At 49.3% G+C, this 57,671-nt stretch carries 56 protein-coding genes and 3 tRNA genes; 44 read left to right on the forward strand and 15 right to left on the reverse strand.

The features are described 5' to 3' along the window. The first annotated feature begins 181 nt into the window (after nucleotides 1-181). From T499_RS0100005 to T499_RS13965, 6 genes are all read left to right on the forward strand, one after another. A complete protein-coding gene (locus tag T499_RS0100005) occupies nucleotides 182-1,483 on the forward strand; it encodes a hypothetical protein (RefSeq protein WP_084162831.1) in 1,302 nt (433 codons plus the stop codon). Nucleotides 1,484-1,799: 316 nt separating this feature from the next. Beyond that, complete coding sequence (locus tag T499_RS13955; RefSeq protein WP_084162832.1) at nucleotides 1,800-2,507, forward strand: Rha family transcriptional regulator; 708 nt, start codon at nucleotides 1,800-1,802, stop codon at nucleotides 2,505-2,507. Between the two features lie 171 nt (nucleotides 2,508-2,678). Beyond that, entirely contained in the window at nucleotides 2,679-2,960 is a 282-nt protein-coding gene (locus T499_RS0100015) for a DUF3127 domain-containing protein (RefSeq protein ID WP_033149277.1), read from the forward strand. A gap of 134 nt (nucleotides 2,961-3,094) precedes the next feature. Further along, a complete protein-coding gene (locus tag T499_RS0100020) occupies nucleotides 3,095-3,466 on the forward strand; it encodes a hypothetical protein (RefSeq protein ID WP_084162834.1) in 372 nt (123 codons plus the stop codon). Then, nucleotides 3,463-5,820: a hypothetical protein gene (locus tag T499_RS13960; RefSeq protein WP_052173220.1), complete on the forward strand. Its 2,358-nt coding sequence runs from the start codon at nucleotides 3,463-3,465 to the stop codon at nucleotides 5,818-5,820. The genes T499_RS0100020 and T499_RS13960 overlap by 4 nt, the downstream gene beginning before the upstream one ends. Next, nucleotides 5,795-6,277 carry a YcbK family protein gene (locus T499_RS13965; protein WP_052173222.1) on the forward strand — a complete coding sequence of 161 codons (483 nt, stop codon included), beginning with the start codon at nucleotides 5,795-5,797 and terminating at the stop codon, nucleotides 6,275-6,277. Before T499_RS13960 ends, T499_RS13965 begins: the two co-directional genes overlap by 26 nt. Nucleotides 6,278-6,327: 50 nt before the next feature. Here T499_RS13965 and T499_RS0100035 read toward each other — a convergent pair whose 3' ends face one another. The 5 genes from T499_RS0100035 to T499_RS0100055 are packed head-to-tail and all read right to left on the reverse strand — an operon-like array spanning nucleotide 6,328 to nucleotide 10,970. Next, the gene (locus T499_RS0100035) at nucleotides 6,328-7,494 is read right to left on the reverse strand and encodes an AIR synthase-related protein (RefSeq protein ID WP_033149279.1); all 1,167 of its coding nucleotides are present in this window, start codon (nucleotides 7,492-7,494) and stop codon (nucleotides 6,328-6,330) included. An 8-nt stretch (nucleotides 7,495-7,502) separates the two neighbouring features. Then, nucleotides 7,503-8,249 (reverse strand): shikimate dehydrogenase family protein, encoded by a 747-nt coding sequence (locus tag T499_RS0100040; RefSeq protein WP_033149280.1) that lies wholly within the window; start codon nucleotides 8,247-8,249, stop codon nucleotides 7,503-7,505. Between the two features lie 11 nt (nucleotides 8,250-8,260). Next, a complete protein-coding gene (gene ubiE / locus T499_RS0100045; protein WP_013064957.1) occupies nucleotides 8,261-8,992 on the reverse strand; it encodes a bifunctional demethylmenaquinone methyltransferase/2-methoxy-6-polyprenyl-1,4-benzoquinol methylase UbiE in 732 nt (243 codons plus the stop codon). A gap of 27 nt (nucleotides 8,993-9,019) precedes the next feature. Further along, nucleotides 9,020-9,976, reverse strand: coding sequence for a phosphoribosylaminoimidazolesuccinocarboxamide synthase (locus T499_RS0100050; RefSeq protein WP_013064788.1), 957 nt, complete (start codon nucleotides 9,974-9,976; stop codon nucleotides 9,020-9,022). Nucleotides 9,977-10,007: 31 nt separating this feature from the next. Continuing rightward, nucleotides 10,008-10,970: a PhoH family protein gene (locus T499_RS0100055; protein WP_033149339.1), complete on the reverse strand. Its 963-nt coding sequence runs from the start codon at nucleotides 10,968-10,970 to the stop codon at nucleotides 10,008-10,010. Nucleotides 10,971-11,083: 113 nt separating this feature from the next. On the opposite strand from T499_RS0100055, the gene T499_RS0100060 reads away from it, so the two are divergent. Together T499_RS0100060 and T499_RS0100065 are read left to right on the forward strand one after the other, a co-directional pair. Then, nucleotides 11,084-11,803, forward strand: coding sequence for a DUF5715 family protein (locus tag T499_RS0100060; RefSeq protein ID WP_013063300.1), 720 nt, complete (start codon nucleotides 11,084-11,086; stop codon nucleotides 11,801-11,803). Nucleotides 11,804-11,875: 72 nt separating this feature from the next. Next, nucleotides 11,876-12,757: a KPN_02809 family neutral zinc metallopeptidase gene (locus T499_RS0100065; RefSeq protein WP_033149282.1), complete on the forward strand. Its 882-nt coding sequence runs from the start codon at nucleotides 11,876-11,878 to the stop codon at nucleotides 12,755-12,757. Here the strand turns inward: T499_RS0100065 and rlmH are convergent, their stop codons facing one another. Both rlmH and T499_RS0100075 read right to left on the reverse strand, forming a co-directional pair. Then, nucleotides 12,758-13,228: a 23S rRNA (pseudouridine(1915)-N(3))-methyltransferase RlmH gene (rlmH, locus tag T499_RS0100070; RefSeq protein ID WP_028908392.1), complete on the reverse strand. Its 471-nt coding sequence runs from the start codon at nucleotides 13,226-13,228 to the stop codon at nucleotides 12,758-12,760. Between the two features lie 30 nt (nucleotides 13,229-13,258). After that, on the reverse strand, nucleotides 13,259-14,575 hold the full coding sequence (locus tag T499_RS0100075; protein WP_033149283.1) for a GH25 family lysozyme: 1,317 nt from the start codon (nucleotides 14,573-14,575) through the stop codon (nucleotides 13,259-13,261). A 429-nt stretch (nucleotides 14,576-15,004) separates the two neighbouring features. On the opposite strand from T499_RS0100075, the gene T499_RS0100080 reads away from it, so the two are divergent. From T499_RS0100080 to T499_RS0100105, 6 genes are all read left to right on the forward strand, one after another. Beyond that, on the forward strand, nucleotides 15,005-16,507 hold the full coding sequence (locus tag T499_RS0100080; protein WP_013063073.1) for a 2-isopropylmalate synthase: 1,503 nt from the start codon (nucleotides 15,005-15,007) through the stop codon (nucleotides 16,505-16,507). 2 nt (nucleotides 16,508-16,509) lie between these two features. After that, complete coding sequence (gene leuC / locus T499_RS0100085) at nucleotides 16,510-17,904, forward strand: 3-isopropylmalate dehydratase large subunit (RefSeq protein WP_033149284.1); 1,395 nt, start codon at nucleotides 16,510-16,512, stop codon at nucleotides 17,902-17,904. Between the two features lie 85 nt (nucleotides 17,905-17,989). Further along, nucleotides 17,990-18,586, forward strand: a complete 597-nt coding sequence (leuD, locus tag T499_RS0100090) for a 3-isopropylmalate dehydratase small subunit (RefSeq protein WP_013064680.1) — start codon at nucleotides 17,990-17,992, stop codon at nucleotides 18,584-18,586. Further along, on the forward strand, nucleotides 18,565-20,139 hold the full coding sequence (locus T499_RS0100095; protein WP_033149285.1) for an alpha-isopropylmalate synthase regulatory domain-containing protein: 1,575 nt from the start codon (nucleotides 18,565-18,567) through the stop codon (nucleotides 20,137-20,139). The genes leuD and T499_RS0100095 overlap by 22 nt, the downstream gene beginning before the upstream one ends. A gap of 21 nt (nucleotides 20,140-20,160) precedes the next feature. Continuing rightward, nucleotides 20,161-21,222, forward strand: a complete 1,062-nt coding sequence (gene leuB, locus T499_RS0100100) for a 3-isopropylmalate dehydrogenase (RefSeq protein WP_013065727.1) — start codon at nucleotides 20,161-20,163, stop codon at nucleotides 21,220-21,222. Beyond that, nucleotides 21,215-21,883: a tetratricopeptide repeat protein gene (locus T499_RS0100105; protein WP_033149286.1), complete on the forward strand. Its 669-nt coding sequence runs from the start codon at nucleotides 21,215-21,217 to the stop codon at nucleotides 21,881-21,883. Before leuB ends, T499_RS0100105 begins: the two co-directional genes overlap by 8 nt. Nucleotides 21,884-21,938: 55 nt before the next feature. Here the strand turns inward: T499_RS0100105 and T499_RS0100110 are convergent, their stop codons facing one another. From T499_RS0100110 to T499_RS0100120, 3 genes are all read right to left on the reverse strand, one after another. Beyond that, nucleotides 21,939-23,525, reverse strand: a complete 1,587-nt coding sequence (locus T499_RS0100110; protein ID WP_033149287.1) for a mannitol dehydrogenase family protein — start codon at nucleotides 23,523-23,525, stop codon at nucleotides 21,939-21,941. A gap of 92 nt (nucleotides 23,526-23,617) precedes the next feature. Next, nucleotides 23,618-24,871: a mannonate dehydratase gene (gene uxuA / locus T499_RS0100115; RefSeq protein ID WP_013064172.1), complete on the reverse strand. Its 1,254-nt coding sequence runs from the start codon at nucleotides 24,869-24,871 to the stop codon at nucleotides 23,618-23,620. Nucleotides 24,872-24,953: 82 nt separating this feature from the next. Continuing rightward, nucleotides 24,954-26,420, reverse strand: a complete 1,467-nt coding sequence (locus T499_RS0100120) for a glycoside hydrolase family 10-like protein (RefSeq protein ID WP_033149288.1) — start codon at nucleotides 26,418-26,420, stop codon at nucleotides 24,954-24,956. A gap of 108 nt (nucleotides 26,421-26,528) precedes the next feature. Here T499_RS0100120 and T499_RS0100125 point away from each other — a divergent pair, with 108 nt between their 5' ends. From T499_RS0100125 to T499_RS0100150, 6 genes are all read left to right on the forward strand, one after another. Further along, entirely contained in the window at nucleotides 26,529-27,989 is a 1,461-nt protein-coding gene (locus tag T499_RS0100125) for a carbon starvation CstA family protein (RefSeq protein WP_013063346.1), read from the forward strand. Between the two features lie 5 nt (nucleotides 27,990-27,994). After that, complete coding sequence (locus tag T499_RS0100130) at nucleotides 27,995-28,492, forward strand: outer membrane beta-barrel protein (protein WP_033149340.1); 498 nt, start codon at nucleotides 27,995-27,997, stop codon at nucleotides 28,490-28,492. A gap of 37 nt (nucleotides 28,493-28,529) precedes the next feature. Beyond that, nucleotides 28,530-29,381, forward strand: coding sequence for a carboxylating nicotinate-nucleotide diphosphorylase (gene nadC, locus T499_RS0100135; protein ID WP_033149289.1), 852 nt, complete (start codon nucleotides 28,530-28,532; stop codon nucleotides 29,379-29,381). A 15-nt stretch (nucleotides 29,382-29,396) separates the two neighbouring features. Further along, nucleotides 29,397-31,121, forward strand: coding sequence for a C69 family dipeptidase (locus T499_RS0100140; RefSeq protein ID WP_033149341.1), 1,725 nt, complete (start codon nucleotides 29,397-29,399; stop codon nucleotides 31,119-31,121). Then, complete coding sequence (locus tag T499_RS0100145) at nucleotides 31,118-31,762, forward strand: HAD family hydrolase (protein ID WP_033149290.1); 645 nt, start codon at nucleotides 31,118-31,120, stop codon at nucleotides 31,760-31,762. Before T499_RS0100140 ends, T499_RS0100145 begins: the two co-directional genes overlap by 4 nt. Nucleotides 31,763-31,878: 116 nt before the next feature. Beyond that, nucleotides 31,879-32,388, forward strand: coding sequence for a lipocalin-like domain-containing protein (locus T499_RS0100150; RefSeq protein ID WP_013063898.1), 510 nt, complete (start codon nucleotides 31,879-31,881; stop codon nucleotides 32,386-32,388). A gap of 86 nt (nucleotides 32,389-32,474) precedes the next feature. Here the strand turns inward: T499_RS0100150 and T499_RS0100155 are convergent, their stop codons facing one another. Then, nucleotides 32,475-33,914, reverse strand: a complete 1,440-nt coding sequence (locus tag T499_RS0100155; RefSeq protein WP_084162833.1) for a DUF1254 domain-containing protein — start codon at nucleotides 33,912-33,914, stop codon at nucleotides 32,475-32,477. Between the two features lie 217 nt (nucleotides 33,915-34,131). Here T499_RS0100155 and map point away from each other — a divergent pair, with 217 nt between their 5' ends. The 18 genes from map (at nucleotide 34,132) to T499_RS0100240 (ending at nucleotide 52,695) form a co-directional block, all read left to right on the forward strand. Then, nucleotides 34,132-34,998, forward strand: coding sequence for a type I methionyl aminopeptidase (map, locus tag T499_RS0100160; RefSeq protein ID WP_033149292.1), 867 nt, complete (start codon nucleotides 34,132-34,134; stop codon nucleotides 34,996-34,998). A 1-nt stretch (nucleotide 34,999) separates the two neighbouring features. After that, nucleotides 35,000-36,025 carry a tRNA (adenosine(37)-N6)-threonylcarbamoyltransferase complex transferase subunit TsaD gene (gene tsaD / locus T499_RS0100165; RefSeq protein WP_033149293.1) on the forward strand — a complete coding sequence of 342 codons (1,026 nt, stop codon included), beginning with the start codon at nucleotides 35,000-35,002 and terminating at the stop codon, nucleotides 36,023-36,025. A gap of 102 nt (nucleotides 36,026-36,127) precedes the next feature. Then, nucleotides 36,128-36,643: a CinA family protein gene (locus tag T499_RS0100170; protein ID WP_013063611.1), complete on the forward strand. Its 516-nt coding sequence runs from the start codon at nucleotides 36,128-36,130 to the stop codon at nucleotides 36,641-36,643. Between the two features lie 119 nt (nucleotides 36,644-36,762). Further along, the gene (gene rpmB / locus T499_RS0100175; RefSeq protein ID WP_013063140.1) at nucleotides 36,763-37,026 is read left to right on the forward strand and encodes a 50S ribosomal protein L28; all 264 of its coding nucleotides are present in this window, start codon (nucleotides 36,763-36,765) and stop codon (nucleotides 37,024-37,026) included. Nucleotides 37,027-37,030: 4 nt separating this feature from the next. Beyond that, nucleotides 37,031-37,222: a 50S ribosomal protein L33 gene (gene rpmG / locus T499_RS0100180; RefSeq protein WP_013065340.1), complete on the forward strand. Its 192-nt coding sequence runs from the start codon at nucleotides 37,031-37,033 to the stop codon at nucleotides 37,220-37,222. A 12-nt stretch (nucleotides 37,223-37,234) separates the two neighbouring features. After that, entirely contained in the window at nucleotides 37,235-37,393 is a 159-nt protein-coding gene (locus T499_RS14370) for a DUF4295 domain-containing protein (RefSeq protein WP_006950479.1), read from the forward strand. A gap of 105 nt (nucleotides 37,394-37,498) precedes the next feature. Next, nucleotides 37,499-38,458, forward strand: coding sequence for a signal recognition particle-docking protein FtsY (gene ftsY, locus T499_RS0100185; RefSeq protein WP_033149294.1), 960 nt, complete (start codon nucleotides 37,499-37,501; stop codon nucleotides 38,456-38,458). 28 nt (nucleotides 38,459-38,486) lie between these two features. Further along, nucleotides 38,487-39,800, forward strand: coding sequence for a 30S ribosomal protein S12 methylthiotransferase RimO (rimO, locus tag T499_RS0100190; protein WP_033149295.1), 1,314 nt, complete (start codon nucleotides 38,487-38,489; stop codon nucleotides 39,798-39,800). Next, on the forward strand, nucleotides 39,790-40,077 hold the full coding sequence (locus T499_RS0100195; RefSeq protein ID WP_013064518.1) for an HU family DNA-binding protein: 288 nt from the start codon (nucleotides 39,790-39,792) through the stop codon (nucleotides 40,075-40,077). Before rimO ends, T499_RS0100195 begins: the two co-directional genes overlap by 11 nt. After that, nucleotides 40,077-42,404, forward strand: a complete 2,328-nt coding sequence (locus T499_RS13970) for an HU family DNA-binding protein (RefSeq protein ID WP_052173226.1) — start codon at nucleotides 40,077-40,079, stop codon at nucleotides 42,402-42,404. The genes T499_RS0100195 and T499_RS13970 overlap by 1 nt, the downstream gene beginning before the upstream one ends. A 144-nt stretch (nucleotides 42,405-42,548) precedes the next feature. Beyond that, complete coding sequence (locus T499_RS0100205; RefSeq protein WP_013065531.1) at nucleotides 42,549-43,544, forward strand: AAA family ATPase; 996 nt, start codon at nucleotides 42,549-42,551, stop codon at nucleotides 43,542-43,544. Nucleotides 43,545-43,574: 30 nt separating this feature from the next. Next, nucleotides 43,575-44,444: a DUF58 domain-containing protein gene (locus T499_RS0100210; protein ID WP_033149296.1), complete on the forward strand. Its 870-nt coding sequence runs from the start codon at nucleotides 43,575-43,577 to the stop codon at nucleotides 44,442-44,444. Then, nucleotides 44,445-45,512 carry a BatD family protein gene (locus T499_RS0100215; protein WP_052173227.1) on the forward strand — a complete coding sequence of 356 codons (1,068 nt, stop codon included), beginning with the start codon at nucleotides 44,445-44,447 and terminating at the stop codon, nucleotides 45,510-45,512. It begins immediately after the preceding gene. A 10-nt stretch (nucleotides 45,513-45,522) separates the two neighbouring features. Next, the gene (locus T499_RS0100220; protein ID WP_013063970.1) at nucleotides 45,523-46,521 is read left to right on the forward strand and encodes a vWA domain-containing protein; all 999 of its coding nucleotides are present in this window, start codon (nucleotides 45,523-45,525) and stop codon (nucleotides 46,519-46,521) included. A gap of 2 nt (nucleotides 46,522-46,523) precedes the next feature. Further along, entirely contained in the window at nucleotides 46,524-48,224 is a 1,701-nt protein-coding gene (locus T499_RS0100225) for a tetratricopeptide repeat protein (RefSeq protein WP_033149297.1), read from the forward strand. Continuing rightward, nucleotides 48,224-50,785 (forward strand): BatD family protein, encoded by a 2,562-nt coding sequence (locus tag T499_RS0100230; protein ID WP_091857928.1) that lies wholly within the window; start codon nucleotides 48,224-48,226, stop codon nucleotides 50,783-50,785. Before T499_RS0100225 ends, T499_RS0100230 begins: the two co-directional genes overlap by 1 nt. Nucleotides 50,786-50,791: 6 nt before the next feature. Beyond that, complete coding sequence (locus T499_RS0100235) at nucleotides 50,792-51,481, forward strand: phosphatase PAP2 family protein (RefSeq protein ID WP_033149299.1); 690 nt, start codon at nucleotides 50,792-50,794, stop codon at nucleotides 51,479-51,481. Then, nucleotides 51,478-52,695: an S-adenosylmethionine:tRNA ribosyltransferase-isomerase gene (locus T499_RS0100240; RefSeq protein ID WP_033149300.1), complete on the forward strand. Its 1,218-nt coding sequence runs from the start codon at nucleotides 51,478-51,480 to the stop codon at nucleotides 52,693-52,695. Before T499_RS0100235 ends, T499_RS0100240 begins: the two co-directional genes overlap by 4 nt. A 62-nt stretch (nucleotides 52,696-52,757) precedes the next feature. On the opposite strand, the gene T499_RS0100245 is transcribed toward T499_RS0100240, so the two are convergent. Then, complete coding sequence (locus T499_RS0100245; RefSeq protein WP_033149301.1) at nucleotides 52,758-53,378, reverse strand: OmpH/Skp family outer membrane protein; 621 nt, start codon at nucleotides 53,376-53,378, stop codon at nucleotides 52,758-52,760. Between the two features lie 38 nt (nucleotides 53,379-53,416). Then, complete coding sequence (locus tag T499_RS0100250) at nucleotides 53,417-53,623, reverse strand: hypothetical protein (RefSeq protein ID WP_033149302.1); 207 nt, start codon at nucleotides 53,621-53,623, stop codon at nucleotides 53,417-53,419. Nucleotides 53,624-53,690: 67 nt separating this feature from the next. On the opposite strand from T499_RS0100250, the gene T499_RS0100255 reads away from it, so the two are divergent. From T499_RS0100255 to T499_RS0100280, 6 genes are all read left to right on the forward strand, one after another. Beyond that, nucleotides 53,691-55,151, forward strand: coding sequence for an aminoacyl-histidine dipeptidase (locus T499_RS0100255; RefSeq protein ID WP_033149303.1), 1,461 nt, complete (start codon nucleotides 53,691-53,693; stop codon nucleotides 55,149-55,151). Further along, nucleotides 55,148-55,516, forward strand: coding sequence for a hypothetical protein (locus T499_RS0100260; protein ID WP_041385641.1), 369 nt, complete (start codon nucleotides 55,148-55,150; stop codon nucleotides 55,514-55,516). The genes T499_RS0100255 and T499_RS0100260 overlap by 4 nt, the downstream gene beginning before the upstream one ends. Nucleotides 55,517-55,624: 108 nt before the next feature. Further along, nucleotides 55,625-55,711: transfer RNA gene (locus T499_RS0100265), tRNA-Ser, on the forward strand. 34 nt (nucleotides 55,712-55,745) lie between these two features. After that, nucleotides 55,746-55,817, forward strand: a tRNA-Glu gene (locus T499_RS0100270). Nucleotides 55,818-55,855: 38 nt separating this feature from the next. Next, nucleotides 55,856-55,927: transfer RNA gene (locus T499_RS0100275), tRNA-Glu, on the forward strand. Between the two features lie 59 nt (nucleotides 55,928-55,986). After that, nucleotides 55,987-56,655: an AlkZ-related protein gene (locus tag T499_RS0100280; RefSeq protein ID WP_033149305.1), complete on the forward strand. Its 669-nt coding sequence runs from the start codon at nucleotides 55,987-55,989 to the stop codon at nucleotides 56,653-56,655. 72 nt (nucleotides 56,656-56,727) lie between these two features. Here T499_RS0100280 and T499_RS14535 read toward each other — a convergent pair whose 3' ends face one another. Next, nucleotides 56,728-56,829 carry a smalltalk protein gene (locus T499_RS14535; RefSeq protein ID WP_013063239.1) on the reverse strand — a complete coding sequence of 34 codons (102 nt, stop codon included), beginning with the start codon at nucleotides 56,827-56,829 and terminating at the stop codon, nucleotides 56,728-56,730. A 67-nt stretch (nucleotides 56,830-56,896) separates the two neighbouring features. Beyond that, entirely contained in the window at nucleotides 56,897-57,454 is a 558-nt protein-coding gene (locus tag T499_RS0100285) for an HU family DNA-binding protein (protein WP_013065662.1), read from the reverse strand. Nucleotides 57,455-57,671: the final 217 nt, after the last annotated feature.

The following is a 57,671-nucleotide window of genomic DNA, read 5'->3' on the forward strand; positions in this document are numbered from 1 at the left end:
TCGCAGCAGGTAACTGTTGTAATATAGTGAATCTATTGGAAAAACCAAGGAAATACGCTAAAAATTTAGTGGCGCTCGCGAATAAAAAAGATTAATATTTTTGCTTTTGATTACTGGAGAAGTATTATATTTGCAGCCGATTTTTTAACTAATAAACAACATTAAATTAATTTGAAAAACGATGGAAACAATCAACAACGAGCTTGAAAGAGCTCAACTTGGGGCAGCTTCGGCTGCTGGCTGCGGAGCGCCCCTTGACTACCTGCCAAGTTTAAAAAATTACCTCAACCTTGCCAGGGAAATAGCCAGCCAATATTGTGTGGTATCTATTGAAAACAGTAGAATTAGAGCCTTTGTTGCTCGGTTCTTTATGCGACAACTGAAGGGTGCCGTGAAGTTACTACCGGGGTATATCGAAGACCTGAAACGTGGTAAGTGCATGGAGGCGTTCAGCATCTCGTCGGGGATGCATCGCAAAGAATTGTTCTGGCTGTGGTGCGAAAGAATCTGTAGCGACATGGAAGGGGAAAGCTTTTACGAGAGTCTGAAATGCTACATCGAAGACCTGAAAACGCTATTGGCTGAGGCTGAGAAAGCGTTGATGCATTGCGATTCTGCCATGTTTGAGAGATTCTATTTTGCCAAAAAGCAGAACTACAGTGGCGATGCGATATCGAAGAGATTTGAGAAATGGCGTTACGAGAACCTGTGTGTGACCATCGACAAACTGAGAGAACTGCAGGCCAAAGTGGTAGCCGAATCGCTTACAAAAGGTATCATGAGATTTGCGCCTGTGCCGTCGCAGAAAGAGCTAAACGAGGTGCAAATGGACTATCTGAAAGGATTTCTGCCTTATGATTTTGTGATGAGTGACGATTTTTGTGTAGCATGTGCCCAGTGGCGGCAGTTTATGCATTGGAACGACACCATACTTATTATCGACTACAAGAAATATGGGAAATACATCCAAAATCATTACTACGACTTTAGCGACACGCAGCTGCAAGCCATCTTTGAACTCGACATGAAGCTGTACCTGATACACAAGGAGATGGCTCGACTGAACCCAGAACTGATAAATGTGCTACAACCTACACAAACAGGAACGTTGGAGAACACAACCCTGTTTGCACCTTATAATACCATAACCCGAATGCTGCAGCAGGATTGGTTTGATGCGGTTTCGGTTGATAAGGAGAAATATACTACCATGTGGCGTGATGAGCTGGTGAGCTGTCTGATGAAATCGGAGATAGGTAGCGTTATAGCTAACGATTGGCAGAAAACCGACAAACGACCAAAGCTGAAGGCTGCTGTGGTGGGTAGCCTGAAAAAGGCTGGCGTAATACAAGGCAGCGATCTGGGTATTGCATCGGCAATTGTGGGCGATAATAAAAAAGAAAGTAAGAATTTTGCCATCTATATGGGAATGGGGAAGAAAGGGCCCATTGCTGACTGGATTTGCAACTATGTAAAAGACTGAATTAAGCCTAAAATTCTATTGAAAAGTTCTACTGGCATTCAACTGGAATGTTGGTAGAATTTTTTTTTGATTTTTTTCTTGCCTGTAAACAAAGGCGTTTGCGGGCATTTTTGTCCGTTCAACTGAAAACTCAACTGAAATTAATTTTTGAGTTGAATAGTTGAACTCTACCTTTGCCGACGTGATCCTTGACATGCTGGTACAACATTCACCTTCCGAACGGCGGAGGGCGATAAAATGGCGTATGTATACGCACATGTGCGCACAGAGGCGCACGTACATTATTAAACAATAACAATTTAAAATTTTAAAGATTATGAATACAATTACAATTTCAAAAACAACTTCAAGTTTAACAACCCGCATGCATGCTCAGTATAACCAGCAGCACATGACGTCGCTGGAAATAGCGGAGATTTGCGGGAAACAACACAATCACGTATTGCGCGACATTAGAAGTATGGAGCCTGCGTGGGAAAAAGTTAATGGGTCCAAGTTTGGACTCATTGAGTATAAGGATTTGCGTGGACGTTTAAAGCCATGCTATTCGCTCACCAAAACCGAGTGTCTCTATGTCGCCACTAAGTATGACGATGAGATGCGAGCAAAGCTGGTGCTGCGATGGGAACAGTTGGAAATGGAACGACTGACACAACGCCAGTCGATGCGATTGCTTACCACCAAGCAAGAGGTGCTGCACGAGTCGGAAGAGATAGTAGGCGAGCAGCTGGATGAGGTGAACGAGGAGAGCGACGGCTGCTTGACGGTTTCGGAGATTGCTGCCGTTTACAACATGACAGCGCACGACCTGAACTCGTTTCTGGTTGACATGAAGATTCAACGATGGCGATGCGGACAGTACCGACTACTACCCAAGTACGAAGGGTTAGGGCTGACGGCCGATCGATTGAATGTGAGTTACTCGCTGAAAGGCAAGCTGAAATACGAAACCTATCTGGTTTGGACTGAGAAAGGTCGCGATTTTATAACTAACCTGATTGAAAACGGTCATGGCTGGGATTAAACGAAAAGAATATCTGCTGTATCTGGCTAACGTGAGAGCCGAGGAGCAGCAAGCGTATGATCGCGGATATCGGATTACTCGAAAAAGTATCGAGGAAATCAGAGAAGAGTTCCAAGCTAAATACGGAAGCATTTATTACATTAAAGATTAAAGATTAAAAAATTAAACATTATGAACACAATGATTTTAAGAGTGAAGAAGTGCGGTGTAATGACAACCGTACAGAGTGAGAAAAGTGAGAATGGTGTGCTGAACAAGCGAACCTTAGTGTTACAGGAACTTGGTGGCAAATATGCTAACAGCTATGTGGTTACAACACTTGGTAACTTGGCCACCATAGAGTTTGCTGAGAACGAACTGGTGGTTGCTGATTTGCGATTCCAAACTCGCGAGTACAATGGACAAGCGTTTATGGACGTTGTTGCAAATGAGATTTGCAAGATTAAACATTAAACATTAAACATTAAAGATTAAAACATTCCTTATTTCATATTTTACTAGTTATTTGAGTTGAGGTGAGGAGGATATTCTCGAGTAAATGGCCAAGGAATCCGAAACTTCTTCTCGCTTTAAAACTCAAAAACAAAATGAAAACAAATAACAAATTAAACAAGACAGTAACTGTTAACGGCATGATGGCCGTTACAAAGAGTGAGTTGGAAATGGATTATGTGCAGTTTTTGCCAGATAATCCGAGTATAGGACAAACAGACGCATTTTGCGGGCGAGGCTTAGGCCGGTTGCTTAGCAATGGATCGTTTGAGTTTACTCGTACCAAGCGATTACGCCATAAACCTGAATTTAAAGGGGATTACGCCAGTTTGTCGTTTGGCGCAGATGGCAACGATCGCGTAACATTTGTGGTACCTAACGAGCTGCGCGCCCAGTTACCCACCATCTTACGTAAGGGTATTTGCCCAATCATTAAACACCTACAAAAGAAAGGATTTAGTAAATGATTTACCGCATAGTTAATAAGGGTAAGAAGTTTGCTTATCTGGTAAAGAATCGTGAAGATTTCTTGGTGCTCAGAAACACCAAGGAGAATCTGGAGAACTTAGCTAAAGCGCGCAAAGGTGACGAGAAAGCTAAGGCCCAGTTGGTGCAGTTTGCGTACAATATCGGTGTGCTAAAAAGTTCGGCTTTGGCTGGTTGCAAGAGCATTGGTAGCTACTTTTTCCACGATGTGGATTGCTACGATGCCGAACAGAGTGCAGCGATGGCACAGCAGATACTGGCCAAGAAAGATGAGATAGGCTTGATGATGCTGGAGAAGAGTGCGAGTGGGGGATACCATTTGGTTTGTAAGCGCCAGCCTGGCGCTACCATCCTAGAAAACCAAGTGCGCATTGCGACCATTCTGCAGATTGAGATGGACACCAATGTGCATGATTTGCAAAGGGTGGTCTATTCGACTAGTGGTGATGAAAATGATTTACTTTTTCTCGACGACGAGCTGTTTAGTGAACCCATGACGGTTGAGGAGTGCGAGGCGGAATATGCCCAGTTGAAAGAGCGCGAACGTAAAGGTGAAGAGGAGGTGCCGGCTGGGGCTAAAAAGGCGAGGAAGCACTATAAGCCGTGGGAAGATGATTTAGCAACGGATGATGGCGCGAATAGCCGCGAGAGCCGTGACGAGGGACAGGGCCCAGTCACATCCTGCGACAGGGACCAGTCCCTGGTCACAGCAATCGATGAGCGGGTGAGGTTTGTGATGGAGGCGGTGTTGAAGGCTAAGGGACTGGAGAAGTCGGACTTTACGGATATTGGCGGTAGGCATAATGCGGTGAAGATATTCCTGAGTGGCTGTAACCAGTTATTAAGTAAGGAGGAGGCTAATGGGGCATTGGCAGAACTGATGCCTGAACACTGGGCCGATGCGAATGTACAGAAATGCCTGAGTGATTTTTATGCCAAGTATTACAATCCTGAACGAAAACTGAATAAGGATGAAGAGGCAATATTTACGAAGAGTAGGAGACTGGGGGATGATAAAGAAGCAGAAGTGAGTGATCGTTCTGCTCCTATTCCTCCTGAGATGCCGGCAAAGCTACCGAAACTGATTAAACTACTTACCAAGAACACCCCCAACCAATACAAAGCTGCGGTGGCGCATGCGGTGTTCCCATCGCTCGGAACACATTTAAAAGAGGTGGAGTTTGAGTACACCGATTACGTGAAACATGAGGCTACGCTGATGAACTGTCTGATGGCGCATACGGGCGCAGGTAAAGGCTGTATAGATGAGCCTATCCGTCATATTATGGCCGATATCAAAGCCCGCGATGCCGAGAACACCCGCCGTGAGGCTGAGTGGAAAAAGGACTGCCAAAAGAAGGGTGCCAATAAGGATAAGCAGGTACGACCCGAAGGCCTGGTGATACAGGAGATTGATCCCGATATGACCAAGCCCGCATTAGTTACCCGTATGGACGAAGCTGAGGGCCACTTTGTATATGTTAAGCTGAACGAGATTGACCTGTTTGAGCAGCTGAAAGGTCAGACTGGCAAGCAGCATTTCCAGCTGATGTGCTTAGCTTTCGACCCAGGTGCTGAGTTCGGTCAAACACGTATCGGTACCCAGAGTGTTACAGCAAGACCAAAGTGTAGATTCAACTGGAACGCCTGTACTACTATCCAGAAAGGTCGTCGTTTTTTCAGTCGTGTGCTCACCGATGGTCCTATCAGTCGTATTAACTTCTGTACCATCCCAGAGATGGAGATTGGTGCTGAGCAGCCCATCTACGGCAAGTACGACGAGGCGTTTGATGCTGAGCTGAAAACGTATATCGACAACCTTGTGTCGGCTCATGGTGTGGTGGATTGTCCGCAGGCATTCAAACTGGCTAAAAAGCTGCAGGAGGAATGCGCTGAATTTGCCAGATTGTCGCAGGATGAAACCTACTGGAACCTGTCGCATCGTGCCATTGTGATAGCCTGGTTAAAGGCCTGTGTGCTGTATGTGGCCAATGGCTGCCAATGGGAAAAGACGATTGAAGATTTTGTCCGTTGGAGCCTGCAATACGATCTGTGGTGCAAGATGCAATTCTTTGGTGAAGACATTGAAAGGGCCACCCAGGAAGGCGAGCGCATAGGAACCCGCGGACCTCGCAACCTCTTAGAGCTGTTGCCAGATGAGTTTACCATAGAAGATGCAAAACGTGTACGACAGCAACAGGGCTTAAGCAGCGCGAATGCTGCTAAAATGGTAAGAAACTGGAAAAGCAGAAAGTATGTGACTCAGATATCAGATATCGGTTTTAAAAAAGCATCAAGATTTATAGGAAATGGAAACAGTAGTACAGTTAAATAGTAATGCAAATCTCTCCCAGCACTTCACGCTGGGGGAGTTTACCAGGAGCAAGTATCCTGAGGTGTATAACATCCCTAGTCATGAGGCGATTGCGAACCTTGCCAACCTCTGTACTTGGCTGGAGGTTTTGAGGGAAAGGGCTTCGCAACCTATCATCATCAACTCGGGTTATCGATCGCCGCAGTTGAATCGGAAGGTTGGGGGAGCGGCGAATAGTAATCACTTAACGGGGTGTGCGGTGGATATCCGAACCTCTGGGTATGAGCAGGCCATCTGCTATGCGGCGATACTGATTAATTATGCCAAGGAATCGACACAGGAGTTTGATGAACTGCTGATAGAGAAGCGCTCGGCTTTGCCGCTTGGCTCGTCCAAGAACCGCTATGGTGCGGTGTGGGTACACTTTGCTGTGAGGCCGAAAGATAATCGGCACAAAATACTATTTATTAATGCATAAAAAACAGCGGGGCTTGGGGGCTCCGCTGCTTTTTGTATGTGTAAACGGGTTTACTCGTAATCGAATGTACCAAACTCGCTCTTGATGGTGAGGCTCTTCTTGCCTTCCTCGATATGTCCTACTACCTGAGCATCGATGTTGAAGCTCTTTGAGAGGGCGATGACCTGATCGGCAACCTCGGGACGAACGTAGATTTCCATGCGGTGACCCATGTTGAATACCTGGTACATCTCCTTCCAATCGGTACCTGAGCACTCGTGGATGGCACGGAACAATGGGGGTACAGGGAACATGTTGTCCTTGACGACGCGGCAGTTGTCGTTCACGAAGTGGAGCACCTTGGTCTGGGCGCCGCCTGTGCAGTGTACCATACCGTGGATTTCGGGACGGAGCTCGTCGAGCAGCTTCTTGATAACTGGTGCGTAGGTGCGGGTGGGTGAGAGCACGAGCTGACCGGCATTAACGGGCGAACCTTCGACGGCATCGGTAAGCTTGTACTTACCGCTATACACGAGCTCGTCAGGGACAGCGTGATCGAAGCTCTCGGGATAGTTCTCGGCCAGATACTTGGCAAACACATCGTGACGGGCTGAGGTAAGACCGTTTGAGCCCATACCACCGTTGTAACGCTTCTCGTAAGTGGCCTGACCGGTTGACGACAAACCAACGATGACATCGCCTGGGCGGATGTTGGCATTATCAATCACGTCGGCACGCTTCATGCGGCAGGTAACGGTGCTATCTACGATGATGGTGCGAACCAGGTCGCCTACATCGGCAGTCTCGCCACCAGTGGGGTAGATGCCGATACCCATTTCGCGGAGTTCGGCCAGCAGCTCGTCGGTACCATTGATAACGGCTGAGATAACCTCGCCAGGAATCAACATCTTGTTACGACCGATGGTGCTTGATACCAGGATGTTATCTACGGCGCCCACGCAAAGCAGGTCGTCGGTATTCATCACGATGGCATCCTGAGCGATACCTTTCCATACTGAGAGGTCGCCAGTTTCTTTCCAATACATGTAGGCGAGGGCCGACTTGGTGCCAGCGCCATCGGCATGCATGATGTTACAATACTCTGGGTCGCCCCCTAAGATGTCGGGGATAATCTTACAGAAAGCCTGTGGGAAGATTCCCTTGTCAATGTTTTTGATAGCGTTGTGCACATCCTCTTTGGCAGCACTCACGCCTCGCATCATATATCTATTATCCATAATCTAAACTATTTTTCGTGCCAAAATTCCCAGCTGGCGAAGGCTTGGAGCAGGAGCATCTCGAGGCCGTTCTTAACCTCGGCACCGTACTTGGCGCCCTTGCGCATAAACAGGGTTTGGTCGGGGTTATAAATGAGGTCGTAAAGGATGGTGTGCGAATCCATTGCCTCGTAAGGCAGATCGGGGCACTCGTCGGTTTTGGGGTACATGCCTAATGGCGTGCAGTTAACAATGACGTTGTACTCCTTGATAACCTCGGGGGTAATCTGATTGTACTGGATGGTGTCGGGGCGCTCGTAACGGCTGACGAACACGGGCTCGATGCCTAACGACTTGAGACCGAAGTTGATGGCTTTTGAGGCGCCGCCGGTGCCCAGGATAAGGGCTTTTTTGTGCCACTTGGGGTCGAGCATGCTCTCGATACTCTGGGTGAACCCGATGACATCGCTGTTATAGCCCTTGAGCAGCGTTTTATTCTTCTCATGGACCACACGGATCACATTAACAGCACCGATGGCACGTGCCTCGGGCGAAATGCTGTCGAGGAAAGGAATCACCTTCTCTTTATAAGGGATGGTGACGTTGAGACCTTTAAGGTTGGGATTGCGGTCGATGATCTCGGGGAGTTCATCAATCGTGGGAATCTCAAAGTTCTCGTACTTGGCATTGATGCCTTCGTCGGCAAACTTCTGGTTGAAGTAGCTGATGGAGAACGAATGTCCCAAGGGGTAACCGATAAGTCCGTACTTGTCCATAAATTTAGTATTTATTTAGTTGCAAAATACATGGTGCAGATGCCGAAGGTGAGCCTGCGGAACGAGGCCTCGGCAAATCCTGCCTTCATCAGAATATCTACCATGCGCTCGCCCTGGGGGAAAGCCTCGATGGTTTTTGTGAGATAGGAGTAGGCGCTGGTGTCGCGCGAGATCAGTCGGCCATAAACGGGGAGCACGGTGTGCGAGTAGATGTGGAACAGCTGCTTCATGGGGAACTTAACAGGTGTGGTAAGTTCGACGATGCTGAGATGGCCACCGGGCTTAAGCACACGATACATTTCGCGAAGACCGGCATCGAGATCGGCAAAGTTACGGATGCCGAATGCGGCGGTAACGGCGTCGAAGGTATCACTATTATAAGATAGGTGTAGGCAATCCTCTTTCTCGAAGGTTACAATGCTGTCGAGTCCGAGTGCCTTTACCTTCTGTCGGCCTATCTCCATCATGCCCTCGCTGATGTCGGCACCTACCACGCGGGTGGGCTGCAGCATCTGGGTGGCCAGGATGGCGAAGTCGCCTGTGCCTGTGGCTATATCGAGCAGCGACTGGGGCTTGAAAGGCGCCAAAGCCTTGATGGCCTTGCGGCGCCAACCCTTATCGATGTCCCACGACAAACGGTGGTTAAGCTTGTCGTAGGTAGGGGCGATGTTATCAAACATCTGCTCTACCTGCGACGCTTTTTCACCTTCGCCGTATGGCTTTATCTTCTCCTGATCGTACATTAATGATTAAACATTAAACATTAAACATTAGCGAGACTTAAAGGCTGCGAGCCATTCGCTGACGTTCTTCTCGATGCGCTGGGCGATATCCTCGTCGCTGTTCTCGCGCTCAAACTTCTCGCCTACGATGTGCTCGTAAAGCTCGATGTAACGCTCTGATACGCTCTCGGCATACTCGTCGGTAATCTCGGGCATGGTCTGTCCGGGCTCGTTCATGAAGTCGTGCTCGATGAGCCACTGACGAACGAACTCCTTAGAGAGCTGGCGCTGGGGCTCGCCCTTGGCAAGCTTCTCCTCGTAACCATCAGCATAGAAATAACGGCTTGAGTCGGGGGTGTGGATCTCGTCGATGAGGTAAACCTTACCATCGCGCTTACCAAACTCGTACTTGGTATCAACGAGGATCAATCCGCGCTTGGCGGCAATCTCCTGTCCGCGAGCGAAGATCTTGCGGGTGTAGTCCTCCATGATGGCATAGTCCTCGGCAGATACGATGCCCTGAGCGATAATCTCTTCCTTCGAGATGTTCATGTCGTGACCCTCATCGGCCTTGGTTGTTGGGGTGATGATGGGCTCGGGGAAACGCTCGTTCTCCTTCATGCCGTCGGGCAGCTTCACACCACACAGTTCGCGGCAGCCGTTCTTGTACTCGCGCCAAGCCGAACCGGTAAGGATGCTACGGATAATCATCTCAACACGGAAACCCTCGCACTTCAGACCAACGGTTACCATGGGATCGGGGGTAGCCAGCTTCCAGTTGGGGCAGATGTCGGTAGTGGCATCGAGGAACTTGGCTGCAATCTGATTGAGCACCTGACCCTTGAAGGGGATTCCCTTGGGCAGTACTACGTCGAATGCTGAGATACGATCGGTGGCTACCATCACCATCAGATCGTCGTTAATGTTGTAAACGTCACGAACCTTGCCGTGATAAACGCTCTTCTGACCTGCGAACTTAAAGTCCGTCTTAGTTAATGCTTTCATTGTGTTATTTGACTATTTGACAATTTACTATTTACTTGTTGGGTATTTCGCCCTTCATCTCTTTATCAAACTCCTCGTAGGCGTTGACGATGCGGGTTACGAGTTTGTGGCGAACGATATCATCGCGCTGCAGATTAACAATACCAATGCCCTCTACATTGTTTAATATATGCAGGGCCTCGATAAGTCCGCTCTTTTGCGAGTGGGGCAGGTCGATCTGCGTCATGTCGCCTGTAATAATCATCTTGGTGTTCCAGCCCATACGGGTGAGGAACATGCGTATCTGGGCGGGCGTGGTGTTCTGCGCCTCGTCGAGAATCACAATAGCATCGTTCAGCGTGCGACCGCGCATAAATGCCAAGGGGGCAATCTGAATGATGTTTTTCTCCATCATATCCTGCAGTTTAACCTGAGGCAGCATGTCCTCGAGGGCATCGTAAAGGGGCTGCAGATAGGGGTCGATTTTATCCTTCATGTCGCCAGGTAGGAATCCGAGTTTCTCGCCAGCTTCTACAGCTGGGCGCGAGAGGATAATCTTTTTGGCGGTTTTGTCTTTCAGGGCTTTAACGGCAAGGGCTATGGAGAGGTATGTTTTTCCGGTACCAGCTGGGCCAACGGCAAACACCATGTCGTTATGGTTGTAAGCCTCGATGAGTCGCTGCTGGTTGGGCGTTCGCGCCTTGATGGGGCGGCCCGACATGGAATAAACCACAACGCCATCGGGCACATCATCGCGCGTGCGCTTACCTTTTATGATATCGAGGATGTCCTCGTCGCCAAGCGAATTAAAACGGAGTACATGGGCGCGCAGCTTTTCAACACTTTCCTCGAAAGCTGCCATTTGTTCCTCGTCGCCCAAAACGCGAATCACATTGTCGCGGGCCATGATGCGCAGTTTGGGGTATAACGAGCGAATCATCTGTAAGTGCCCGTTGCCAACCCCATAGAATATCACGGGGTCAATGTCTTCTAATACGATATGTTTCTCTATCAAAAGCTGAAGTTTTTTATTTTTGGGCACAAAGTTACAAATAATTTTTGTATCTTTGCAACGCAAAACAGAATTTTTAAATGAAACTTACAAAAAAAAGATATTTAATAGGATTTATGGGCATTGTAGCGGTGCTTGCGGTGGTACGTGCCGAGTTTCCGCAGCTGGCTGAACCAAGAATTGCTGAGAGCCATGTAGAGGTGAATGCCGACAGTGTGGCAGCTGCGATGCCTCATACCGATTTCAGTGCTACAGCTACTGCTAAGAAGCACAAGATATACTCGGTGCCCAGCTTTAAGGCTTGCTTCCCTGATACCCAGTCGGTGCAGTTGGCTGCAGCGATGAAGTGGGGTGTGAAGCGTGTAAAGAACCGCGAGGATGCCGAGAAGCGTAAGAGCGAGCTGGTGTATGTGGGTGCCAACCCTTACGTGCATATCGACAAGCTGTACTCGAGTATTCCTTACCTGGTGCCCCGTGCGGCGGTGCTGCTGCAGGATGTAGGACAGGCATTCTTCGACAGCTTGTATGTAAAGGGCATTGCCCTGCATCGCCCCATTGTTACCAGCGTGCTGCGTACCGAGGCCGATGTGACCAAGCTGCGCCGACATAACGGCAATGCTACCGAGAACTCGTGCCATCTGTATGGTACCACCTTCGACATCTGTTACAACCGCTACGAAACGGTTCAGGATCCTGATGGACCTGCGCGCAGGGCTGTGCGTAACGACAGCTTGAAATACGTGCTGTGCGAGGTGCTGCGCGATATGCGCGAACAGGGTCGCTGCTACATCAAATACGAGGTGAAGCAGGGGTGCTTTCATATGACAGTACGTTAAACATTAAACATTAAAGATTAAACATTAAAGATTAAACATTAAAGATTAAACATTAAATAAGAACTTAGGACTATGAGATTAGACGGACGAAGAGAAAGCTCGAATGTTGAGGATCGCCGCGGTATGAGCGGTGGTGCTAAGGCTGGTATCGGAGGTATTGGCGGTATTATTCTGATTGCTCTGTTTACCTTTCTGCAAGGTGGAAACGTGGGCGATGTCGTACAGAATGTGGTGCAGCAAGGCTTACAGATGCAGGCGCCTACCGAGACCGTTGGTGAGGAGAACTTTACTGAGGAGGAACAGGAACTGGCCTCGGACTGTAAGAAGATTCTGGCTAGTACCGAGGAGGTATGGACCAAGGTGTTCGAGGAGAATGGCTGGGGCGAATACCAGTATCCCACGCTGGTGCTGTTCAGCAATCAGGTAAACTCGGCTTGCGGTTCGGCTACAGCTGCGGTGGGTCCGTTCTATTGCTCGGGCGACCAGAAACTGTACGTGGATCTCTCGTTCTTTACCCAGATGAAACGTCAGCTTGGTGTAGAGGGTAATACCTTTGCCTACGCGTATGTGATAGCCCACGAGATTGGTCACCATATTGAGTACCTGACGGGTACACTGAACAAGGCGCATTCGGCTATGAACCAGACAGATAAGGTGAGTGCCAACCAGATAAGTGTGCGCTTGGAGCTGCTGGCCGATTACTATGCCGGCGTGTGGGCGCATTACGAGGATGCGATGAACCACTCGATGGAGTACGGCGATTTAGAAAAGGGCTTGGAACTGGCTAAGGCTATCGGCGACGACTGGTTGCAGAAGAAGGCTCAGGGTCGTGCAACACCCGAATCGTTTACCCACGGCACCAGCGATCAGCGTAAGCGCTGGCTGAAGCGTGGCTTCGAGACTGGCGACATGCGCACCACAACCTTTGCTGTACAGAATTACAACGATCTATAATTACTCGTGATGATAGGGCTCGCCTTTGATGATGGTGCAGGCACGATAGATCTGCTCGGTAAATACCAAACGAATCATCTGATGCGAGAACGTCATCTTTGAGAGCGAGAGTTGCTCGTTAGCACGGGCATATACCTCGGGAGAAAATCCATACGGTCCGCCTACGACGAATACCAGTCGGCGGGCCGTATTGCGTTTCTGCTCCAGCCACTTGGCAAACTCGATACTACGAAACTCCTTACCATGCTCGTCGAGCAGCACCACGGTGTCGCTGGGCTGAATCTGTTTCAGAATAAGTTCGCCCTCGGTGGTTTTCTGCTGTGCCTCCGACAGGCTCTTGGTGTTTTTGAGTTCGGGGATGGTTACGAGCTCGAAAGGCATGTAATGACCGATGCGATCCACATAATCATTGATGCCCGCCTGGAAATGCTTGTCGGTGGTCTTGCCAACCAGTATTAAGATAGTCTTCATGATTGAAAATTGAATATTGAAGATTGAAAGTTATTTTATGCTTTTGTTGGTTACGAACTCGTCGAACTGACTCTTATAGCCGTTAAACACATTGATATCTACATCGCCACGAATACCGTTTACACGGCCATCGGGGCACAGTTGCCAGAAGGCCAGGCGCACATCGGGCTTATACTCGCCGTAGCGGGCAATCCACACGTCGTAGTCGCGCTTAATGTCGGGCACCATACCAAAATACTTATTGATAAACATCTGGTTTATATATAAAATAGGTGTTACGCCGCAACGGGCCTTTACCATCCTGCACCAGATACGTATCTGCTGGAACATCTTCTCGGCACCGCCTGCTGCACGTATCTGTGCGTCGCTGGGCTCTACGTCGAGCACTGGGGGCAGGTCGCCCTTCTGGAACTTGGTGTGCTTGATGAAATGCTTGGCCTGGGCGGCACCCGATGTCTTGAGCGAGAAGAAGTGGTAGGCACCGATGGGGATACCATGCTTGCGCGCCTTGGCGTAATCGTCGGCATAGAACTTATTGGTTACGGTAACGCCCTCGGTACTCTTGATAAAGATAAACGAGATGGGGTAGTTGGCCTTGCCGTGCACGTTCTTGTGGTTTTTCTTGCCTAAGAAGCTGATGCTGAGCTTATCCCAAAGGATGGGTGATTTGTGGCGCCCCTTGCCGTGCTGGTAGCGGGCGATATCAATGCCATAGATACGCTCGGAGGTGTACTTCATGCGTTCGCCCCAGAATCGGTTCTTCTTCCATTCGCCCACCTGCAGGCGTGGCTCGCCATCGGTAGGGGTGAGCAGTTGAATGCCGAATCCGTCGCGCTTGTCATCGGTCCAGTGACCCTCGAAATAGCTGCCATCGGCAATGTAAGCACCATGACCGTTGGCTTTGGTACCTCTGAAGTCGCCTTGGTAAGTTCCTAAGCTGTCGATACGCAGACCTGTTTTGATGGTGTCGGCCTGATAGGTGGCCACAATGGTGAAACCAGCCGAGTCTAAAGCCAGCGTGGTGCCCTCGTGGGTACGGTTGCGCCAGTTGCCCACGTTCCAAACGGTTAGTCGCTGGGCAGGTTCAATCTGCAGGCGCTTACCGTTGGCAAAGGCTGCCACCATCTCATAGCCCTCGTCCATCACGTTGTGACGGTCGAAGTAATACTCAAATTCGTCGCCAAAATCGGGCATAGAGTCGTTGGGCAGGGTGTCGGCCTCGGCGGCAAGTGTGTTCTGCATATCGGCACTCAGTTGCATGCCGGGATGCGTGGGTTGCCTCAGAAAGTAGGTTGATGCCAACAGCAGAACAAAGGGTGTTATAATAGATATTAATACCTTTTTCATTTATTTACATGATTTCGGGTGCAAAGTTACAAATTAATTTGCTATCTTTGCCATCAAAATAATGATAATTTTTATGCTTATGATAAAGAATTGATGTGCGAACAGGCCCCCAAAAAGGGCTAAAACTAATAAATTGATAGATTTTTCGATAAAAAAGTTACGAATTGTTTGTTTATTCCAACGAAAATGATTAATTTTGCAGCCGAAAATAAGAAATTAAGCAAAAATGAAGAGTCTGAATCTACTTAACAGCCTGTTTATTATTATTCGACTGCTTGGGGCAGGTCGGAAGTGACAGGGTATGTAGATAATTGACAATGTTTCATTGAAACTAAAAATTAAGATAGAGCCTTTCTCACTTCCGAGTGTGAAAGGCTCTTTCGTTTGGAATAAATTAATAGTTTAATCGTAAAATAGTAAAATTGTAAAATGGAAAGGTTGTTTATTTTCGACACAACGCTCCGCGACGGCGAACAGGTGCCCGGATGCCAGTTGAACACCGTAGAGAAGATTCAGGTGGCTAAGGCGCTTGAGCAGTTGGGCGTGGACGTGATCGAAGCAGGATTCCCTATCTCAAGTCCAGGTGACTTTAACAGTGTGATTGAAATCTCGAAAGCGGTTACATGGCCAGTGATTTGTGCGCTGACACGTGCCGTTGAACGCGATATCGACGTGGCTTTCGAAGCCCTGCAGTATGCCAAGCACAAGCGTATTCACACGGGTATCGGTACCAGCGACGAGCACATTCGGTATAAGTTCAACTCAACCCGTGAGGAGATTCTGGAGCGTGCCGTTGCCGCCACCAAGTATGCCAAGCGATTTGTAGATGATGTGGAGTTCTACTGCGAGGATGCCGGAAGAACAGACAACGCATATCTGGCCCAGGTGGTAGAGGCGGTAATCAAGGCTGGTGCTACCGTAGTAAACATCCCCGATACCACAGGCTACTGTCTGCCTGAGGAGTATCACGATAAAATCAAATACCTGATGGAGCACGTGGATAATATTGATCGTGCCATCATCTCAACCCATTGTCATAACGACTTGGGTATGGCTACAGCCAACTCATTCAGCGGTGTGATGGCAGGTGCCCGCCAGGTGGAGGTAACCATCAACGGTATTGGCGAGCGTGCCGGTAACACATCGCTCGAAGAGATTGCCATGATACTGAAGTGCCACAAGCAGTTAGGTATCGAGACCAACATCAATACCACCAAGATTTATCCTACCAGCCGTATGGTGTCGAGCTTGATGAATATGCCCGTTCAGCCTAACAAGGCTATCGTGGGTCGTAATGCCTTTGCGCACTCAAGCGGTATCCATCAGGACGGTGTGCTGAAGAACGTACAGACCTACGAGATTATGGACCCCAAGGATGTGGGTATCGACGATAACTCAATCGTACTCACCGCCCGCTCAGGTCGTGCTGCCTTGAAGCATCGTCTGCATGTGAACGGTGTGGATCTGACCGAGGAGAAGTTGGATAAGGTATATGAGAAGTTCCTGGTATTGGCCGACCAGAAGAAGGAGGTGAGCGATGCCGATGCTCTGATGCTGGCTGGTGCCGATACAGCTGATACACATGCTGTTAGATTAGACTTCCTGCAGGTTACTACAGGTAAGGGCGTGAAGAGTGTGGCCAGTATCGGACTGGACATCAGCGGACAGAAGTTCGAGGCAGCTGCTTCGGGTAACGGTCCGGTTGATGCAGCCATCAAGGCACTCAAGAAGATTATCATGAAGCAGATGACGCTGAAGGAGTTTACCATCCAGGCTATCTCGAAGGGTAGCGACGATGTGGGTAAGGTACACATGCAGGTGGAGTACGATGGCGCCCTTTACTATGGTTTTGGTGCCAACACCGATATCGTTACCGCCAGCGTCGAGGCGTATATCGATTGTATAAACAAGTTTAAAAAGGAGGAAGATTAAAAATGAATACACTCTTTGATAAGATATGGGATAAGCACGTGGTGCAGCAGGTGGAGGAAGGTCCTACGCAGCTGTATATCGACCGCTTGTACTGTCACGAGGTAACATCGCCTCAGGCATTCGACGGCATGCGTGCACGCGGACTGAAATGTTTCCGTCCCCAGCAGATATTCTGTATGCCCGATCACAATACACCTACACACGATCAGGACAAACCTATCGAGGATCCCGTTTCGCGTAAGCAGGTGGACACCCTCGCCAAGAATGCAGCCGAGTTCGGACTGACCCATTACGGCATGATGTCGAAGGATAACGGTATCATCCACGTGGTAGGTCCTGAGAAGGGATTATCGCTGCCAGGCATGACGATTGTTTGTGGCGACTCGCACACCTCTACCCATGGCGCAATGGGTGCTGTGGCCTTTGGTATCGGTACCAGCGAGGTAGAGATGGTGATGGCCTCGCAGTGTATCCTGCAGCAGAAACCCAAGTCGATGCGTATCACCATCAACGGCGTGCTGGGTAAGGGTGTAACACCTAAGGATGTGGCCCTTTACCTGATGGCACAGATTACCACCAGCGGTGCTACGGGCTACTTTATCGAGTATGCCGGATCAACGGTTAAGGCTATGAGTATGGAGGGCCGACTGACGCTGTGTAACCTCTCGATAGAGATGGGTGCGCGTGGTGGTTTTATCGCTCCCGACAGCACCACGTTTAATTACCTGAAGGGTAGGGAGTATGCACCCAAGGGCGAGGCGTGGGACAAGGCTGTGGCCTATTGGAAAACGCTGAAGAGTGGCGACGATGCTGTGTTCGATAAGGAGCTATCGTTTAATGCTGCTGATATCGAGCCCCGTGTTACCTATGGTACCAACCCTGGTATGGGTATCGGTATTACTGAGAATATTCCCGCTAATGCCGAGCAGGCTAAAGCACCCGAAGCAGGCTTTGAGAAGGCCCTGAACTATATGCAGTTTGAGGCTGGACAGAAGTTGCTGGGTACCAAGGTGGATTATGTGTTCCTGGGTGCTTGCACCAACGGACGTATCGAGGATTTCCGTGCGTTTGCCCATCTGGTTAAGGGCCGTCATAAGTCGCCCGATGTGGTGGCTTGGCTGGTACCTGGTTCGTGGGCTGTGGATAAGCAGATTCGCGAAGAAGGACTGGACAAGGTGCTCGAGGCTGCTGGTTTCGAAATCCGTCAGCCTGGCTGTTCGGCCTGCTTGGCCATGAACGACGACAAGGTGCCCGCAGGTAAGTTGGCGGTGTCAACATCCAACCGCAACTTTGAAGGTCGCCAAGGCCCCGGTGCCCGCACCATCTTAGCATCGCCCCTCACCGCTGCCGCCGCAGCGATAACCGGCGTGATTACAGATCCACGAGAGTTAATATAGCAACGGACAACAGGACTGAAAGAAAAAATCCTCGCGATAAAATAATCCTAAAGTCCTGTAGTCCGTTGCAAAAAAACAAAACAAGATGAAACAGAAATTCAATGTAATAACAAGTACGTGTATTCCGCTTCCAATGGAGAATGTGGATACCGACCAGATAATACCCGCCCGATTCCTGAAGGCCACCACACGCGAAGAGAAATTCTTTGGCGACAACCTGTTTCGCGACTGGCGATACAATGCCGACGGCACGCTGAACAACGACTTTGTGCTTAACAATCCCAAGTACTCGGGCTGCATCCTGGTGGCAGGCAAGAACTTTGGTTCGGGTAGTAGTCGCGAACACGCTGCGTGGGCCATTGCAGGCTACGGCTTCCGTGTGGTTATCAGCAGTTTCTTTGCCGATATCCATAAGAACAACGAGCTGAACAACTTTGTGCTGCCCGTGGTGGTGAGCGAGGCGTTTCTGGCTGAACTCTTTGCCAGCATCGATGCTGATGCCAAGACCGAAGTAGAGGTGGATCTGCCCAACCAGACGGTAACCAACAAGGCTACCGGGCGCAGCGAGCACTTCGACATTAACGCATACAAGAAGCATTGTCTGATGAACGGATTAGACGATATCGACTTCTTGGTGGAGAACAAACAGAAAACAGAACAATGGGAACAAGCGAACAAGTAAACAAATTCAAGCGTGTAAAGCCCTTTGTGGAGATTATGGACTCTACGCTGCGCGATGGTGAGCAAACCAGCGGCGTATCGTTTCTGCCCCACGAAAAGCTGATGATGGCCCGTATGCTGCTGAACGATCTGAATGTGGATCGTATCGAAGTGGCATCGGCCCGTGTGAGCGAGGGCGAACGCGAGGCGGTAAGCATGATTTGTCGCTATGCCTCACGTATCGATGCTCTCGAAAGGGTAGAGGTGCTGGGCTTTATCGATGGCGGCAAAAGCATCGACTGGGCTGCTGAGTGCGGTTGTAAAACCGTGAATCTGTTGGCCAAAGGCTCGCTGAAGCATTGTACCCAGCAGTTGCAGAAAACACCCGACGAGCACATAGAGGATATCCATCGCGAGGTGCGTTATGCCCACGAAAAAGGCATTACCGTTAACCTGTATCTGGAGGATTGGAGCAACGGTATGAACGAGTCGCCCACCTACGTTTACAAGCTGATGGATGCGCTGTGCGATGTGGGTATCCGACGCTTTATGCTGCCCGATACCTTGGGTATCATGAACCCGCTGCAGTGTATCGAGTACTTCCGCAAAATGCTGAAGCGTTATCCCGATACGCACTTCGATTTCCACGCCCATAACGATTACGATCTGGCGGTATCGAACTCGTTGGCTGCTGTGCTGAGTGGTGCCAAAGGTCTGCACGTAACGGTGAACGGACTGGGTGAGCGTTGTGGTAATGCACCGCTGTCGAGTGTGCAGGTAATTCTGAAGGACCAGTTTAATGCCCGCACTAATATCCGCGAGGACAAGCTGAACGACATCTCGCGTATGGTTGAGAGCTATAGTGGTATTGCCGTAGCACCTAATCAGCCTATCATCGGCGATAACGTGTTTACACAGGTGGCTGGTGTGCATGCCGATGGCGACAAGAAGGATAACCTGTATTGCAACGCTTTGGCGCCTGAGCGATTCGGTAGAAAACGCGAATATGCCCTTGGTAAGAATAGCGGTAAAGCTAACATCGCCAAGAATCTGGAAGAACTCGGTTTGGAGCTCACACCTGAGCAGACCAAACGTGTAACACAGCGTATTACCGAACTGGGCGACAAGAAAGAGATTGTAACGCAGGAGGATCTGCCATTCATCGTGAGCGACGTGCTGAAACACGATGCACCAGAGGATAAAGTTAAGCTGGTAAGTTATGTAGTATCAACGGCTTATGGATTGAAACCTGGAGCAAATATAAAGGTGGAGATTAACGGACAGGCGTACGAGGCTTCGGCTACTGGTGACGGTCAGTACGACGCTTTCGTAAAGTCGTTGCGCTATATCTATAAGAAGTATCTCGGACGTACGTTCCCCATCCTGCAGAACTACGCTGTTACCATCCCGCCTGGCGGACGAACCGATGCGTTGGTACAGACCGTGATTACTTGGAACGATAACGGCAAAATCCTCCGCACCCGCGGACTGGATGCCGACCAGACCGAAGCGGCCATCAAGGCTACCTTCAAGATGCTGAACATCATCGAAGATGAACAAGAGAAAGAAATATAGTTGAAAAAACGAAATGGAATTATGAAATTAAAGATTGCTGTATTAGAGGGCGACGGAATAGGCCCAGAGATTATGAAACAAGGTGTGGCTGTGATGGATGCAATTGCCGCTAAGTTCGGTCACGAGTTTGAATATACCCCTGCTATCTGTGGTGCTCACGCCATCGAAGAGGTGGGCGATCCTTACCCCGACAGCACCCACGAGGTATGTATGCAGGCCGACGCTGTGCTGTTTGCCGCTGTTGGCTCGCTGAAGTTCGACAACGATCCTACCGCTAAGATACGTCCTGAGACAGGTTTGCTGGCCATGCGTAAGAAGTTGGGTTTATTTGCCAACGTGCGCCCTGTGGCTACTTTCGATTGTCTGCTGCACAAGTCGCCATTGAAAGAGGAACTCCTGAAGGGTGCCGACTTTGTGGTGATTCGCGAGTTGACTGGCGGTATGTATTTCGGTGCCAAGTATCAGGATAACGATCAGGCCTACGATACCAATATCTACACCCGTCCAGAAGTGGAGCGCATCCTGAAGGTGGGCTTCGAGATGGCAATGACCCGTAAGAAGCACCTGACTGTGGTTGATAAGGCTAACGTGCTGGCATCGAGCCGTTTGTGGCGCCAGATAGCCAAGGAGATGGAGTCGCAGTATCCCGAGGTTACTACCGATTACATGTTTATCGATAATGCCTCGATGCGTGTGCTCACAGAGCCCCGTTACTTCGATGTGATTGTAACCGAGAATACCTTTGGTGATATCCTGACCGACGAGACCAGCTGTATTACTGGTTCTATGGGCTTGCAGCCTTCGTCGTCATTAGGCGAGCACACACCGCTGTTCGAGCCCGTTCATGGTTCGTGGCCACAGGCTGCCGGTCAGAATCTGGCTAACCCAATCGCTCAGATTCTCTCAGCTGCCATGCTGCTGGAGCACTTCGGACTGAACGAAGAGGGCGCCCTGATTCGTAAGGCTGTTACCGCCTCGCTCGATGCCAACGTGCGCACCCCTGAGATTCAGGTCGAGGGTGGCGAGAAATACGGCACAACCGAAGTAGGAGAGTGGATTGTAAATTACATTAAGAATGCGTAAAGTTGTAATGATAGCTGCTATGTTTGTGGCGCTGGGCGCAGCTGCCCAGACGCCCAAACAATGGCGCGATTCGGTATCGGTGCTGATAGAGCAGATTAATCTGAACCCCAATAATCTGGAACTGCGCTTGAAAAAGGCTGAGGCTAACATTAATCTGCAGCAGTACGAGTATGCCCGCGATGAATATTCGGCTGTATTGAAGAAAGACGAGAAAAACCTGGCGGCACTTTACTTCCGTGCGTTCTGTCAGACGCAGTTGCGACAGTATAGCTTTGCCCGTGCCGATTACGAGGCTTTCTTAGCTATCCATCCCGAACACCTGGAGGCGCGCTTGGGTTTGGCACACGTGCTGCAGTTGTTGGGACGAAAGACAGATGCTGCCGATGAGCTGAACCGTGCTGTACAGATGTTCCCCGACAGTACGGATGCCTATGCTGCCAGAGCAGCTTTTGAAACACAACAGGAGCAATACGATGCAGCCCTGTACGATTGGGACGAAGCTTTACGATTGGCGCCTAAGAACGCAGAGCTGACGGCATCGAAGGTTGATGTGCTGTTGCGCTTAGGACGTAAGAAAGAAGCCCGCGAGGCATTAGACCAAGCCGTAAAGCAAGGAACCCCGCGTGCTGCGTTACGTGAGTGGTACGATAAGTGCAAATAAAATAATAAAGCCCACCAAATTTGGCGGGCTTCATTATTATTAGGGCCATTTTATTTTATCTAGCAGAAACGTATTTGTGCAGTGTGGCGCGAACGGCACCATTACCAGCAAACAGTTCCTTAACCATTCCCTCGATCTGCTCGCCCAGACCAGCCTCGTACAGGTCGAGACCAAACACGTCCTTGCGGCTGTAGAGAGTCTTCAGGCAGCTCCAATCCTGATCGGCCTTACCAATCTGCAATGGAGCAACGATAGCCTGCAGTTCCTCGAGCATGGGGTCGGGTGAACAATCAAAGGCTGTACCATCATCCTTGATACCCTTCAGGTAGCGGGCGTAACCAGCCAGTGTGAGAGGGATGAGTACTAGATTGCTCTTATCCAAACCGCGAGCGATGTACTTCTTCAGAGTTTCACCAAAGCGGATAGGCAGCTTCTGACTGGTATCCATAGCGATACGCTGTGGAGCATCGGGCATGAATGGGTTTGGCAAACGGCGATTGATAACAGCGCCGATAAACTCGTAGGGGTTCAGCACACCTGGATCAACTACTACTGGCATAGCCTCGATATAACCCAGCTTCTGAACGAATGGGCGCAGGTCCTCGTCGGCCATCTCGGCAGAAATCAGTGTGTAGCCCAGCATGCAGCCATAGATACTCATGGCGGTGTGCAATGGGTTCAAGCAGGTGGTAACCTTCATGGTCTCTACCTTATCAACGGTTTCGCGAGTGGTGTAGAGTGCACCGCCCAGATCCAATGGTGGACGACCGTTGGTGTAGTTATCCTCGATAACGAGATACTGTACCTCTTCGGCATTTACGAATGGAGCGGTGAAGGTGTGCTTCTCGGTCTCGATGTAGTTGTTGTCGTCGAAACCATCAGCAGCCAGCATCTCCTTTACCTTCTCGTGTGGACGAGGGGTAATCTTATCAATCATCGACCAAGGGAAGGTAATCTTCTTCTCATCCTTCAGATAGTCGAGGAAGGCAGCGGGTACCAATCCGTCCTTCACCCAACGCTCGGCATAAGCAAATACACCAGCCTTTACCTTATCGCCGTTATGCGAGCAGTTGTCCATGCTCTGGACGGTGAGAGGCATCTGTCCGGCGTTGAAACGCTCGAGCAACAGGGCGCAAACCTTACCCATAGCGAATACAGGCTTCAGTCCGCGAGCCAGGTCGGCCTCGTTGTAGGTGTAACCTTTCTCGGTGATGGTGAACGAAATCATCTGCAATGATGGGTTCTTGAAGATCTCAACCAGGCGGTTCCAATCCTCAAACTGCGGGTCGGCCTTCAGGGCTTCGGTTACGCTGGCAATCACCTTCTTCTCGATAGAACCGTCTGAGCAGAGGTTCACACAGAGCGAAAGGTTGTTATAGGGGGCATAAGCCTTATCGATAACCTCGAAGTCGAAAGTCTCGGCTACAATCACACCGCGATCGTACTTACCTGTGTTCAGTGCGTCGTTCAGGATGGCAGCAGGGAAAGCACGGAAGATGTTTCCGCCACCGAAGTGTACCCATGTGGGCTCCTTGGCTGTCTTTTCGCGTACAGCCTTGATATCAAACTTAGGAAGCTGGTAGCCCTTAGCTTCCCACTCTGCGGCATTTAACTGTCCGCTAATAATATCATTCAGTTTCATACTCTTATTTTTTTGCAACGGACCACAGGACTTAAGGATTTTTTCCACAAGGATTTTTTTTCTTTTAGTCCTGTTGTCCGTTGCTAAATTATTTAATCAAAGAATCCGGGTTGTTTGTATTCGATGCCTAATTCGCGATCAACGGTGGCGAGGATACCCTGTACCTGACCGAGGGCGAACATACGACCCAAGAGAGTGTAACCGGCATTGTGACCGTGACTGCTCTCGTCCATAATACCACCAGGCTCATCGGTAAAGGTCATACCATGATCCACACGCATGGGCAGAGCAGGATTCTCCTTCTCGAAGATACGGCACAGCTCAATCAGATCGGCACGACCGCCCAGGTGAGAGGCCTCAGTAAAGTCGCCATTGGGGAAGATGTGGCACGAACGCAGGTGAACGAAGTGTGTGCGAGAGGCAAACTTCTTAGCCAACTCAACCACATTGTTATAAGCGCCTGCAGAGAGCGAACCAGCACAGAACGTGAGTCCGTTATGCTTGTTGGGAACAGCATCCAGGAACCACTGGATATCTTCCTCGGTACGTACGATGCGTGGCAAGCCCAGAATCTCGATAGGGGGATCGTCGGGGTGAACACACATGTTCATGTTGCACTCCTCGCAAACAGGCATGATAGCCTCGAGGAAGTACTTCATGTTGGCACGCAGCTTAGCCTTGTCGATGCCTTTATACAGATCGAGGAACTCGCGGAACTTCTGTACAGGAGCCTCGTCGTTCTCGCTGAAGTTACCGCTTACGAATCCCTGAGTCTTAATCACGATATTCTCAACCAGTTTGTGGTCCTTCTCGGGTGTCATGGTCTTAGCCAGCTCGTCGCACTCGGCGATGACGCTGCGGCCCTGGCCCCATCCCTCGGGGAACTGGAACTTCTCCCATTCCTCGCGAGCGCCTGGACGCTTCAGGATATAGATGTCGAAATAAGCAAATTCGGCATAGTTGAAATAGAGGTTAGTGGCACCGTTGGGGTTGTCGTGGAACAAGTCGGTGCGGGCCCAGTCGAGTACGGGCATGAAGTTGTAGCAGATGCAGTGGATACCTTCGGCAGCGAGGTTACGCAGACTCTCTTTGTAAACCTCGATCTGGTGATCGCGATCGGGACCGCCGTATTTGATTGTCTCAACAACGGGCAACGATTCTACTACGCTCCAGCGCATACCGTAGCTCTCGATGTACTCGCGCAGGTCGCGAATCTTCTCACGAGTCCAAACCTCGCCAAGGGGTACATCGTGCAGGGCGGTAACAATGCCCTCAACACCGATTTGTCTGAGTTGTGCAAGAGTAATCTTATCCTTCTTGCCAAACCATCTCCATGTTCTTTCCATAATTAGTTATTATTTTGATTTGCTATATTTTTTGATGCTGCAAAATTACGCATTTATTGGTAAATGAGGTTGTGTTTTTAGCTCATTTCTTTGTTGATTTGTACTTTTTTAGCTTATTTCCCATGATGAGCTCACGAAAATCATATGGTTTACCACCGTTGGGGGCTATAGTAGAGGGGATGCTGGCTGCTTCGCCCTCCATACCGTAGCGGTTCATGGCCGTAACGGCGTAATACAAGGTGCGACCCTTATGGGGTACGGTAATCGACAAATCACGCTGACGGGTAGCAATCAGGTTCTCGGGATTGTTTACATCAACGGGTAGTGTTTCTGAGGCATAGACATTATATAATAGATAGTCGGCACCCGAATAGTCGGTAGCCTTCTGCCACGATATCATATCGTTGATCATACCGCGTTTCATCTGCAAATGGCTAACAGCCGATGGGGCCTGCTTGCCTGCCCACGTCATAGGTGGAATCAAGGCTGGCACCATATTAAAGTCGCAGGTAAAATCGTAGATACCTTTGGTATTGTCGGTAAAGAACTTACTGCGGAAGAAAGTGCATCCCAAACCAAGCTGGCGCAGCACGTTCATCTCGCGGGTAATCACATCCAGATTCCAGTTCTTTTCGCGGGGATGCATCATGTAAACAGCCAGGCCTGGAGCTACCATACGTCCGTAGCTATGCTCCAACCAATCTACCGCAAAGGGGAAGAAGTTATTACCCTGAAAATACATCATCGGGTACAGGGCATCCATCAGTCCGTCGCGCAGCCAACCTTGGGCGTCCTGGCAGACGGTAGTGTTTGCATTCCAACCCGAACTTTTGTATCTGGTTAGGTCGTCGTATTTGCCTATAGGCGAGCAAGATAGCTTAATCCATGGCTTTAAACCTTTAACGGCACGATTAATCTTGCGAACGATGTCGGTGATGTACTGTCGTCCTTGTGGGCGCGACACCTTCAGCTTCCAGGTTTCGGGGTAGCGGATGTAATCCAGATGGATGCCATCTACATCGTAATTGCGGGTTACTTCGGCACAGAACTGGGCCAAATAATCGCCCGTTTGTGGCTTTTCGGGATCCATATATCCCTCGTCGCCAATCTTACGAATCAGCGATGGGTATTTCTGTCGGAGCTGCTTACAGCCTGTACCGTTCCATTTTCCAACGGGGATGGTAACAATCCAAGCGTGGCACTCCATACCACGCTTATGGCACTCGTTAATGCAGAACTGCAGAGGGTCGTAACCTGGCGATTTGCCAGGATGACCAGTAATGCAACCGTCCCAAGGCTCAGTGGTGGTTGGGAAAATAGTGGTGGCACGCACTCGGGTTTGTATCAGTACGGTATTGATACCAGCCTGCTGCAGTTGGTCGAGAATCGAAATCAACTCGCGCTGCTGGGTAGGTGTAGAGTAGGAGTGAGGCCAGTCGATACCGCCAATGGTGGTTAACCAAACGGCTCTGACTTCATGTTTTTGTGTATTCGCTTTGGTGGTTAGCACAAGTGCTAAAAGCACGAAAATATGTATAATTGTCTTCAAAATGATATTTTTTTTGATAATTTTGGTGCAAAGTTACTTTATTTTTTCCATTTCTCAAATAAAAACACTACTTTTGCACAAAAATAATTCAAAAATAGCTAAAGAAAGATGATTTCGTTTGTATTGAGTCTCGTTGCTCTTGTGATAGGCTACTTCTTCTATGGTCGCCTGGTAGAGCGTGTGTTTGGTCCCGACGACCGTGTGACTCCAGCTGTTGCCAAAGCTGATGGCCTAGACTACATCGTACTTCCTTCATGGAAAATCTTCATGATCCAGTTTCTCAACATTGCAGGCACAGGTCCTATCTTTGGTGCTATCATGGGTGCCAAGTTTGGTCCTGTAGCGTATCTGTGGATTGTTTTTGGATGTATTTTCGCCGGTGCCACCCACGATTATCTGTCGGGCATGCTGTCTATGCGTCATGATGGTGCAGGCCTGCCGGAACTCATCGGTCAGTATCTGGGCAAGACCACCAAGAATATCATGCTGGTGTTCACCGTGCTGCTGCTCATTATAGTAGGTGCGGTGTTTGTCTATTCGCCAGCCGAGATTCTGCATTCTATAGGTGGTGACACCCTTATGTGGATTATCATCATTTTCAGCTATTATGTCATTGCCACTATGTTGCCTATTGACAAGATTATCGGAAAGATATATCCGCTCTTCGCCTTCTCGCTGCTGTTTATGGCAGCTGCGCTGATGGTGTGGTTGTTCCTGCATTGGCCCACAGTGCCCGAGCTATGGAACACCTTCTACAACCTTGGTGCCGCTACCCATCCTGATACCTGGAAGGATAACATCTTCCCAGCTTTGTTTATCACCATTGCCTGTGGTGCTATCTCAGGTTTCCATGCTACACAGAGTCCGCTGATGGCCCGTTGCGTAAAGAGCGAGAAAATGGGTCGCCCCATCTTCTACGGCGCCATGATTACCGAGGGTATCGTGGCACTTATCTGGGCTACAGTAGCATCGTGGTTCTTCTATGGTACCCCCGCTCCAGGCTATACGCTGATTGAGCAGGCTACTGCTGGATTCCATACTTCGGCTCCTGCTGTAGTAAACTTGGTTTGTAACGAGTGGTTGGGTGTTGTTGGTGCTATCCTGGCTATGTTGGGAGTAGTTGCTGCACCTATCACATCGGGTGATACTGCTTTCCGTTCGGCCCGACTGATTGTTGCCGAGTGGTTAAAGATGAATCAGCGCCCCATCCCTAAGCGCTTACTTATCTGTATCCCCTTGTTTGCCATCTCTATCGCTATGCTGGTATGGCAGATTGAGAATCCCGATGGTTTCAATACCATCTGGCAGTATTTCGGTTGGAGTAATCAGGCACTCAGCGTGTTCACACTCTGGACCATCACCGTTTATCTGGTTCGCAACAACAAGTGTTTCTGGCTCACGTTGATTCCTGCCTTGTTTATGACTACCGTTTGCTCAACCTACTTCTTTGTGTCGAAGCAGTTCCTGGGTCTTGGCAACGATGGTTATCCTTATGGCGCAGTTTGTCTGGGTGTAGCTATCGTATGGTTTGTATTATGGTATCGAAAGAATAATAACTTAAAACAGTAATGATTATGAAAAAGTTGATGATGGCTGCTATCGGCCTGATGATGGCAATCGGTGCTAACGCACAGTATCTGAACGATTCTCAGAAAGTTTTCTCTCAGGATAAGTGGTACGTAGGTGCCTCCCTCTCAGGTTTGGATTTGAACTATCACAAGGGTAGCGATTGGACCTTCGATCTTCATGCCAAAGGCGGTTATCTCATTGCCGACGACTGGATGATTACTGGTTTGGTAGGTTATCAGGCTCAGACCGATTTCCCATCGGTGGTACAGTTGGGTGCCGGACTGCGTTATTATTTTGAGAGTTGCGGTGTGTATGCAGGTGCTACAGCCAAGTATGTACATTGCGACGACTTCAGCGATTTCCGTCCTGAGCTGAGCGTAGGTTACGCTTACTTCCTGACAGGTAAGCTCACTATTGAGCCTGAGGTATATTATGAGCACAGCACCAAGGATTCTGACTACTCAGGATTCGGCGTACGTCTCGGATTCGGAATTTATTTCTAAAATCAAAATAATAGTAAAATAGTAAAATTTAAAATTAATGTTAAGTGTTGATGAATTGGTTGACAGACTGATAGATCTGTCGTTTGCCGAAGATATAGGCGATGGCGACCACACTACCTTGTGCTGTATCCCCGAGGATGCAATGGGTAAGAGTCATCTGCTGATTAAGGAAGATGGTATCTTGGCAGGAGTAGAAATTGCAAAAGAAGTGTTCCACCGTTTCGACCCCACCATGCAGGTTGAGGTGCTGATGCAGGATGGAACCCGCGTAAAGAAAGGCGATATCGCCATGATTGTTTCAGGAAAAATCCGTTCGCTGCTTCAGACCGAGCGTCTGATGCTGAATATCATGCAGCGCATGAGTGGTATTGCCACCATGACCGATAAGTATGTGAAGCGTCTGGAGGGTACCAGCACCCGTGTGCTTGATACCCGTAAAACCACACCTGGTATGCGTATGCTCGAGAAGCAGGCCGTAAAGATTGGTGGTGGTTGCAATCACCGTATCGGCTTGTTTGATATGATTCTACTCAAGGATAATCATGTTGATTTCGCAGGTGGTATCACCAACGCTATCGACCGTTGCCACAAGTATCTCGAAGAGAAAGGTTTGAACCTGAAGATTGAGATCGAGGTTCGTTCGTTCGATGAGTTGCAGCAGGTGCTCGACCACGGAGGTGTGGACCGTATCATGCTCGATAACTTCAGCGTGCCCGATACCAAGAAGGCGGTTGATATTATCAACCATCGTTATGAGACAGAATCGAGCGGCGGTATCACCTTCGATACCATCCGTGATTATGCTGAACAGGGTGTAGATTTCATCAGCGTTGGTGCGCTCACACACTCTGTTAAGGGACTCGACATGAGTTTCAAAGCTTGTGACTAATATATAATAATGTATATGAAAAGAAAACTGATACTAGCAATTGCGCTGATGGCCGTAATGGGCGCATCGGCATGTACTAACTTTATTGTTGGCAAGAAAGCCAGCGCCGACGGTTCGGTGTTTGTAACTTATAATGCCGACTCGTATGGCGCATTCATGCCCCTCTATCACTATCCCGCAGCCAAGCATCAGCCAGGTGAGATGCGTAAGGTGTACGAGTGGGATACAAACAAGTATCTCGGCGAGATTGCCGAGGCTGCCGAGACCTATAATGTGATTGGTAACTCTAACGAGTGGCAGGTAACCATTGGCGAGACTACCTTTGGTGGTCGCCATGAGATGGCCGACTCTACAGGTGTTATCGATTATGGTTCGCTTATCTACATCGCCCTGCAGCGTTCTAAGACTGCTCGCGAGGCCCTGCAGATTATGACTTCGCTTGTTGAGCAGTATGGTTACTACTCTGAGGGTGAGACCTTCTCTGTAGCTGATAAGGACGAGGCTTGGATGCTGGAGATGATGGGCTGCGGTCCTGATCGCACCAAGTCGAAGGAGCGCACCGTTTGGGTAGCTGTACGCATTCCTGATAATGCTGTAGCAGCTCACGCTAACCAGAGTCGTATCACCAAGTTCCTGGATGGTCGCTATGTACAGGTAAAGATGATGGACCTGTTTGGTAAGAAGTATGCCGTTAACGGTAAGAAGCCTGTTCCCAACCTGATGCTTTGCTCAAGCAATGTGGTAAGCTATGCACGTGCGATGGGCTGGTTTGATGGTAAGGATGCCGACTTCAGCTATAATGCTGCTTACGCTGCTCCCGACTTCTCGGGTCGTCGTTTCTGCGAGGCTCGTGTTTGGAGCTTTTTTAACCGCTTTGCCGACGATTTCTCGGAGTATGTTCCCTATGCAGCCGGTAAGGAGAAGAACGCTAAGGAGATGCCACTTTGGATTATCCCTAACAAGAAGGTAACCATCCAGGATCTGCGCGATGCTATGCGCGATCACTACGAGGGCACACCATTCGCTCTCGATACCAATATCGGTGGCGGTATCTATCAGATGCCTTATCGTCCAACACCTCTTACATTCAAGGTGGGCGAGCAGGATGTATTCAACGAGCGTCCTATCTCAACCCAGCAGACTGCTTGGAGCTTTATCTCACAGATGCGTAGCTGGATGCCTCGCGAGGTTGGTGCTTGTTTCTGGTTTGGTAACGACGATGGTAACATGGTGGCTTACACACCTATGTACTCTTGTATCACACGTCGCCCCAGGTGCTTTACTGAGGAGGGTGCCGATGACGTAACTTTCTCGATGGACAATGCTTTCTGGGTATGCAACTGGGTTAGCAATATGGTTTATCCTCGTTACTCACAGTTGTTCCCAACCCTGCAGGCCGTTCGCGATTCGCTCGACGCTTCGTATGCTCAGCTTCAGCCCGAGATCGAGGCTAAGGCCCTCGCATTGCCTACAGCCGAGGAGCGTGTGAAGTTCCTGACTAATTACAGCTGCAAGAAGGGCGACGAGATGATTGCTCGTTGGCAGAAGCTGGCCTTCTTCCTGATTGTGAAGTTTAACGATATGGCTGTTAAGCCAACAGATGCCAACGGCACTTTCCTGCGCACACCTTATGGACATGGTGCACGTGCAGAGCGTCCTGGTTATCCTGAGCAGTATGCGCGTGATTTGTTGAAGCAGACAGGCGACAAATATCTCGTACCAGTGGAGGAGAAGAAATGAGCACATTGAAAGCCGCACTCTTCGACCTCGATGGTGTAGTATTCGACACAGAACCCCAGTATTCTATTTTCTGGGGTTCTCAGTGTCGACTCTATCACCCCGAACGTCCAGGTCTGGAACACGAAATTAAAGGTCAGACGCTCACACAGATCTACGATCAGTGGTTCAGTGGTCCGTTGGAGAAAGAGCAGCCTGTAATCACAGATAGACTTAACGAATACGAGAGCCACATGCATTACGACTATATCGAGGGCTTTGAGCAGATGATTGCCGATTTGCGCGCTCATGGTGTGAAAACGGCAGTTGTAACCAGCTCTAATTTGCCTAAGATGCAGGCTGTGTATCGCTATCAGCCTGAGTTTAAGTCGTTGTTTGATGCTATTCTTACCAGCGAGGATTTCGAGCGTAGTAAGCCCGATCCCGATTGTTATCTCAAAGCCGCCGCGCGCTTGGGTGCAAGCACCGATGAGTGTATTGTTTTCGAGGATAGCTTTAATGGTCTGCGTTCTGGTCGTGCTGCCAATATGAAGGTAGTGGGACTGGCAACCACCAATTCGGCAGAGTCGATCAGCGAATTGTCCGACATCCAGATATCCGATTATCGGAATATGGACTTTAACCAACTTTCCTCTCTACTTTAGGGAATTCCCCATTGTGGTTTATGGATTTTCCTTTGTAGGAGTAAGCTAAATTATCTAACTTTGCAATATCAAAAAATAATCGAATGTCTAACAAAAAAAATAGAAAGGGTACAATTATGAAGAAGCTCTACACAACACTGATGATCGCGATGATGGGATTGATGACACTGTCGTTCACGTCTTGCGAAACCGATGAGGAAATCGCCTACGATCTCGAAGGCACATGGGTTGGTAATATGTCGATTGCCGATGCTTATGGTGAGGCGTATGTTGATTCTGAAATCACATTCCTGCGATACTCAAACTCTTACACTGAGGGTAATGGTCTCTGGGCCGATTATTATGGACCACGTGACTACGAGGTATATCGTTTCGAGTGGTATGTTGATTTTGGTACCATTTATATCCGCTTCGAAGATGGCGCTCGTGTAGAAATCCGTAGCTACTCTTTGAACTCAAATCGATTCCGTGGCCGCTTCTGGGATGGCGACAAGGAAGTAAGCTTCGAGCTGCGTAACTCTACTCGTAAATACGACTACGACTACAACTGGGGTGGCAGTCACTATCGCACCCGCAGTGCAGCCGATGCCAACGAGGCTCGCCCCACACATCCCCGTATCAAGTAAATGCAGTTTTCCCCTAATACTAACCCCGCTTTACTATCATAGTAGAGCGGGGTTAGTGTTTGGGTAAATTTGAGGTATCTGGGATATCAATCCAGGCGGGTGATGATAGGCATGGTCCACTCGTTATGGGCGATACGATCAACTGGGTTGTAGATACGGAAGATAAGATGGAAGTCGTCAGCAGGTGCAGGCAGCCAGTTATCGGGATGGTCTGTATCCGGTTCGTGCGAAACATAAATGTCGAGTGAACCATCATCATTGCGCTTCCAGTTGTCGCGGTCTGTGATATTATAGCGATTCTGCTCGTTGTCGTAGAGGAAGTTGTCTTCGCCATAGAGGGTCACACTCCAGAAACCGTAAGGCTTTGTTTCTGGCCAGTTGTCAGAAGTTATATGCAGACGATAGCGATGATTGCCATTAAGGTGCTGTCCATCGGCATCAACGTTGGCGCGTGGATATACAGCCACGCTTACAGGATTAGCTGCGAGGGCTGCCACAGCAATAAGAGCACGATAATAGTATTCGGTACCGAACTCTGCAATAGGTTCGCCATAGAACTGCCAAGAGCCATTGGGCTTAACAAACTGCTGACTGCGTGGCGTTGTGATAGCGATAATATTGGTTACGAGGTTTTTCCACAATGTCTCTGCCTCACTGCCGAAGATGGAAGCGTCGAATTTCAGACCAGGACCTACATTGATACGCTTAAGGTCGGCCAGCCATTCGGCATCTTCTTTTGCTGGTGGATTGGTGAGCATCAGCTCATTGGCGCGAGCAAAGAATTTGTCCATAGGCATCGTCATGATGTAATCCACAGGAGCTTTAAAGTCGTAATCAGGGTTGTAGGTACCCTTACCTGTATATTCTGCGCCGGTAGTCAGGAAGTCGTTCAGCATATAGGTACGCATCTCGTCCTGGATAGCATGTACGTTGTCCAGGTCATCCTTACCCTTGCAAACAGTACGCAGCAGCATCCACACATGGTCGGTAGGACTGGCGATGTGAGTCATGTTGGCTGGCACTTCGCCTTTAAAGTTAGGACCGGTAAAACAGAAGTAACCATATTCACCCTCGATATCGGTGGCAACAGGAGCTGCTATGCAGTTGCTCCAGGCATCAAGAATCTGAGCCAGACAGAAACGATCGGTGTGTGGCAGGCGCAACACGAGTGCATCTCCTGAGAGGTCCATCATCACCTGTGTGTAGTTGGTGTCCACGTTAGGTGTCACCACCTCTTTGGTATTAGCATTGGCCAGCACGCGGGCGTGAATCAGACGGTTGGCTGGTGCCTGCTGCTGACCAACGGGTTCTACTACGTTAGTCATATGAATATAGGTAGCGTCCATGAGCATCAGCGGCAGTGCATAGACGTAGGCTCGCTCAAGCAAATCGGCCTTCTCGGCATCGGTTAGATTTTTTGACGCATTAGCGGGGTTGTCGGAATAGGTATTGCATCCTGTGCCAACGATGGTTGCCAGCAGCATCATGGCTGCTGTAGCAAGGTAGTGAATTAGTTTTGTTTTCATACTGAATAAATTTGATTTATAGTGATATTTTGTTTATGGCGGCAAAGATATGAAAATAAATTGAAAAAACAAAATATATAAAGAAAAAATTAAACATATAAACCACTGTTGTGGTAGATGGATGTAACTCGCATAAATAAAGAAAAAAGTATTTTCCTTTGGTTATTCGCATAATTTGCAGTAACTTTGCACCCGATTATATATATAATAAGGTGAAATGAGTGCATTTAAGAAAAAAAGAAGATGGCATTGCTTGCCCGGACAGGAGCCCACAGAGATGGATAAAACCATTATGTATTGGGAGAACAAAGGTAAGCTGGTGCCAACACGTGACTTGATTAAAACCCCTGAACAGATAGAAGGCATCCGTAAGGCGGGTGTTGTAAATACCGCTGTGCTCGACGCAGTGGCCAAGGAGATTAAGGCTGGAATGAACACACTCGAGATCGACCAGATTTGTCGCAAGGTGTGCGAGGATGCTGGTGCCATCCCAGCCTGCTTGAATTACGAAGGATTCCCCATGAGCGTGTGCACCTCGATCAACGAGGTGGTATGTCACGGTATCCCCAAGGAGGAAGATGTGCTCGAAGAGGGCGATATCATCAATGTTGACTTTACTACCATCCTTGATGGCTATTATGCCGACGCCAGTCGTATGTTTATCATCGGCAAGACTACACCCGAGAAGGAGCAGCTGGTGCGTGTAGCTAAGGAGTGTCTGGAGATTGGTATGGAGGCTGCTAAGCCTTATGGCTTTGTGGGCGATATCGGTCATGCCATCGAGAAGCACTGTAAGAAATACGGCTATGGTATCGTTCGCGATCTGGCCGGACACGGCGTGGGACTGAAATTCCACGAGGAGCCCGATGTAGAGCACTACGGACATTGTGGTACCGGTATGCTGCTGGTTCCTGGTATGGTGTTCACCATCGAACCTATGATTAACATGGGTACCTGGAAGGTATTCATCGATGCCGACGATCCATACGGATGGGAGGTTATTACCGAAGATGAGTTGCCTAGCGCACAGTGGGAGCATACACTCGTGATGACAGAACATGGTGTAGAGATACTGACGTACTAAGATGAAGGATATATATATATTAGGTATAGAAAGCTCGTGTGATGATACTTCGGCAGCTGTACTGAAGAATGGTATCCTGCTGTCGAACGTCACAGCATCGCAGGCTGTACACGAGGCATACGGTGGCGTAGTGCCCGAGTTGGCATCAAGAGCACACCAACAGAATGTGGTGCCTGTAGTTGATCAGGCCATCAAGAAAGCTGGTATTACCAAAGAGGATTTAACAGCGATTGCCTTTACCCGCGGTCCCGGACTGATGGGCTCGTTGCTGGTAGGCGTAAGCTTTGCCAAAGGTTTTGCCCGCTCGTTGGGTATCCCTATGATTGATGTAAACCATCTGCAGGGACACGTGATGGCACATTTTATCAAGGAGAGCGAGGACGATCAGCACCAGCCACCATTGCCATTCCTGTGCCTGTTGGTATCAGGTGGTAACTCGCAGATTGTAAAGGTGAACGCCTATAACGATATGGAGGTGCTTGGACAGACTATCGACGATGCTGCTGGTGAGGCTATCGATAAGTGCTCGAAGGTAATGGGACTGGGTTATCCCGGTGGTCCTATTATCGACCGATTGGCTCGTCAGGGAAATCCTAAGGCCTATCAGTTTGCCGAGCCTAATATCCCTGGTCTCGATTATAGTTTCTCGGGCTTGAAGACCTCGTTCCTGTATTCGATGCAGAAGTGGGTGGCCGAGGATTCCGACTTTATCGAGAAGCACAAGGAAGATATCGCTGCCTCGCTGGAGTGGACGATTGTTGATATCCTGATGAAGAAGCTGAAGAAGGCTGTGAAGCAGACAGGTATCAAGCACGTGGCTGTGGCTGGTGGTGTGAGTGCTAATAACGGCTTGCGCAATGCGTTCTACGATGCCGAGAAGCGTTATGGCTGGACGATTTATATCCCCAAGTTCAGTTATACCACCGATAATGCGGCCATGATTGGTATTGTGGGCTATTATAAGTATCAGGATCAGCAGTTCTGCGACATCAGCGCCCCCGCATTCAGTAAAGTAACGTTTAAGTAGTAATAATTAGCAACGGACAACAGGACTAATAAGATTGATTATCACTGGAAAATAAACTTTAAGTCCTGTAGTCCGTTGCAAAAAAAGAAAATTAAACTAAATATGGATTTTGAAAGTAAGATAACAAGTAGAGAGGTAAGTGAAATCCTCTGGGAGACCGAGAAGACTGTAAGTACTGCCGAGAGTTGCACTGGTGGCCGTATAGCTGAGGCTATTATTGCAGTACCTGGCGCATCAAAGTATTTCAAGGGTGGTATTATCTCATATATCAACGAGGTTAAGGAGAATCTGCTGGGTGTTGACCATCAGTTGCTCGAAGAGAAAACCGCTGTGTGTGAGGAGGTTGCGATAGCTATGGTAAAGGGGGCGTGTAAGGCGCTGAATACTGATTATGCAATTGCTGCTACCGGTTTTGCTGGTCCTACCGGCGGTACCAAGGAGATTCCTGTTGGCACCATCTGGTTGGCATGCGGACGTCCCGAAAAAGTGGTAACCATGAAGCTCGAAGAAGACTATGGGCGCGACATCAATCTGGCCATTGCTACCAATCGTGCTATGGAGATGTTTTTGGGCTTTTTGAAGGAGGAAGATGCCCCCAGACCCACGCGAGAAGGTTAAAAATCATTAATTCTTTGAATTTCCGGTCGTGTAATTATCTGAATCTCAATAAAATTGTGTAATTTTGCACGCTGTTTGGAATAAGTAAGTGTAAATCACAAGTAAAAAGGTAGATAGAAATGTCTAAGATTTGTCAAATTACAGGAAAGAAGGCACAGATAGGTTGCAATGTGTCTCACTCAAAGCACCGTACAAAGAGAAGCTTTGACGTTAACCTTTTCAGCAAGAAGTTCTACTACGTAGAGGAGGGTTGCTGGATTCAGTTGAAGATTAGCGCTGCTGGTCTTCGTATGATCAATAAAGTAGGTCTGGATGCTGCCTTGAAGCAGGCTGTTGCCAAAGGATTTGTAGACTGGAAGGACATTAAAGTGATAGGAGATTAAAATCATGGCAGGAAAGAAAGCTAAAGGTAATCGCGTTCAGGTTATCCTGGAGTGCACAGAGCACAAGAATAGTGGTATGCCCGGTACTAGCCGTTACGTAACCACCAAGAATCGTAAGAATACGCCAGAGCGTATGGAGCTTATGAAGTATAACCCAATCCTGAAGAAGATGACTCTTCACAAGGAGATTAAATAATACGACTGAAGTATGGCAAAGAAAACCGTCGCAACCCTCCACGAAGGCTCAAAGGATGGTCGCGCTTACACAAAGGTAATCAAGATGGTTAAGAGCCCTAAGACTGGTGCTTACATCTTCGACGAGCAGATGGTTCCCAACGAGGCCGTTAAGGACTTTTTCAAGAACTAATTTACATTTATTATATTGAAATTAGAGGTCGCAAGGAAATTTGCGGCCTCTTTTTTTGGTTGTGTCGTAAATTATGCCTATCTTTGCAATCGAAAATATTGCAATATGGGATTATTTGGATTTTTTAGTAAGGATAAAAAGGAGACGCTCGATAAGGGTTTGGAGAAAACCAAAACGAGTGTGTTCGATAAACTGACTCGTGCCGTAGCCGGTAAGTCGAAGGTTGATGATGATGTATTGGATAATCTTGAAGAGGTGCTCATCACCAGCGATGTGGGTGTAGATACCACATTGAAGATTATTCAGCGCATCGAGGAGCGTGTGGCTCGCGATAAATATGTCAGCACTTCTGAACTTAACCGCATTCTCCGTGAGGAGATAGCCGAACTGCTGGCGGAGAATAATTCAGATGATAACGATAATTGGGATTTGCCCGCCGATCATAAGCCCTACGTTATTCTGGTGGTAGGCGTGAACGGCGTTGGTAAAACCACAACCATAGGTAAGCTGGCTTGGCAGTTCAAGCAGGCCGGCAAGAAGGTTTACTTAGGTGCTGCTGATACATTCCGTGCAGCTGCTGTTGAGCAGTTGTGTATCTGGGGCGAGCGCGTAGGTGTGCCTGTTATCAAGCAGCAGATGGGTAGTGATCCCGCCAGCGTGGCGTTCGATACCCTGCAGAGTGCCAAGGCTAATGGTGCCGATGTGGTATTGATTGATACCGCTGGTCGACTGCACAATAAGGTAGGCTTGATGAACGAGCTGAAGAAGATTAAGGATGTGATGAAGAAGGTACTGCCCGAGGCACCCGACGAGGTGATGCTGGTGCTTGATGGCTCTACCGGTCAGAATGCCTTCGAACAGGCCAAGCAGTTTGCTGCCGTTACACAGATTACCTCGCTGGCTATCACCAAGCTTGATGGTACAGCCAAGGGTGGTGTGGTAATTGGTATTTCTGACCAGTTGAAAGTACCTGTAAAATATATCGGACTGGGCGAGGGTATGACCGACCTCCAGTTGTTTAATAAACGTCAGTTTGTAGATTCGCTGTTTGACATTAAAGATTAAACATTAAACATTAAACATTAAAGATTAAATGGCGAAAACAATAGATATTATATCCCTGGGCTGCTCAAAGAATCTGGTTGATAGCGAGACTCTGATGGGCTTGATGGAGGCCAATGGCTATCAGTGTACACACGATAGCGACGACCCTCAGGGCGAAATCGTGGTGGTAAACACCTGCGGTTTTATCAACGATGCCAAGGAAGAGAGCATCAACACCATTCTGGAGTTTGCTCAGGCCAAGACCGAAGGTCGTATCGAGAAACTCTTTGTGATGGGCTGTCTTTCTGAGCGCTATCTGGCCGACTTGGAAAAAGAGATTCCCGAGGTTGACGGCTGGTACGGCAAATTTAATTATAAGAAACTTTTGAAAGACCTGAATGGCGAGGAGTATAACGCTTGCGAGGGTAAGCGCCATATCACCACACCACGGCATTATGCATATATTAAGATTAGTGAGGGTTGTGATCGCCATTGTGCGTATTGCGCCATCCCTCTAATTACTGGTAAGCACCAGAGTCGCCCCATGCAGGAAATCCTCGACGAGGTGCGTTATCTGGTTAGTCAGGGCACCAAGGAGTTTAATGTCATTGCCCAGGAGTTAACCTATTATGGTGTTGACTTGGATGGCAAGCAGCATATCGCCGAGCTCATCGAGCAGATGGCCGATATCCCTGGTGTTGAGTGGATTCGCTTGCATTATGCTTATCCCACACACTTCCCTTGGGATCTGTTGCGTGTGATTCGCGAAAAGCAGAACGTATGTAAGTATCTGGATATCGCACTCCAGCATGTATCAGATAACATGCTGAGCCGTATGCGTCGCCACGTGACTAAGGACGAGACCTATGAGCTGGTTCGTCGTATGCGCGAGGAGGTGCCCGGCATCCACATCCGTACCACCCTGATGGTTGGTTTCCCAGGCGAGACCGACGAGGATTTCGAGGAACTCAAGGCCTTTGTAAAGTGGGCTCGTTTCGAGCGTATGGGTGCTTTCTCGTATTCGGAAGAAGAAGGAACCTATTCGGCTGACAACTTCGAGGACGATGTGCCTGAGGATGTAAAGCAGAGCCGATTGGATAAGATTATGCGTATCCAGCAGAATATCAGCGCCGAACTCGAGGCTGAGAAAGTTGGAAAGGTATTCAAGGTGATTATCGACCGACGTGAGGGTGATTATTATATCGGTCGTACCGAGTTCTGTTCGCCCGAAGTTGACCCTGAGGTGCTGATTCCAGCAACTGAGGCAAAACTTACCATCGGCAACTTCTATGATGTATTGATTACAGATTCGGAAGAATTTGATTTATATGGAACCACAATCATTAAAACATATGAACAATAAAGACTTTATCACAGAATTGGCGCAACGCACGGGTTATTCGGCTGATGAAACCCAGCAGTTTGTGAATTGTGTAGTTGAGGCAATGGGCGACCATTTTCAGGACGACGACTCAGTGCTGATTCCTACATTCGGTACATTCGAAGTTAAGAAGAAGATGGAGCGCATCATGGTAAATCCTTCTACAGGACAGCGCATGCTGGTGCCACCAAAACTGGTGCTTACATTTAAGCCAAATGTAAGTTGGAAAGAACGTGTAAAGAATGGAGGAGCTGAGTGATGGGAAAGATTTCGATACAAGAATTAGCCAATGTGCTGGTTGAGCGCAGAAAGATGAACAGACGCGATGCAAGTTTGTTTGTAAGTGCTATGTTCGATATCGTACAGCAGCGACTTGAAACCGATAAGCTGGTTAAAGTCAAAGGTCTGGGTACGTTCAAGATTATTGATGTTGAAGATCGCGAAAGCGTAAACGTAAATACAGGCGAGCGTGTGCTGATCGAGGGGCACGGTAAAATTACCTTTGTGCCCGATGCCCTGCTGAAGGAACTGGTAAACAAGCCATTTGCCCAGTTCGAGACGGTAGTGCTGAACGATGGTGTGGATTTCGACGATGTTGATACCACAACCACCGATGCTCCCGAGCCCGAAGTTGATGCTGAGCCCATCGTTGAGCCAGAACCAGAGCCTGTGGTAGAGCCCGAACCAATTGTTGAACCAGAGCCAGCTCCAGTAGTTGCTCCCGAACCAGAGCCCGCTCCTGTGGTTGAGCCTGAACCAGTTGTAACTCCTGAGCCCGAGTCAGTTGTGGTTCCCGACGATGATCATGCAGCTATGCCATTGGTTGACTTTGGTGGCAACGAGGAGCCCGAACCAATTGTCGAGCCTGAGCCCGTTGTGGTTCCTGAACCAGTTGTTGCTCCAGAGCCAGTTGTGGTTCCTGAGTCAGAGCCCGTAGCCGAGCCTGTAGAAGAAATGATGTCACTTGATGATGAGTTCGACGACGATATCGATGATGAACTTGAGGAGGAACTGAAGTTGGGTATGACTATTCGTCCTGAGACAACAGTTCGCCCAAAGGAAGAACCAAAAGTTCTGGAAGATATCGATGATGAAGATATTCCAGAATGGGTTATCGAGCCTTATGTTGCTTCGCCCGCCGAAGAACCCAAGGTTGAACCCGAGCCCGTTGTAGAACCCGAGCCTGTGGTTGCTCCAGAGCCCGAGCCAATTGTGGCTCCTGAGCCAGTTGTTGCCCCTGAGCCCGAGCCAATTCCTGAGCCCGAGCCTGTAGTAATACCTGAGCCAGAGCCTGTGGTTGTTCCCGAGCCAGAGCCCGTTGTAGCTCCCGAACCAGAGCCAGTAGTTGCTCCTGAGCCTGTTGCTCAGCCGGTGGTTGAAACACCACGGCCTGCTGCAAATTCTAATCTGCAGTCGATCCTGAGTTCGTTCCAGACCATCAAGAAACCAGCTCCTGCACCCGAGCCAATCCCTGAGCCCGAGCCAGCTCCAGTAGTAGCACCCGAGCCCGAGCCTGTGGTAATCCCAGAGCCAGCACCTGTTGTTGAGCCCGTTTATACCCCAGAGCCCGAACCTGTTGTTGCACCAGAACCGGTATACGCTCCCGAGCCTGAACCCGTTTATGCTCCTGAGCCAGAGCCCGTTAAACCAGTTGTAACACAGCTTTCTGACGAGACAAGGATTACCGAAGAGTCGCTGCGTGATATGCTTGAGGATGATCCCGAGCCCGTCGTAATTCCTGAGCGAGCACACGTGGTAGAGCCCGAACCCGTAGTTCTGGATGAACCTGCTCCCGTAGTAGAGAATCGCAAGATGACTGCCGACGAAGAGCTTGCTGCAGCCTTTAAGAGTATGGGTGTTACAGACGAGGTCGTTTCTGAGCCTGCACCTAAGAAGGTGGTAGAGGAGGAAGAGCCAGAGAACGAGGAACCCGAATATGAGTTTGAGTCGGCCCGTCCACGAAAGTCGGCTGGCAAGTGGGTATTGGCCTTGCTGGCATGTATCATTGGTTTAGGTTGTGGCTATCTGCTGGGTAATCATTATCCATATGCCAACTTCCTGCCTGATGAGAGCAGCGAGACTGTGATCCATGTTCAGAAGGAAACAGCTCCTGAGCCACAGGCTGTCCCTGATATTGAAGCTGTAGTGGATGAAGCCCCAGCAGAACCGACTGCAACCGAGGCTGATATCAAAGCTGCTGAAGCAAAGGCCGCTGAGGAGGCTAAGGCTGCAGAGGCTAAAGCCAAAGCAGATGCCGAGGCAAAGGCCAAGGCCGATGCTGAAGCAAAAGCCAAGGCTAAGCAAGAGGCCGAGGCCAAGTCGAATCCTATTGCCGATAAGTACGACGCGATGGACGTAAGAGTACGCTTGGGCGCCTATCGTATTGTAGGTACCGACCGCACGGTAAAGGTGAAGGAAGGCGACAATCTTGTAAAGATTTCACGCCGTGTTCTGGGACCCGATATGGAGTGTTATCTCGAGGTATATAACAACATCAAAGCCTCTACACCACTCAAGGTTGGCCAGGAAATTAAAATTCCAAAATTGCAGTTGAAGAAGAAAAAGAAGGCCGCAACAGCCAACTAAATCAGCAAATAATGAAAAAGTTTCTTAAAACTTAGGTTTTGGGAAACTTTTTTAATATTATTTAGACTGATAAAGTGTGGCAAAGTCCTTTAAAAAAAGTATTTTTGCAGTCAAATTTAGAAAACAATTAAAGATATAAATATTATGGCAGAAGCTATTGATATCCGAGAGTTAAATATTCGGATTGAACAACAAAGCGCATTTGTAACAAATCTTGTGAGTGGAATGGACCGCGTAATCGTTGGTCAGAAACATCTAATCGACTCGCTTTTGATAGGTTTGTTGAGTGATGGACATATTTTGCTGGAAGGTGTGCCAGGTCTGGCTAAGACATTGGCCATTAAGACCCTTTCGCAGTTAATCGATTCAGATTACAGCCGTATTCAGTTTACCCCCGACTTGCTCCCTGCTGACGTGATAGGTACTATGATCTACTCGCAGAAGGACGAGAAGTTCCAGGTAAAGCAGGGCCCCGTATTTGCCAACTTCGTGCTGGCCGATGAAATTAACCGTGCCCCAGCAAAGGTGCAGAGTGCACTGCTCGAGGCCATGCAGGAAAAGCAGGTTACTATCGGTAGTCAGACCTTTAAGTTGCCTAACCCATTCCTGGTAATGGCTACTCAGAACCCTATCGAGCAGGAGGGTACCTACCCACTGCCTGAGGCACAGGTCGACCGTTTCATGCTCAAGGTGGTTATCGATTATCCTACACTCGAAGAGGAGAAGAAGATTATCCGCGAGAATATCACAGGCGAGATGCCTACCGTTACCCCTGTAACTACAGCCGAGGAGATTCTGAAGGCTCGCAGCGTGGTTCGCGAGGTTTATATCGACGAGAAGATCGAGCAGTATATTGCTGATATCGTGTTCGCCACCCGTTATCCCGAGCGTTATGGCTTGAAGGATCTCAAGGACATGATTTCGTTTGGTGGTTCGCCTCGTGCCAGCATCAATCTGGCTAAGGCTGCTCGCGCTTATGCTTTCATTAAGCGTCGTGGCTATGTGGTTCCCGAGGATGTTCGTGCTGTGGCTCACGATGTATTGCGCCACCGTATTGGACTTACCTACGAGGCCGAGGCCAGCAATATTACCAGCGAGGAGATTGTTTCAAAGATTATCAATAAGGTTGAAGTGCCTTGATAGTGAATAGTGATTAGTGAATAGAGAATAGTGGAAACTTCTGAAATAATAAAGAAAGTCCGTAAGATCGAGATCAAGACCCGTGGCTTGAGCTCAAACATCTTTGCAGGTCAGTACCACTCTGCCTTTAAGGGTAGGGGTATGGCCTTTAGCGAGGTGCGCGAGTATCAGTTCGGTGATGATGTGCGAGATATCGACTGGAATGTGACTGCTCGTTTCCATCGTCCTTATGTAAAGGTGTTCGAAGAGGAGCGCGAGCTGACGGTGATGCTGTTGATCGACGTCAGCGGTTCGCTTGATTTCGGCACCCAGAAGCAGATGAAGCGCGATATGGTGACCGAGATTGCTGCCACCCTTGCCTTCAGTGCTATTCAGAACAACGATAAGATTGGTGTGATCTTCTTCTCGGATAAGATCGAGAAGTACATCCCGCCCAAGAAAGGCCGCAAGCATATCCTGTACATTATCCGTGAGATGCTCGACTTTAAGCCCGAGTCAACACGTACGGATATCAAGCAGGCCATCGAGTTCTTGTCGAGTGTCCAGAAACGTCGTACCACAGCCTTTATCCTGAGCGACTTCTATGTGCGTAGCGATTTCCAGCAGTCGTTGCAGATTGCCAATCGCAAGCACGATGTGGTAGCCATCCAGGTGTACGACCAGCGTGCACGCGAGTTGCCCGATGTGGGATTGATGAAGGTTGTAGATGCCGAAACTGGCTACGAGCAGTATGTGGATACAAGTTCCAAGAAACTGCGTCAGGCTTACCAGAAGTACTGGTTAACCCGCCAGGCCCAGTTGCAGGAAACTTTTAATAAGAGCAATGTAGACAATGTGAGCATAGCCACTAACGACGACTTTGTGAAATCGTTGCTACTGCTATTTAAACAACGTAGTTAAATGAAACGTATTTTTCTTCTTATATCGCTGATAGCCAATGCGCTGCTGATTTCGGCACAAGTATCTGTCGAGGCTGAGATTGACTCGATTCAGATCTTTGTTGGTCAGCAGACTCACCTGCGACTCACTACCAATGTGCAGCCCAGTCAGAAGGTTGAGTTCCCGCAGTTTCAGCCCACACAGATGATTACAACTGGTGTTGAGGTGCTGAAGTGCGAGGAGCAGAAGCAGGATATCGGTGATGGATTCGAAGCCCGCACGATGGTGTACACACTCACCTCGTTCGACGATACCCTTTATTATCTGCCACCACTTACCGTTAAGGTGGATGGTAAGCAGTATAAGAGTAAGAGTCTGGCCCTGAAGGTGCTCACCATCGATGTGGATACCACCAAGGTCGATCAGTTATTTGGTCCTAAGGATGTGCAGGACAACCCGTTCCTTTGGAGCGAGTGGAGCTTGCCATTCTGGTTGAGTGTGCTCATGCTGGTACTGTTGGCTTTGTGCTACTATCTGTACTTGCGTTTGCGCGACAACAAGCCCATCATCACCCATATCCGCATTGTTAAGCACCTGCTGCCACATCAGAAGGCCATGCAGGAGATTGAGCAGATTAAGGCCGATAAGATGGTGGCTTCGGAGAACTCGAAGGAGTACTACACCAAGCTTACCGATACCCTGCGTAAGTATATCGAGGAGCGTTACGGATTCAATGCGATGGAGATGACCAGTAGCGAGATTATCGAACGCCTCACCGCCTCGCAGGATCAGAAAGCACTCGACGAGTTGCGCGAGCTGTTTATGACTGCCGACCTGGTTAAGTTCGCCAAGTATTCTACACTTATCAACGAGAACGATAAGAATCTGGTGAGCGCCATCGACTTCATTAATCAGACCAAGCTCGAGAATCAGCCTGTAGAAGAAAAGGTTAAACCACAGCTCTCTGAGGAGGATCAGCGTACACAGAAGTCGCGCCGCCTGCTCAAAACCATTATCACCCTTATCTCGGTGGTATGCGCCGGTCTGTTCGGCTTTGTGGCTTACACCCTTTATCAGTTATTGAATTAAAACAGAACAAATGGAATTTGCCAATAAAGAATATCTGCTGTTGCTTCTGCTCATCATACCTTATATTATATGGTATGTGATGTACAGAAAGAAAACCGAGCCCACGCTGCGGATGAGCGATACGTTTGCCTTCCGCTATGCGCCAAAAAGCTGGAAGGTTAAGCTTATGCCCCTTTCCATGCTGCTCCGACTGCTGGTATTTGTGATGATAGTCATGGTGCTGGCTCGCCCTCAGACCCGTAACTCGTGGGATAGCAAAACCGTGGAGGGTATTGATATCATGCTGGCTATGGACGTATCTACCAGTATGCTGGCCGAGGACTTGCGCCCTAACCGTATCGAGGCTGCCAAGCAGGTGGCTTCTGAGTTTATCATTGGTCGCCCCAACGATAATATCGGCTTGGCCATTTTTGCCGGCGAATCGTTCACCCAGTGCCCCATGACCACCGATCATGCATCGCTGCTGAACCTGCTGCAGAATGTGCGTACCGATATCGCCGCCCGTGGACTCATCGAGGATGGTACCGCTATCGGTATGGGACTGGCCAACGCCGTGAGCCGACTCAAGGACTCGAAGGCTAAGAGCAAGGTGGTGATTCTGCTTACCGATGGTAGTAACAACCGTGGCGATATCTCGCCATCTACCGCTGCCGAGATTGCCAAGAGTCTGGGCATCCGCGTTTATACCATTGGTGTGGGTACCAATAAGGTGGCACCTTATCCTATGCCTGTGGCCGGTGGTGTGCAGTATGTGAATGTGCCCGTTGAGATCGATACCAAGACGCTGAGCGAGATTGCCAGCATCACTGAGGGCGATTTCTATCGCGCCACCAATACCAACGAACTTCGTAAAATCTATAAGGAAATCGACCAGCTTGAAAAGTCGAAGCTTAACGTCAAAACCTTCAGCAAGCGTTACGAGGCCTACCAGCCTTTTGCACTTGTGGCTGTGTTGGCGCTGTTGCTCGAGATTCTGCTGCGTGTAACTATATTTAGGAGGATACCGTAATTATGTTTAGATTTGCTGACCCTACATATCTTTATCTCTTAGCGGTGATACCAGTACTGGCCATCATCCGCTTTCTCACGTATCGCAATCAGAAGAAACGTTTGCGTAAGTTTGGCGATCCCAAACTGCTGCGTTCGCTCATGCCCGATGTGTCTCGTTTCCGTCCCGCAGTAAAATTCTGGATTCTGCAGGGTGCTTTGGCATTGCTGGTTGTTATGCTGGCCCGTCCGCAGTTCGGCACCAAGATCAGTAACGAGCAGCGTACCGGCATCGAGACTATTATTGCGATGGATATCAGTAACTCTATGCTGGCCGAGGATATCACGCCCAGCCGTTTGGACCGTAGTAAGATGATGGTCGAGAATCTGGTGGATCACTTCACCAACGATAAGATTGGCTTGCTGGTGTTTGCTGGCGACGCTTTCGTTCAGCTGCCTATCACCAGCGATTACGTGTCGGCCAAGATGTTCCTCTCCAGCATCGACCCCTCGATGATGGCTACCCAGGGCACCGATATTGCCCGTGCCATCGATATGGCAACCCATAGCTTTACCCAGGAAGAGGGTATTGGCAAGGCCATCATTGTGATTACCGATGGCGAGGACCACGAGGGTGGGGCACTCGAGTCTGCCGAGGCTGCCAAGAAAGCTGGCATGCGTGTGTATGTGCTGGGTGTAGGTTCAACCCAAGGTGCGCCTATCCCCATTCCAGGCACAGGCGATTATATGAAGGATAATACGGGCAACACGGTGATGTCGGCCCTCAACGAGGATATGTGTCGCCAGGTGGCTCAGGCTGGTGGCGGTGCCTATATCCATGTAGAGAACAACAGTGCTGCTCAGGACCAGTTGGATAACGAGCTTTCAAAGCTGGCCAAGAAAGAGACTACCAGCACTGTTTACAGTGAGTTCGACGAGCAGTTCCAGGCTGTGGCCATCTTGGCATTGCTGCTGCTCATTCTCGAGATTTGCATCTTCGACCGTCGCAATCCGCTGCTCAAGCGCCTGTCGCTTTTTGGTTCTAAGAAGAAAGCCGCTGCTACCGTAGCTTTGTTGCTGGTGGCTGTTACAGCCAGCGCCCAGACCGATCGCCAGTATATCCGCGAGGGTAACAAGCAGTTCCGTGTGGGGCAGTACGATAAGGCCGAGGTGTCGTATCGTAAGGCTGTAGAAAAAAATCCCAAGAATCCGCAGGCTGCTTATAACCTGGGTAATGCGCTGATGGCCCAGAAGAAGGACTCGGCCGCTGTGCAGCAGTTCGAGCAGGCTACCCGCATCGAAACCAACCCGCTGCGTAAGGCTGCAGCCTATCATAACATGGGGGTTATCTGTCAGACACATAAGATGTATGGCGAGGCCATCGAGGCTTACAAGAATGCCCTGCGCCTGAATCCTAACGACGATGAAACCCGTTATAACCTGGTTCTCTGCAAGAAGCAGAAACAGAAGCAGGACCAGAACCAGCAGCAGAATCAGAACAACAAGGACGATCAGAAGAAAGACAATCAGAAGAAGGACGATCAGAAAGATCAGAACAAAGATAAGAAAGACGACAAGCAGCAACAGCAGCAGAAGCCTCAGATGAGTAAGGATAATGCCGAGCAGCTCTTGAATGCCGCCATCCAGAACGAGAAGATGACGCAGGACAAGATGAAGAAACAGCAGCAGAAGCCGCAGCGTCGTAATGTATTAAAGAATTGGTAATGAAACGTATAGCGATATTTATAGCAATGGTAATGACCACGGTTCTGGCCGTGGCCCAAACATTAACAGCATCGGCACCATCGCATGTAGCGGTGGGCGAGCAGTTCCGGTTGTCGTACACGGTCAACACACAGAACGTGTCCGATTTCCGTGCTGGTAATATCCCCTCTGAGTTCGAGGTGCTCATTGGCCCGAACCGCTCCATGCAGTCGAGCTATCAGATGATTAATGGTCACACCTCGTCAACCTCATCTATTACTTATACTTATATAGTAGCAGCTACCAAGAATGGTACGTTTACCATCCCTGCAGCTTATGCGGTGGTAGATGGCAAGAAGATTACCTCAAAATCGCTCACCATCAAGGTTTCGGGCTCGGTTTCGGGCTCAGGCTCTAATTCGCGCCAGAATAGCGACGATGGTGCTGAGATGCGCGATGCCGGTAGTCGTATCTCGGGTAGCGACCTGTTTATCAAGGTAAGCGCCAACAAAAAGCGTGTTTATGAGCAGGAGCCCATCCTGCTTACCTATAAGGTTTACACGCTGGTGCAGCTCACTCAGCTGCGTGGCGATATGCCCGACCTGAAGAGCTTCTATACCCAGGAGGTGGATCTGCCACAGCAGAAGTCGTTCTCGATTGAGACTGTCAATGGTCGTCCATATCGCACCTGCACCTGGAGCCAGTATGTGATGTTCCCACAAACCACTGGTAAACTGCAGATTCCGTCGATTACCTTCGAGGGTATCGTGGTGCAGCAGAATCGTAATGTGGATCCGTTCGAGGCATTCTTCAACGGTGGCTCAGGCTACGTAGAGGTGAAGAAAAAGATTGTGGCTCCTGGTATTGATATTCAGGTTGATCCGCTGCCACAGCGCCCAGCCACATTCTCGGGTGGAGTAGGTAAGTTTAATATCTCAGCCCAGCTCGATAAGACAGAGACCAAGGCCAACGATCCTATCAAACTGCGTGTGATTGTGAGTGGTACAGGTAACCTCAAGCTCATCAAAGAGCCTGTATTGAACTTGCCTAAGGACTTTGATAAGTACGAGCCCAAGGTGACCGACCAGACCAAGCTGACCACAGCCGGACTTGAGGGTTCGAAGATTTACGATATCCTGATTGTACCACGCCATCAGGGCCAGTACGATATTCCACCCGTTGAGTTTACTTATTTCGATACCGCCACCAAGCGTTACGAAACGGTAAAGAGCGAGGGCTTCCATCTCGATGTGGCCAAGGGCTCGGGTAGTGCTTCGGTTAGCGATTTCTCTGGTCAGGAGGATGTCGATGAGTTGAACAAGGATATCCGCTTTATCAAGACGGGCGATGCCGATCAGCATCTTACCAACGATTTCTTCTTCGGCTCAACTGCTTATTGGATTATCATCGCTGCGCTGGTAGTGGTGTTCATCACGCTGTTTGTCATCTTCCGTCAGCGTGCCATCGACAACGCCAATGTTACCAAGATGCGTGGTAAGAAGGCCAACAAGGTGGCCACCAAGCGTCTGAAGCTGGCAGCCCGATTGATGACCGACAACAAGCCTAACGAGTTCTACGACGAGGTGCTGCGTGCCCTGTGGGGTTATGTGGGCGATAAGCTCAATATCCCAGTGGCCCAGTTGTCGCACGATAACATCAGTCAGAAGCTGGCCGATCGTGGCGTACATCAGTCAATCATCGATAAGTTTATCGGTGCTATCGACGAGTGCGAGTTTGAGCGTTACGCCCCAGGCGATCCAAAGGGAAATATGAGTAAGGTTTACGATAAGGCCATACTGGCCATCGAGAAGATCGAGGAGGTGATGAAGAAGGGTAGTAAGAAAGCCGCTACTTTGGTATTGTTGCTGCTGTTGGCACCTATGGCTGCCCAGGCTGCTACCAAGGCCGAGGCTGATAGCGCTTATATCAACGGCAATTATCAGGAGGCCATCAAGGGTTATGAATATATGCTTAAGCAGGGTGCTTCGGCCGAACTGTATTATAATCTGGGTAATGCCTACTATCGCACCGAGAATATCACCCGTGCCGTGCTTAATTACGAGCGCGCCCTGCTGCTCTCGCCAGGCGATGCCGACATCCGTTTTAACCTGCAGTTGGCCCGCTCTAAAACCATCGATAAGATTGTGCCCGAGAGCGAGATGTTCTTCGTTACCTGGTATCGCTCGTTGGTAAATCTGATGAGTGTCGACGGGTGGGGACGTATGGCCCTTGTGTCGCTGGCCATCGTTATCGTGCTGTTCCTGGTTTACCTGTTCTCGGCCCGTGTATGGGTGCAGAAGTTAGGTTTCTTTGGCGGCATCGCCCTGTTGGTGGTATTTGTGTTCAGCAATTTCTTTGCCTGGCAGCAACGCCAGCAGTTGCTGTATCGTCAGGGTGCCATCGTTATAGCCCCATCGGTAGCCGTCAAGAGCACGCCTGCCCAGAACGGTACCGATCTGTTTATCCTGCACGAGGGTACCAAGGTGGTGATTACCGACAGCTCGATGAAGAACTGGCGCGAGGTACGTTTGGCCGACGGAAAGAAAGGTTGGCTGGAGAGTAAGAAAATAGAAATGATTTAATACCCTATGTTTGAGACGTTGATTGATTTCGACCGCGAGTTATTGTTGGCCGTTAACGGCAGCGATTCGCTGTTCCTCGACCGTATGGTGCGCACGCTTACCAACGGTCTTACATGGATACCGCTCTATCTGTCGCTGTTTTATATGGTGATGAAGAATAACGATAATTTCCGCCGTTTGCTGTATGTGCTGCTGGGTGCTGGGTTGTGCATCCTGATAGCAGGTACGCTTAACGACGAAATCGTAAAACCCCTTGTGGCCCGTTGGCGCCCCACGCACGATCCCCAGATTGGCACGCTGGTTGATATCGTTGATGGCTATCGTGGCGGCAAGTATGGCTTCTTCTCATCGCATGCAGCCAACACCATGAGCATTGCTGTGTATTTTATCTGGATGGTGCGCAGTCGCCGTTTGTCAATCGCACTGGTCATCTGGTCGCTCCTTAACTGCTGGACCCGCATGTATCTGGGTGTTCACTTCCCAGGCGACATCATGGTGGGCCTCTTGTGGGGTGTGGCTGTAGGCACAGGTGTTTATTTCCTCTATGGTCGTATTACACGTGGCATGTACACACCTCGTAATCTTAATCCCGACCAATACACCCCGGGCTGCTATCGCCGTTTAGACTGCAACTGGCCTGTAGGCGTGTTTGTATTAACATTAGTTTTTGTATTTATTAAAGCTTGTATTATATGAATTCCGATCCACGACATATTCGTATCAGCGATTATAATTATCCGCTCCCCGATGAGCGTATTGCTAAATTCCCTATTGCCCAGCGCGACCACTCTAAGCTGTTGGTTTACCGTCAGGGCCAGGTAAGTCACGATGTATTCTATAACCTCCCCGAGTATCTGCCCAAGGGTGCTCTCATGGTGTTTAATAACACCAAGGTTATCCAGGCGCGCATGCATTTCCGTAAGGACACAGGTGCCCTCATCGAGGTGTTCCTGCTTGAGCCTGCCCAGCCTTCGGATTACGAACTGATGTTCCAGACCTCCGAGAAGTGCGCGTGGTATTGCCTGGTGGGCAATCTGAAGAAGTGGAAAGAGGGAACCCTGCGTCGCGAAATCGAGATAAAGGGTCAGCAGGTGGTTGTTACAGCTACCCGTGGTCCTATCCACGGCACCTCGCACCGCATCGATTTCGAGTGGACCGGTGGTTTCTCGTTTGCCGAGATTATCGATGCCATGGGCGAACTGCCCATTCCTCCGTACTTGAATCGTGAAACCCAGGAGAGCGACAAGACTACCTACCAGACCGTTTACTCAAAAATCAAGGGTAGTGTGGCTGCACCTACTGCAGGTTTGCATTTCACCCCCGAGGTGCTGGCAGCCGTCGATGCACACGGTATCGAGCGCGAGGAGCTCACCCTGCATGTGGGCGCCGGAACCTTTAAGCCCGTAAAGAGCGAGGAGATTCAGGGTCACGAGATGCACACCGAGTATATCTCGGTTCGTCGCGACACCATCCGCAAGCTGCTGGCTCACGATGGCTGTGCCATTGCCGTTGGTACCACCAGCGTACGTACACTCGAGAGCCTGTATTATATGGGACTGAAGGTGATGCAGAACCCCGAGGCATCTGAGGACGATTTGCATGTAAACCAGTGGGAGCCCTACGATACCGATACCCAGGTAAGCACCGTTGAGTCGCTTACAGCCCTTGGTGCCTGGATGGATGCCCACGGTCTCGAAGTGCTGCATAGCAGTACCCAGATTATCATCGCCCCCGGTTACAACTATCACATCGTAAAAATGCTGGTAACCAATTTCCACCAGCCACAATCCACCTTGCTGTTGCTGGTAAGCGCCTTTGTAAAGGGCGATTGGCATAAGATCTACGATTATGCGCTGGCCAACGATTTCCGATTCCTCAGCTACGGCGATTCATCGCTGCTTATTCCATAACACAAAAAAATAGGAGTCCCAATCGCGGAGCTCCTATTCTTTTTATTAAGTATTACCAAAAATTACTTCTTCTCTTCAGCCTTCTTCTCCTCGGCCTTCTCGGCAGCAGGCTTAGCAGTTGGCTTGTAGCGCTTGTTCAGACCGTTGATGACGTCCTGAGTAATATCCAGCTTCTTGTTGCCCATCAGGATGTTGTCGCCAGCCTTCGAAAGGATCAGGTCAAACTTCTTATCCTCGTTGTACGACTTCAGGAAGTTCTGCAGTGAGTCGCGCAGAGCCTCGTTAAACTTAGCTGTCTCGCTGGCCAGTTCGTTCTCCAAACGTGCCTGCAACTCCTGCAGGTCGTTCTGCTGGCGCTGTATAGCGGCCTGCTGACTTGCTGCCTGCTCACGGCTCTGGAAACCGTTGTTGTTCAACTTCTGCTGGAAGTTAGCCATAGCAGCCTGCAGGGCATTACCTTTCTGGTTCAAAGTGTTACGGGCGTTGTTGCTCTTCTTCTGCAGGGTTACGCTGTAGTCCTTAGCAAAGTTGTACTGAGTCATCAGCGAGTCAACCTCTACATAAGCAATCTTCATACCCTCGCCGCTAGCAGCAGCGGGCTGATCGTCCATCTTTGGACTCTGGTTGTTGCACGATACCATCATAGCTGCGATGGCCAGTGCTGGAAAAATGTACTTTTTCATTTTCTGTTTTTAATTATTATTTTTTGAATTTTCAATTTTTACTTCTCCGAGACAGCAAACGGACTCTTGGTGCGAAGCTCGCGATCCTGGTCCATCACACAGTGTATACCTCGGTCTTTCATCGCCTGCGAATCGTGAATGTGCTGCGATGAGAACTTGCCGTTGCGCTTTAAAAGCACCTTTACGAGCAAAAATGCCATGCATATAGCAATTATTAACGTGGTTATGAGTAGAGTCTCAATCATTTTTTATATCTTTGCGGCTGCAAAGTTAAGCATTTTATAGCGAAATCAAACAAAAAAAGCATTAATAATGAATAAAAACGATTTAAAACCTGCAGTTGTGTTCGCAGAATTTGCGAAGATTAACGAAATTCCGCGTCCATCTAAGCGCGAAGAGAAGATGATCGAGTATCTGAAATCATGGGGCGAGAGCCACAATCTGGATACAAAAGTTGACGAAACCGGTAATGTGATTATACGTAAGCCCGCCACCAAGGGTATGGAAAACTGCAAGACTGTTATCCTGCAGAGCCATATGGATATGGTGTGCGATAAGCTGGTAGATGTAGAGTTCGATTTCGATAAGGACGCCATCAAGACCTATGTAGATGGTGAGTGGCTTACAGCCGAGGGTACCACACTGGGTGCCGACGACGGTATCGGTTGTGCCATCGAGCTGGCCATCCTGGCATCTGATGATATCCAGCATGGTCCTATCGAGTGCGTGTTCACTCGCGACGAGGAGACTGGCTTGAGCGGTGCCGAGGGCATGAAGGCTGGTTTCATGACTGGCGATTACCTCATCAACCTCGACTCTGAGGACGAGGGCGAAATCTTCGTATCATGTGCCGGTGGTCGTAACACCACAGCCAAGTTCACTTTCCAGCGCCAGCAGGCTGCCGAGGGTAGCTTCTTTATGAAAGCCCAGCTCAAGGGCCTGGTTGGTGGTCACTCAGGTGATGATATCAACAAGAAGCGCGCTAACGCCATCAAGATCCTCGCTCGTTTCCTGTATCAGGAGATGAACCGTTACGAGGGCATCCAGCTCGCTCAGTTCCATAGTGGTAAGCTGCACAACGCCATCCCACGCGATGGTCAGTTCGTGATTGCCGTACCTCACGATGTAAAGGAGAACGTAAAGGCCGACTGGAATGTATTTGCAGCCGAGGTTGAGGACGAGTTCCATGTTACCGACACCCAGATGGTTTGGAGTATGGAGAGCACCGATGCCGAGCCTGTTATCGACCCTGCTGTAGCCAAGAACTTTGTTTGGGCTGTTCAGGCTGTTGATAATGGCATCTACGCTATCTGTCAGGACGAGGAGCTCGGCGGTATGGTCGAGACCTCTTCAAACATCGCCAGCATCCACTCAACCGAGAATGCCATCGAGATTCTGTCAAGCCAGCGCAGTAACGTCATGTCAAACCTCGACAATATGTGTGCCACCATCCGTGCCGCCTTCCAGTTGGCAGGTGCCGAGGCCACATCAGGCGACGGCTATCCCGCTTGGAAGATGAAGGCCAACTCTGAGCTTCAGAAGATTGTTCGCGAGAGCTACGTAAAACTGTTCGGTAAGGAGCCCGTGGTACGTGGTATCCACGCTGGTTTGGAGTGCGGTCTGTTCTCAGAGCGCTATCCACAGTTGGATATGGTAAGCTTCGGTCCCACATTGCGCTATGTGCATACCCCCGACGAGCGTCTGCTCATTCCAACCGTACAGATGGTATGGGATCATCTGCTTGATGTACTTAAAAACATTCCGCAGAAATGATGCATACGCGCGCGTACATTATAAATATAACCCTTTGCTTGGGTGGGCTGCTTTTCGCTTCGTGCGGAAAGCAGTACACCGCCGAGCAGACGGTGAAGGATTTTGTGGCCGAGAATATGCAGGATGGGGTAGAGACCTCGGGTGTTGATTTTGCCGATTTGGGCACTACACGTCACATTAACGACACACTTGTGGCAAAAATGCGAAAAAATGGTGCACCCTTGTTCAAAAGCGGCATTCAGTATGCTCAAGCACCCGCTGGCGATTTGTTCTATCTGAGAATGAGATACTTATATCAGGGTGACACATTGCAGAATACCTTTTATCTCGATTCAACGCTTACCCAAGTGGTAGCTTTCAAATAACTTTTTCGAAAAAAAGTCGAATAAAAATTTGGAGGATTCAAAAAATAGTCGTACCTTTGCACCCGCAATCGAGGAGATGCCCCAAGGTTTGGTACTCTAAGGTCCTTTGGAAGGATGGGTGAGTGGCTGAAACCAGCAGTTTGCTAAACTGCCGTACGGGTTCCCGTACCGGGGGTTCGAATCCCCCTCCTTCCGCCTCAGGAAGTCTCCACGAGAGCGTGTCGATGTTGGTCGATTCATCTAATGGTTAGGATACAAGATTCTCAATCTTGGCATAGGGGTTCGATTCCCCTATCGACTACAACATCTTTGACATTCTGGTCGATAATTTGACATGCTGGTCGATTCATCTAATGGTTAGGATACAAGATTCTCAATCTTGGCATAGGGGTTCGATTCCCCTATCGACTACAAAACATGAGCTTCCGTTTTTACGGGAGCTTTTTTCATTCCCTAAAACTAATGTTCGTATGATGTTTCCCGAAGTACATAACAGCGCGCAGCTTACTGAGCTCATTAGCAGCATTGGCTTTTTGCCCTTGCTCGATAGTGGTATTCGTGGTTTCTCGGCCGAAGAGATTGTTGCTGACGATTGTCGTTATGTAGTGTTCAGCGATGGCGGTTGGGACTGGCCGCTGTGGAAGTGGAAGGGTAGCATCATCACCGAGGGACATCATGTGTATGGTAAGTTCTTTGCCGGCAAGGCAGGCTTTATCAGTCGTGAGTGGTGGCCCGATTTCTGTAACTACCGCCGCAGCAAGTATCCAGCGCCCCAGGAGGGCAGTATTGATGAAGCTATCCTCTTTACCTTAGAGCAGGAGGGCAGTCTGATTACTCGCGAGCTGCGCAGCCAGTGCGGTTTCACCGGTCCTAAGATGCGTAGTAAGTTCGATGGCTACGTTACCCGCCTGCAGATGGCCACCCGTATCGTTACCGAAGATTTTGTGTATCCCCTCGACCGTCACGGTCGTGAGTACGGCTGGGGCTGGTCGCTCCTCACCACACCCGAGCGCCTCTATGGTCGCGCTGCCACCCAGTGCCCCCGCACCTCCGAAGAATCCTTCCAGCGCATCTTCGCCCACATGCAAACCATCTGCCCCCAAGCCTCCGACAAACAACTCCTTAAAATGCTGAAATAATGCAGCATTTTGAGGAGCTGTTGAATTAAAAAGAGGACTATCCTTTTAGATAGCCCTCCTGTTACTTCTTATTTATAATCCCATGCACGATGTCGCGCCCAGTGCCGTTACAATCGCAGTAGCGATACTAGCAATCATCTGCACGATAAACTTTAATGTTTCTTTCTTTGTCATAATTATTAATGGTTATAGGTTAATGTTTCATGTTTAATGTGAAGGGTGGGGCCTAAGCCCCAAGCCCTTAATCACCAATCGGCTCGTTATGATTTCCGCCGCCACCGGTATTACCACCTTGGTTGCCGCCACCAGTGTTTCCACCGGTATTGCCACCGCCATTGCTTGGCTCGTCGGGATCCTCAACTGTACCTGGGTCTGTCGAGGTTACACGCTTAATCTCCTTGCCATCGCGGTCGTAGCAGGTAATCTGGATGGCCGTGCCTGCCAGCTCCTCCTTCAGATCTACGGCAGGGGTGAAGATAATACGTCGACTGGTTACCAGTCCCGCTTTCACCTCATCTACTTTGGCCACACTCTTGGCGCGGATACCGAATCGCATGGTTCCCAAACCTGGCAGCGCAACTGAGTGACCTTCAGTGGCCCAAGCCTTAATCACTTCGCCAGCAGCATCCCAGCATGCCTGCATAATGCCTTTGCTAACTCCGCTGCGCAGAGCAGCCTCCTTAATCACCTTGTCCTGCGAGAGTGAGGTGTACAACTCCGGCATCATGATGTAGCGATAAGTGCCCTCATACTTGCCAATCTTCTGCAACTTTTCCTGTGCTTTAACTTTCAGTGCCATAATTCTAATTTTGTTTTTGTGTTGTTGTTTGTAAATAAAAATGTTTAATGTTTAATCTTTAATGTTTAATGTCTCAACTCCGATGTAGATTTACGTCCACGTGAGGGAGATTTTCTTAGTGCACGTGGAAAATAGTTTTGCCGCACGCGGTCGCCATCTGTCTCATTCATTTCAACGGTGCAAAGGTACGATATTTTGATTGCGGTCTACGAATAAT

The organism is Prevotella sp. RM4 (assembly GCF_000701965.1).
GTDB classification, from domain to species: domain Bacteria; phylum Bacteroidota; class Bacteroidia; order Bacteroidales; family Bacteroidaceae; genus Prevotella; species Prevotella ruminicola.

Coding starts and splice junctions, on each gene's coding strand:
- T499_RS0100005 (WP_084162831.1), top strand. CDS start 182: ATGGAAACAATCAACAACGAGCTTGAAAGAGCTCAACTTGGGGCAGCT.
- T499_RS13955 (WP_084162832.1), top strand. CDS start 1,800: ATGAATACAATTACAATTTCAAAAACAACTTCAAGTTTAACAACCCGC.
- T499_RS0100015 (WP_033149277.1), top strand. CDS start 2,679: ATGAACACAATGATTTTAAGAGTGAAGAAGTGCGGTGTAATGACAACC.
- T499_RS0100020 (WP_084162834.1), top strand. CDS start 3,095: ATGAAAACAAATAACAAATTAAACAAGACAGTAACTGTTAACGGCATG.
- T499_RS13960 (WP_052173220.1), top strand. CDS start 3,463: ATGATTTACCGCATAGTTAATAAGGGTAAGAAGTTTGCTTATCTGGTA.
- T499_RS13965 (WP_052173222.1), top strand. CDS start 5,795: ATGGAAACAGTAGTACAGTTAAATAGTAATGCAAATCTCTCCCAGCAC.
- T499_RS0100035 (WP_033149279.1), bottom strand. CDS start 7,494: ATGGATAATAGATATATGATGCGAGGCGTGAGTGCTGCCAAAGAGGAT.
- T499_RS0100040 (WP_033149280.1), bottom strand. CDS start 8,249: ATGGACAAGTACGGACTTATCGGTTACCCCTTGGGACATTCGTTCTCC.
- ubiE (WP_013064957.1), bottom strand. CDS start 8,992: ATGTACGATCAGGAGAAGATAAAGCCATACGGCGAAGGTGAAAAAGCG.
- T499_RS0100050 (WP_013064788.1), bottom strand. CDS start 9,976: ATGAAAGCATTAACTAAGACGGACTTTAAGTTCGCAGGTCAGAAGAGC.
- T499_RS0100060 (WP_013063300.1), top strand. CDS start 11,084: ATGGGCATTGTAGCGGTGCTTGCGGTGGTACGTGCCGAGTTTCCGCAG.
- T499_RS0100065 (WP_033149282.1), top strand. CDS start 11,876: ATGAGATTAGACGGACGAAGAGAAAGCTCGAATGTTGAGGATCGCCGC.
- rlmH (WP_028908392.1), bottom strand. CDS start 13,228: ATGAAGACTATCTTAATACTGGTTGGCAAGACCACCGACAAGCATTTC.
- T499_RS0100075 (WP_033149283.1), bottom strand. CDS start 14,575: ATGAAAAAGGTATTAATATCTATTATAACACCCTTTGTTCTGCTGTTG.
- T499_RS0100080 (WP_013063073.1), top strand. CDS start 15,005: ATGGAAAGGTTGTTTATTTTCGACACAACGCTCCGCGACGGCGAACAG.
- leuC (WP_033149284.1), top strand. CDS start 16,510: ATGAATACACTCTTTGATAAGATATGGGATAAGCACGTGGTGCAGCAG.
- leuD (WP_013064680.1), top strand. CDS start 17,990: ATGAAACAGAAATTCAATGTAATAACAAGTACGTGTATTCCGCTTCCA.
- T499_RS0100095 (WP_033149285.1), top strand. CDS start 18,565: ATGGGAACAAGCGAACAAGTAAACAAATTCAAGCGTGTAAAGCCCTTT.
- leuB (WP_013065727.1), top strand. CDS start 20,161: ATGAAATTAAAGATTGCTGTATTAGAGGGCGACGGAATAGGCCCAGAG.
- T499_RS0100105 (WP_033149286.1), top strand. CDS start 21,215: ATGCGTAAAGTTGTAATGATAGCTGCTATGTTTGTGGCGCTGGGCGCA.
- T499_RS0100110 (WP_033149287.1), bottom strand. CDS start 23,525: ATGAAACTGAATGATATTATTAGCGGACAGTTAAATGCCGCAGAGTGG.
- uxuA (WP_013064172.1), bottom strand. CDS start 24,871: ATGGAAAGAACATGGAGATGGTTTGGCAAGAAGGATAAGATTACTCTT.
- T499_RS0100125 (WP_013063346.1), top strand. CDS start 26,529: ATGATTTCGTTTGTATTGAGTCTCGTTGCTCTTGTGATAGGCTACTTC.
- T499_RS0100130 (WP_033149340.1), top strand. CDS start 27,995: ATGAAAAAGTTGATGATGGCTGCTATCGGCCTGATGATGGCAATCGGT.
- nadC (WP_033149289.1), top strand. CDS start 28,530: ATGTTAAGTGTTGATGAATTGGTTGACAGACTGATAGATCTGTCGTTT.
- T499_RS0100140 (WP_033149341.1), top strand. CDS start 29,397: ATGAAAAGAAAACTGATACTAGCAATTGCGCTGATGGCCGTAATGGGC.
- T499_RS0100145 (WP_033149290.1), top strand. CDS start 31,118: ATGAGCACATTGAAAGCCGCACTCTTCGACCTCGATGGTGTAGTATTC.
- T499_RS0100150 (WP_013063898.1), top strand. CDS start 31,879: ATGAAGAAGCTCTACACAACACTGATGATCGCGATGATGGGATTGATG.
- T499_RS0100155 (WP_084162833.1), bottom strand. CDS start 33,914: ATGAAAACAAAACTAATTCACTACCTTGCTACAGCAGCCATGATGCTG.
- map (WP_033149292.1), top strand. CDS start 34,132: ATGAGTGCATTTAAGAAAAAAAGAAGATGGCATTGCTTGCCCGGACAG.
- tsaD (WP_033149293.1), top strand. CDS start 35,000: ATGAAGGATATATATATATTAGGTATAGAAAGCTCGTGTGATGATACT.
- T499_RS0100170 (WP_013063611.1), top strand. CDS start 36,128: ATGGATTTTGAAAGTAAGATAACAAGTAGAGAGGTAAGTGAAATCCTC.
- rpmB (WP_013063140.1), top strand. CDS start 36,763: ATGTCTAAGATTTGTCAAATTACAGGAAAGAAGGCACAGATAGGTTGC.
- rpmG (WP_013065340.1), top strand. CDS start 37,031: ATGGCAGGAAAGAAAGCTAAAGGTAATCGCGTTCAGGTTATCCTGGAG.
- T499_RS14370 (WP_006950479.1), top strand. CDS start 37,235: ATGGCAAAGAAAACCGTCGCAACCCTCCACGAAGGCTCAAAGGATGGT.
- ftsY (WP_033149294.1), top strand. CDS start 37,499: ATGGGATTATTTGGATTTTTTAGTAAGGATAAAAAGGAGACGCTCGAT.
- rimO (WP_033149295.1), top strand. CDS start 38,487: ATGGCGAAAACAATAGATATTATATCCCTGGGCTGCTCAAAGAATCTG.
- T499_RS0100195 (WP_013064518.1), top strand. CDS start 39,790: ATGAACAATAAAGACTTTATCACAGAATTGGCGCAACGCACGGGTTAT.
- T499_RS13970 (WP_052173226.1), top strand. CDS start 40,077: ATGGGAAAGATTTCGATACAAGAATTAGCCAATGTGCTGGTTGAGCGC.
- T499_RS0100205 (WP_013065531.1), top strand. CDS start 42,549: ATGGCAGAAGCTATTGATATCCGAGAGTTAAATATTCGGATTGAACAA.
- T499_RS0100215 (WP_052173227.1), top strand. CDS start 44,445: ATGAAACGTATTTTTCTTCTTATATCGCTGATAGCCAATGCGCTGCTG.
- T499_RS0100220 (WP_013063970.1), top strand. CDS start 45,523: ATGGAATTTGCCAATAAAGAATATCTGCTGTTGCTTCTGCTCATCATA.
- T499_RS0100225 (WP_033149297.1), top strand. CDS start 46,524: ATGTTTAGATTTGCTGACCCTACATATCTTTATCTCTTAGCGGTGATA.
- T499_RS0100230 (WP_091857928.1), top strand. CDS start 48,224: ATGAAACGTATAGCGATATTTATAGCAATGGTAATGACCACGGTTCTG.
- T499_RS0100235 (WP_033149299.1), top strand. CDS start 50,792: ATGTTTGAGACGTTGATTGATTTCGACCGCGAGTTATTGTTGGCCGTT.
- T499_RS0100240 (WP_033149300.1), top strand. CDS start 51,478: ATGAATTCCGATCCACGACATATTCGTATCAGCGATTATAATTATCCG.
- T499_RS0100245 (WP_033149301.1), bottom strand. CDS start 53,378: ATGAAAAAGTACATTTTTCCAGCACTGGCCATCGCAGCTATGATGGTA.
- T499_RS0100250 (WP_033149302.1), bottom strand. CDS start 53,623: ATGATTGAGACTCTACTCATAACCACGTTAATAATTGCTATATGCATG.
- T499_RS0100255 (WP_033149303.1), top strand. CDS start 53,691: ATGAATAAAAACGATTTAAAACCTGCAGTTGTGTTCGCAGAATTTGCG.
- T499_RS0100260 (WP_041385641.1), top strand. CDS start 55,148: ATGATGCATACGCGCGCGTACATTATAAATATAACCCTTTGCTTGGGT.
- T499_RS0100280 (WP_033149305.1), top strand. CDS start 55,987: ATGATGTTTCCCGAAGTACATAACAGCGCGCAGCTTACTGAGCTCATT.
- T499_RS14535 (WP_013063239.1), bottom strand. CDS start 56,829: ATGACAAAGAAAGAAACATTAAAGTTTATCGTGCAGATGATTGCTAGT.
- T499_RS0100285 (WP_013065662.1), bottom strand. CDS start 57,454: ATGGCACTGAAAGTTAAAGCACAGGAAAAGTTGCAGAAGATTGGCAAG.